The sequence below is a fragment of the Thermoplasmata archaeon genome (assembly GCA_036395115.1).
GTDB lineage: Archaea > Thermoplasmatota > Thermoplasmata > RBG-16-68-12 > RBG-16-68-12 > RBG-16-68-12.
Map to the genome: position 1 here is coordinate 1 of DASWDU010000030.1, position 56730 is coordinate 56730.

General features: G+C 66.1%; 58 protein-coding genes, 2 tRNA genes and 1 rRNA gene (1 of these 61 only partly in view). 42 read left to right on the top strand and 19 right to left on the bottom strand.

Going from position 1 to position 56730, the window contains the following annotated elements; translation table 11 throughout:
- The coding region (locus tag VF992_06715) for a S6e family ribosomal protein (GenBank protein HEX9340844.1) at positions 1-206 on the top strand (206 nt) is incomplete at its 5' end.
- Positions 203-1435, top strand: a complete 1233-nt coding sequence (locus VF992_06720) for a translation initiation factor IF-2 subunit gamma (protein ID HEX9340845.1) — start codon at positions 203-205, stop codon at positions 1433-1435. The genes VF992_06715 and VF992_06720, both read left to right, overlap by 4 nt.
- Positions 1436-1478: 43 nt before the next feature.
- On the opposite strand, the gene VF992_06725 is transcribed toward VF992_06720, so the two are convergent.
- The gene (locus tag VF992_06725) at positions 1479-1775 is read right to left on the bottom strand and encodes a hypothetical protein (protein ID HEX9340846.1); all 297 of its coding nucleotides are present in this window, start codon (positions 1773-1775) and stop codon (positions 1479-1481) included.
- Positions 1776-1951: 176 nt separating this feature from the next.
- Between VF992_06725 and VF992_06730 the strand changes: the two genes are divergently transcribed.
- Complete coding sequence (locus VF992_06730) at positions 1952-3001, top strand: mRNA surveillance protein pelota (protein ID HEX9340847.1); 1050 nt, start codon at positions 1952-1954, stop codon at positions 2999-3001.
- A gap of 18 nt (positions 3002-3019) precedes the next feature.
- Here VF992_06730 and VF992_06735 read toward each other — a convergent pair whose 3' ends face one another.
- The 3 genes from VF992_06735 to VF992_06745 all read right to left on the bottom strand — a co-directional run bounded on the left by VF992_06735 (position 3020) and on the right by VF992_06745 (position 4787).
- Positions 3020-3592, bottom strand: a complete 573-nt coding sequence (locus tag VF992_06735; protein ID HEX9340848.1) for a DUF99 family protein — start codon at positions 3590-3592, stop codon at positions 3020-3022.
- A 223-nt stretch (positions 3593-3815) separates the two neighbouring features.
- Positions 3816-4169, bottom strand: a complete 354-nt coding sequence (pth2, locus tag VF992_06740; protein HEX9340849.1) for a peptidyl-tRNA hydrolase Pth2 — start codon at positions 4167-4169, stop codon at positions 3816-3818.
- The gene (locus tag VF992_06745; GenBank protein ID HEX9340850.1) at positions 4170-4787 is read right to left on the bottom strand and encodes a DUF1616 domain-containing protein; all 618 of its coding nucleotides are present in this window, start codon (positions 4785-4787) and stop codon (positions 4170-4172) included.
- Between the two features lie 151 nt (positions 4788-4938).
- Here VF992_06745 and VF992_06750 point away from each other — a divergent pair, with 151 nt between their 5' ends.
- The 5 genes from VF992_06750 to VF992_06770 all read left to right on the top strand — a co-directional run bounded on the left by VF992_06750 (position 4939) and on the right by VF992_06770 (position 8071).
- Positions 4939-5631, top strand: a complete 693-nt coding sequence (locus VF992_06750) for an ATPase domain-containing protein (protein HEX9340851.1) — start codon at positions 4939-4941, stop codon at positions 5629-5631.
- Between the two features lie 124 nt (positions 5632-5755).
- Positions 5756-6820: a response regulator gene (locus tag VF992_06755; protein ID HEX9340852.1), complete on the top strand. Its 1065-nt coding sequence runs from the start codon at positions 5756-5758 to the stop codon at positions 6818-6820.
- 103 nt (positions 6821-6923) lie between these two features.
- Entirely contained in the window at positions 6924-7328 is a 405-nt protein-coding gene (locus tag VF992_06760) for a response regulator (GenBank protein ID HEX9340853.1), read from the top strand.
- A 5-nt stretch (positions 7329-7333) separates the two neighbouring features.
- On the top strand, positions 7334-7702 hold the full coding sequence (locus VF992_06765) for a hypothetical protein (protein ID HEX9340854.1): 369 nt from the start codon (positions 7334-7336) through the stop codon (positions 7700-7702).
- Positions 7703-7732: 30 nt separating this feature from the next.
- Positions 7733-8071: a nucleotide pyrophosphohydrolase gene (locus VF992_06770; GenBank protein HEX9340855.1), complete on the top strand. Its 339-nt coding sequence runs from the start codon at positions 7733-7735 to the stop codon at positions 8069-8071.
- Between the two features lie 24 nt (positions 8072-8095).
- Here the strand turns inward: VF992_06770 and VF992_06775 are convergent, their stop codons facing one another.
- On the bottom strand, positions 8096-8932 hold the full coding sequence (locus VF992_06775) for a ribonuclease H-like domain-containing protein (protein HEX9340856.1): 837 nt from the start codon (positions 8930-8932) through the stop codon (positions 8096-8098).
- An 86-nt stretch (positions 8933-9018) separates the two neighbouring features.
- Entirely contained in the window at positions 9019-10251 is a 1233-nt protein-coding gene (locus tag VF992_06780; protein HEX9340857.1) for a transposase, read from the bottom strand.
- A gap of 198 nt (positions 10252-10449) precedes the next feature.
- On the opposite strand from VF992_06780, the gene tgtA reads away from it, so the two are divergent.
- Positions 10450-12405, top strand: coding sequence for a tRNA guanosine(15) transglycosylase TgtA (gene tgtA / locus VF992_06785; protein HEX9340858.1), 1956 nt, complete (start codon positions 10450-10452; stop codon positions 12403-12405).
- Here tgtA and VF992_06790 read toward each other — a convergent pair.
- The 4 genes from VF992_06790 to VF992_06805 form a co-directional block, all read right to left on the bottom strand.
- Positions 12338-12595, bottom strand: a complete 258-nt coding sequence (locus tag VF992_06790; protein HEX9340859.1) for a KEOPS complex subunit Pcc1 — start codon at positions 12593-12595, stop codon at positions 12338-12340. The genes tgtA and VF992_06790 overlap by 68 nt on opposite strands.
- 4 nt (positions 12596-12599) lie before the next feature.
- Positions 12600-12672, bottom strand: a tRNA-Gln gene (locus VF992_06795).
- Positions 12673-12740: 68 nt separating this feature from the next.
- Positions 12741-13205 (bottom strand): hypothetical protein, encoded by a 465-nt coding sequence (locus VF992_06800; protein HEX9340860.1) that lies wholly within the window; start codon positions 13203-13205, stop codon positions 12741-12743.
- A 69-nt stretch (positions 13206-13274) separates the two neighbouring features.
- On the bottom strand, positions 13275-14543 hold the full coding sequence (locus VF992_06805; protein HEX9340861.1) for a tRNA (N(6)-L-threonylcarbamoyladenosine(37)-C(2))-methylthiotransferase: 1269 nt from the start codon (positions 14541-14543) through the stop codon (positions 13275-13277).
- Positions 14544-14629: 86 nt separating this feature from the next.
- Here VF992_06805 and VF992_06810 point away from each other — a divergent pair, with 86 nt between their 5' ends.
- Positions 14630-14875: a hypothetical protein gene (locus VF992_06810; protein HEX9340862.1), complete on the top strand. Its 246-nt coding sequence runs from the start codon at positions 14630-14632 to the stop codon at positions 14873-14875.
- Here the strand turns inward: VF992_06810 and VF992_06815 are convergent.
- On the bottom strand, positions 14872-15018 hold the full coding sequence (locus VF992_06815; protein HEX9340863.1) for a hypothetical protein: 147 nt from the start codon (positions 15016-15018) through the stop codon (positions 14872-14874). The genes VF992_06810 and VF992_06815 overlap by 4 nt on opposite strands.
- A gap of 106 nt (positions 15019-15124) precedes the next feature.
- Here VF992_06815 and VF992_06820 point away from each other — a divergent pair, with 106 nt between their 5' ends.
- From VF992_06820 to VF992_06835, 4 genes are all read left to right on the top strand, one after another.
- Positions 15125-15763: an O-methyltransferase gene (locus tag VF992_06820; protein HEX9340864.1), complete on the top strand. Its 639-nt coding sequence runs from the start codon at positions 15125-15127 to the stop codon at positions 15761-15763.
- A gap of 397 nt (positions 15764-16160) precedes the next feature.
- The gene (locus tag VF992_06825) at positions 16161-18917 is read left to right on the top strand and encodes a hypothetical protein (GenBank protein ID HEX9340865.1); all 2757 of its coding nucleotides are present in this window, start codon (positions 16161-16163) and stop codon (positions 18915-18917) included.
- Between the two features lie 160 nt (positions 18918-19077).
- A complete protein-coding gene (locus VF992_06830; GenBank protein HEX9340866.1) occupies positions 19078-20391 on the top strand; it encodes an HAD-IIIA family hydrolase in 1314 nt (437 codons plus the stop codon).
- A gap of 27 nt (positions 20392-20418) precedes the next feature.
- A complete protein-coding gene (locus tag VF992_06835) occupies positions 20419-21915 on the top strand; it encodes an aldehyde dehydrogenase family protein (protein HEX9340867.1) in 1497 nt (498 codons plus the stop codon).
- Between the two features lie 11 nt (positions 21916-21926).
- Here the strand turns inward: VF992_06835 and VF992_06840 are convergent, their stop codons facing one another.
- The 3 genes from VF992_06840 to VF992_06850 all read right to left on the bottom strand — a co-directional run bounded on the left by VF992_06840 (position 21927) and on the right by VF992_06850 (position 24342).
- Positions 21927-22307 (bottom strand): DUF3052 family protein, encoded by a 381-nt coding sequence (locus VF992_06840; GenBank protein HEX9340868.1) that lies wholly within the window; start codon positions 22305-22307, stop codon positions 21927-21929.
- Positions 22308-22389: 82 nt separating this feature from the next.
- Entirely contained in the window at positions 22390-22815 is a 426-nt protein-coding gene (locus VF992_06845) for a hypothetical protein (GenBank protein HEX9340869.1), read from the bottom strand.
- Between the two features lie 108 nt (positions 22816-22923).
- Complete coding sequence (locus tag VF992_06850; GenBank protein ID HEX9340870.1) at positions 22924-24342, bottom strand: class II fumarate hydratase; 1419 nt, start codon at positions 24340-24342, stop codon at positions 22924-22926.
- A gap of 313 nt (positions 24343-24655) precedes the next feature.
- On the opposite strand from VF992_06850, the gene VF992_06855 reads away from it, so the two are divergent.
- The 3 genes from VF992_06855 to VF992_06865 all read left to right on the top strand — a co-directional run bounded on the left by VF992_06855 (position 24656) and on the right by VF992_06865 (position 28813).
- The gene (locus VF992_06855; GenBank protein HEX9340871.1) at positions 24656-25642 is read left to right on the top strand and encodes a TFIIB-type zinc ribbon-containing protein; all 987 of its coding nucleotides are present in this window, start codon (positions 24656-24658) and stop codon (positions 25640-25642) included.
- A gap of 230 nt (positions 25643-25872) precedes the next feature.
- Positions 25873-27840 carry a 2-oxoacid:ferredoxin oxidoreductase subunit alpha gene (locus tag VF992_06860; protein ID HEX9340872.1) on the top strand — a complete coding sequence of 656 codons (1968 nt, stop codon included), beginning with the start codon at positions 25873-25875 and terminating at the stop codon, positions 27838-27840.
- The gene (locus VF992_06865; protein ID HEX9340873.1) at positions 27830-28813 is read left to right on the top strand and encodes a 2-oxoacid:ferredoxin oxidoreductase subunit beta; all 984 of its coding nucleotides are present in this window, start codon (positions 27830-27832) and stop codon (positions 28811-28813) included. The genes VF992_06860 and VF992_06865 overlap by 11 nt, the downstream gene beginning before the upstream one ends.
- Here the strand turns inward: VF992_06865 and VF992_06870 are convergent.
- Positions 28800-29639: a helix-turn-helix domain-containing protein gene (locus VF992_06870; protein HEX9340874.1), complete on the bottom strand. Its 840-nt coding sequence runs from the start codon at positions 29637-29639 to the stop codon at positions 28800-28802. The two genes, VF992_06865 and VF992_06870, sit on opposite strands and share 14 nt — an antisense overlap.
- 102 nt (positions 29640-29741) lie before the next feature.
- Here VF992_06870 and VF992_06875 point away from each other — a divergent pair, with 102 nt between their 5' ends.
- The 9 genes from VF992_06875 to VF992_06915 all read left to right on the top strand — a co-directional run bounded on the left by VF992_06875 (position 29742) and on the right by VF992_06915 (position 38191).
- Positions 29742-31337: an FAD-binding oxidoreductase gene (locus VF992_06875; protein HEX9340875.1), complete on the top strand. Its 1596-nt coding sequence runs from the start codon at positions 29742-29744 to the stop codon at positions 31335-31337.
- Between the two features lie 176 nt (positions 31338-31513).
- On the top strand, positions 31514-32179 hold the full coding sequence (gene nuoB, locus VF992_06880; GenBank protein HEX9340876.1) for an NADH-quinone oxidoreductase subunit NuoB: 666 nt from the start codon (positions 31514-31516) through the stop codon (positions 32177-32179).
- Positions 32154-32996 carry a 4Fe-4S binding protein gene (locus tag VF992_06885; protein HEX9340877.1) on the top strand — a complete coding sequence of 281 codons (843 nt, stop codon included), beginning with the start codon at positions 32154-32156 and terminating at the stop codon, positions 32994-32996. The genes nuoB and VF992_06885 overlap by 26 nt, the downstream gene beginning before the upstream one ends.
- A 92-nt stretch (positions 32997-33088) precedes the next feature.
- Positions 33089-34066, top strand: a complete 978-nt coding sequence (locus tag VF992_06890) for a methylcobamide--CoM methyltransferase (GenBank protein HEX9340878.1) — start codon at positions 33089-33091, stop codon at positions 34064-34066.
- Entirely contained in the window at positions 34063-35034 is a 972-nt protein-coding gene (locus VF992_06895; GenBank protein HEX9340879.1) for a methionine synthase, read from the top strand. Before VF992_06890 ends, VF992_06895 begins: the two co-directional genes overlap by 4 nt.
- Positions 35035-35584: 550 nt before the next feature.
- Entirely contained in the window at positions 35585-36052 is a 468-nt protein-coding gene (locus VF992_06900; GenBank protein ID HEX9340880.1) for a DUF2203 domain-containing protein, read from the top strand.
- Between the two features lie 38 nt (positions 36053-36090).
- On the top strand, positions 36091-36399 hold the full coding sequence (locus VF992_06905; GenBank protein ID HEX9340881.1) for a metal-sulfur cluster assembly factor: 309 nt from the start codon (positions 36091-36093) through the stop codon (positions 36397-36399).
- 91 nt (positions 36400-36490) lie between these two features.
- Positions 36491-37009, top strand: coding sequence for a hypothetical protein (locus VF992_06910; protein HEX9340882.1), 519 nt, complete (start codon positions 36491-36493; stop codon positions 37007-37009).
- A gap of 18 nt (positions 37010-37027) precedes the next feature.
- Positions 37028-38191 (top strand): (Fe-S)-binding protein, encoded by a 1164-nt coding sequence (locus tag VF992_06915; protein ID HEX9340883.1) that lies wholly within the window; start codon positions 37028-37030, stop codon positions 38189-38191.
- Positions 38192-38202: 11 nt separating this feature from the next.
- Here the strand turns inward: VF992_06915 and VF992_06920 are convergent, their stop codons facing one another.
- Entirely contained in the window at positions 38203-38544 is a 342-nt protein-coding gene (locus tag VF992_06920) for an iron-sulfur cluster assembly accessory protein (protein ID HEX9340884.1), read from the bottom strand.
- Positions 38545-38688: 144 nt separating this feature from the next.
- Here VF992_06920 and sufB (VF992_06925) point away from each other — a divergent pair, with 144 nt between their 5' ends.
- From sufB (VF992_06925) to VF992_06980, 12 genes are all read left to right on the top strand, one after another.
- The gene (gene sufB, locus VF992_06925; protein ID HEX9340885.1) at positions 38689-40140 is read left to right on the top strand and encodes a Fe-S cluster assembly protein SufB; all 1452 of its coding nucleotides are present in this window, start codon (positions 38689-38691) and stop codon (positions 40138-40140) included.
- Positions 40141-40167: 27 nt separating this feature from the next.
- On the top strand, positions 40168-40938 hold the full coding sequence (sufC, locus tag VF992_06930; GenBank protein HEX9340886.1) for a Fe-S cluster assembly ATPase SufC: 771 nt from the start codon (positions 40168-40170) through the stop codon (positions 40936-40938).
- A 14-nt stretch (positions 40939-40952) separates the two neighbouring features.
- Positions 40953-42293, top strand: a complete 1341-nt coding sequence (gene sufD / locus VF992_06935; GenBank protein HEX9340887.1) for a Fe-S cluster assembly protein SufD — start codon at positions 40953-40955, stop codon at positions 42291-42293.
- Between the two features lie 52 nt (positions 42294-42345).
- The gene (locus VF992_06940) at positions 42346-42795 is read left to right on the top strand and encodes an SUF system NifU family Fe-S cluster assembly protein (GenBank protein ID HEX9340888.1); all 450 of its coding nucleotides are present in this window, start codon (positions 42346-42348) and stop codon (positions 42793-42795) included.
- 2 nt (positions 42796-42797) lie between these two features.
- Entirely contained in the window at positions 42798-44123 is a 1326-nt protein-coding gene (gene sufB / locus VF992_06945) for a Fe-S cluster assembly protein SufB (protein HEX9340889.1), read from the top strand.
- 69 nt (positions 44124-44192) lie between these two features.
- Positions 44193-45416 (top strand): cysteine desulfurase, encoded by a 1224-nt coding sequence (locus VF992_06950; protein ID HEX9340890.1) that lies wholly within the window; start codon positions 44193-44195, stop codon positions 45414-45416.
- Entirely contained in the window at positions 45416-45805 is a 390-nt protein-coding gene (locus VF992_06955; GenBank protein HEX9340891.1) for an SUF system NifU family Fe-S cluster assembly protein, read from the top strand. The genes VF992_06950 and VF992_06955 overlap by 1 nt, the downstream gene beginning before the upstream one ends.
- A gap of 12 nt (positions 45806-45817) precedes the next feature.
- Complete coding sequence (locus tag VF992_06960; protein HEX9340892.1) at positions 45818-46747, top strand: cysteine synthase family protein; 930 nt, start codon at positions 45818-45820, stop codon at positions 46745-46747.
- Positions 46744-47205, top strand: coding sequence for a M67 family metallopeptidase (locus VF992_06965; protein HEX9340893.1), 462 nt, complete (start codon positions 46744-46746; stop codon positions 47203-47205). The genes VF992_06960 and VF992_06965 overlap by 4 nt, the downstream gene beginning before the upstream one ends.
- A gap of 138 nt (positions 47206-47343) precedes the next feature.
- Entirely contained in the window at positions 47344-48798 is a 1455-nt protein-coding gene (gene moeB, locus VF992_06970; GenBank protein ID HEX9340894.1) for a molybdopterin-synthase adenylyltransferase MoeB, read from the top strand.
- A 115-nt stretch (positions 48799-48913) separates the two neighbouring features.
- Complete coding sequence (locus tag VF992_06975; protein ID HEX9340895.1) at positions 48914-49231, top strand: hypothetical protein; 318 nt, start codon at positions 48914-48916, stop codon at positions 49229-49231.
- A 42-nt stretch (positions 49232-49273) separates the two neighbouring features.
- The gene (locus VF992_06980; protein ID HEX9340896.1) at positions 49274-49843 is read left to right on the top strand and encodes a DUF1684 domain-containing protein; all 570 of its coding nucleotides are present in this window, start codon (positions 49274-49276) and stop codon (positions 49841-49843) included.
- Between the two features lie 15 nt (positions 49844-49858).
- On the opposite strand, the gene VF992_06985 is transcribed toward VF992_06980, so the two are convergent.
- The 3 genes from VF992_06985 to VF992_06995 form a co-directional block, all read right to left on the bottom strand.
- Positions 49859-50689, bottom strand: coding sequence for a Rab family GTPase (locus VF992_06985; GenBank protein HEX9340897.1), 831 nt, complete (start codon positions 50687-50689; stop codon positions 49859-49861).
- 153 nt (positions 50690-50842) lie between these two features.
- Entirely contained in the window at positions 50843-51082 is a 240-nt protein-coding gene (locus tag VF992_06990) for a nickel-binding protein (GenBank protein ID HEX9340898.1), read from the bottom strand.
- A 73-nt stretch (positions 51083-51155) separates the two neighbouring features.
- A tRNA-Ser gene (locus tag VF992_06995) sits at positions 51156-51238 on the bottom strand.
- 255 nt (positions 51239-51493) lie between these two features.
- Between VF992_06995 and VF992_07000 the strand changes: the two genes are divergently transcribed.
- The 4 genes from VF992_07000 to VF992_07015 form a co-directional block, all read left to right on the top strand.
- Positions 51494-53692 carry a bifunctional alpha,alpha-trehalose-phosphate synthase (UDP-forming)/trehalose-phosphatase gene (locus tag VF992_07000; GenBank protein ID HEX9340899.1) on the top strand — a complete coding sequence of 733 codons (2199 nt, stop codon included), beginning with the start codon at positions 51494-51496 and terminating at the stop codon, positions 53690-53692.
- A gap of 401 nt (positions 53693-54093) precedes the next feature.
- Positions 54094-54771 (top strand): hypothetical protein, encoded by a 678-nt coding sequence (locus VF992_07005; GenBank protein ID HEX9340900.1) that lies wholly within the window; start codon positions 54094-54096, stop codon positions 54769-54771.
- Positions 54772-54846: 75 nt separating this feature from the next.
- A complete protein-coding gene (locus VF992_07010) occupies positions 54847-55641 on the top strand; it encodes a hypothetical protein (GenBank protein HEX9340901.1) in 795 nt (264 codons plus the stop codon).
- Positions 55642-55954: 313 nt separating this feature from the next.
- Positions 55955-56730, top strand: a 16S ribosomal RNA gene (locus VF992_07015); its annotated part runs 599 nt beyond the window's last position; the annotation flags it as partial.

Sequence of the window (56730 nt, forward strand, 5' to 3'; positions counted from 1 at the left end):
CGATGCGGTCCGACCTGCCCGGGCCCCGGCGGAAGCGGCTCCTCCTCAGCGGTGGCGTGGGGTACCACCCGGACCGCCCCGGCAAGCGCAAGAAGAAGACGGTCCGCGGGAACACGGTGAGCCCGGACATCCTGCAGCTCAATCTGCGGATCGTCCAGCGCGGCCCGAAGTCGATCGAGGACGCGTGGCAGGAGCAGGCGCGATGAAGGTCCCGGGCCAGCCGGAGGTCAACATCGGCGTCGTCGGGCACGTGGACCATGGGAAGTCGACCCTGACGGAGCGGCTCACGGGCGAGCGGACGGACCGCCACTCGGAAGAGATCAAGCGCGGCATCTCGATCCGCCTGGGCTACGCGGACATGGCGATCTACAAGTGTCCGAAGGACGACGAGCCGGCGAGCTACCAGAACACGGAGATCTGCAAGACCCACAACGTGAAGGGCGAGCTCCAGCGGATCGTGTCGTTCGTCGACTCGCCGGGCCACGAGACGCTCATGGCGACGATGCTCAGCGGCGCGGCGATCATGGACGGCGCCCTCCTGGTGATCGCGGCGAACGAGGAATGCCCGCAGCCGCAGACGAAGGAGCATCTGATGGCGCTGGGCATCATTGGCGTCGACAAGATCGTGATCGTCCAGAACAAGATCGACATCGTCGACCCGAAACAGGCGGACGAGAACTACCGGCAGATCCAGGCGTTCATCAAAGGCACGGTCGCGGAGGGCGCCCCGATCGTCCCCGTCAGTGCCCATCACGACGTCAACCTGGACGTCCTGCTGATGATGATCCAGAGAGTCATCCCGACGAAGCCGCACGAGGAATCGAAGTCCGCCAAGATGTACGTTGCGCGCTCGTTCGACGTGAACCAGCCGGGGATCGCGCCGGAGAAGATCGTCGGCGGCGTGCTCGGGGGCAGCCTGATGCAGGGCCACATGAAGGTCGGCGAGGAGATCGAGATCTCGCCGGGGCGCCAGGTGACGATCGGGAACAAGACGGAGTGGAAGAACATCACGACGAGCATCCGGTCCTTGCATACCGGGGGCGCCGCCAGGAAGGACGTCCGGCCGGGCGGCCTTATCGCGATTGGCACGAACCTCGACCCCGTGCTCACGAAATCGGACGGCCTCGTCGGGCGCGTCGTCGGGCCGCCCGGCAGCCTGCCCGAGATCGTGATGAAGATGTCCGTCGAGGTCAACCTGCTCGAGCGGGTCGTCGGCGTGCCGGAGGAGCTGAAGGTCGAGGGGATCAAGACGTCGGAACCGCTCATGGTTTCCGTCGGCACCGCAACGACGGTCGGCGTCGTGACGTCGGCGCGGGAGAACCTGGCCGACATGGCGCTCAAGATCCCCGTCGTCGCAGAGAACGGCCAGCGCGTCGCCGTCTCCCGCCGGATCGGCGGGAAGTGGCGGCTCATCGGCTACGGCGTCATAAAGTGAGCGGGCATCCGACGTTCGTTAACATGTTAACGAGCATCCGCCGCTAGCGCTTCCGAAGGCGGCCCACTTCGCCCGCCTCGATCCGCACGCGGGCCATTCGGACCCGGGCTCCCAGCGCCTCGAGGTCTCGGGCCATCGACACTGCCTCGTCGAGAGGCAGGAGGAAGACGGACTGCCCAACCCACACGACGCCGCGGCGGTGCAGATACGGGACGGGCCTGTCGTACGGTGAGTCCGATCGGCCGAATATGAGATGGCAGACCTTCACGGCCGCGGAGCGCGCGGTCGCGGGCACATCGTAGGAAAGCAGCATCTCCGGTTGGCCGTCGGTTGAAACCATGTCCATTTGTATATACAAAAGTCATATTATAGCCTTTCGGAGGGGTGTGAGAAAGTATTCGGCGACACGCCGTCGGAGGCCACCGCGTCCCCGAGGAGCTCCCGTTAACATGTTAACGGCGAGGGGCAGGCGGACTCCTCCGGTTCGGTCGATATCGAGAAATACGGTCCCGTTCCATGGCCCGCGGACCCATGCGCGTCCTCCACCGCGACCCGAAGACCGGGGAGATCAAGATCCGGGTGGAGAACGCGGACGATCTGTGGCACCTCCACAATCTCGTCCTCCCCGGGGACCACGTGCGCGCCTCGACGTACCGCCGCGAGGACGTGAAGGCGGACAAGGTCCGGCCGGAGCGTGGCGAGAAGGTGCGCGTCACGCTCACGATCCGCGTGGAAGGCGTGGAGTTCCAGGCGTTCTCCGACCGACTCCGGATTACGGGCGTCATCGTCGAAGGGCCGCAGGATCTCGGCCGGCACCACACGCTGAACGTCGCCGTGGACGACGTCCTCTCGGTCATCAAGACGTGGAAGCCGCACGAGTTGCAGCGGATCGAGGAGGCCGTCGCGGCGGCGCAGAAGCCGCTCGTCTCGTTCCTGTCGCTCGACGACGAGGAGGCCCTGCTGGCGCACCTCCGCCAGTACGGGGTGCGGGAGCTCGCGACGATCCGAGCACCGGGCCATGGGAAGATGTTCCCGTCCGGCGATGCCGCCTCCGGCTTCTTCGACGAGATCCTCGGGAAGCTCCGGGCGACCGACCTGGGGGAGGCGCTCGTCGTGGTGGGGCCGGGCTTCACGCGGGACGCCTTCGTCGAGTACGTGAAGGCGCGGGACGCCGCGGTCGCCTCGAAGGTGCACACACACGGCACCGCCCACGCGGGCATGCAGGGGATCCAGGAGGCCCTGCGGTCCGGGGTCGGAGCGAAGGTGTTCGGGGAGACCCGGGTAGGCTACGAGACGCAGCTGGTCGAGAAGCTCCTCGAGGCCATCGCGACGGACCGGCCGTGCGCTTACGGCGTCGCGGAGGTTTCCGAGGCAGGGGATGCCGGCGCGGTCGAGACGCTTCTCGTCAGCGATGCGGTCGTCCGCGACCCGGGGATCGAGGACCTCATGCGAGCCGTCGAGTCCGCGCGGGGGACCGTCGTCCTGGTGAGCCGCCACCACGAGGCCGGCCAGAAGCTCGAGGGCCTCGGAGGGATCGCGGCCCTCCTTCGGTTCCCGATCAAATGAGCCGTCGCGGCGGACGGATCAGGCGCGCCCGCGAGACTCGCCGCGCACGATTCCCGCCGCCACCAGGTGGGCGACTCGGAGCGGCTCGGGCAAGACCCCGCGGACCGTCGTGAGGCGGACGGCCTCTCGGACCTCCACGCTCGTCGTGCCGGCGTACGTGATCCAAAGCGATCCGTGCGTCGTCCGGATCGATTCGACGCCATGTCGCCGGATCACGTGCAATCGTTCCTCCCAGTCGTCGAACCGCCGACGCAGGGCGGTCTCCATCGCGGCGAGGTCCGGCTTCCGGCGGGTGACCGTCACCACGGGCCGCTCAATGGACGCACGCAAGGCGTCCACGTCGATGACGTTGAACCCGCCGACCGCGGTCCCGTCGATGAGGACCATCGCCAGCCCCGGCCGGTAGCGCGACGCGCGGATCATCGTGGCAATGCGGTCCGTCGCGTCGTGGCCGTCGACCTCCGCGAGCGTCGTCAGGACGCCCTCGATGTACGCGGGCGCCTGCACGACGACGCCGACGACGGGCACGGACTCGTCCGAGAACCGGAACGGAGCGTCGTCGATCCCGAGGAACCGGGACTTCGATTTCATCTACTGGCCGAATGGGGTTCGGGGAGTATATTCACTCACCTCCCCCGGTATTTGCTAAGCCTTGGCCTGAGTATTACACGAGCGCTTGCGAGTCTGGAGGGTTGTCAGGTTCCACGTGACCATTCTCCTCCCTCCCCCAAAGGGGGTCCGGAGATGAGCCGAACGCAGTGAGTCGAGCTCGATGGAGACTGTATTGCATTTCAGCGAGCGCGACGGAACCATCCTACATCAGCTTGAGGTGGCCCGTGACCTGGTCGACGATCGAGTTCGGGCCCGGCCCGATGCCGAGGCACGTCACCGTGCCGGGAGGCAGCTCCGTCAGGCCGGCGTCCTCGACGAGCGCCGTCGAGAGCCGCAACGACCGCGCTTTCGCGCGGAGCGCGTGCAGGTCGTGCAGCGTCCCGCCGCGGACGACGACCTTCTTCTGGCCTTCGGCGTACCATTCGGAGAACCACTTCCGACGCTTCGCCTTTGCGTCGAGCGCCGCCATGATCGCCGCATGGGCCACCTGCACCGCGAGCTTGCCCGGGGAGAGCTCCAGGTCCGACCGCACCGCGACGACGAGCTTGTAGTTCATCTAATAGAGCTCCGCGGCGCGCTCTTCCTCGAGTTCTTTCAGCTGCGCCTCGACCTGCTTCAGTTCCGCGCGCGAGCGCTCCCGCCTCTCCTCGTAGTGCGTGCGGGCGTCCGCCGACTGCAGGCGCATCCGCCGTTCCGCGTCCTTGATCGCGCGACGCAATGCCTCGCGCCGCTCCGCGAGGCCCTGCAGCTTGAGTCGGACACGGTGGTCGCGTTCCTCCTCCGTGAGCAGTTCCCCCGGCCCCGGCTTCGGGACGCGAGCGAGGGCCGGATGGACGCGCGCCATCGACGGGTACGCGCCGCGCCACCAACCCAGGGCGAAGAAGAGCGCGGACAGACCGAGCAGGCCGCCTGCGATGTTCGGCGCGTTCACGTCGCCGAAGCCCGTCGTCGGGTTCACGCCGAGCGAGTTCAGGAAGAACGACCAGAACACCGTCACCGCGATCGAGAGGACGATGCCCAGCGTGAGCCGGTACAGGGCGTCGTACTCCCGGTCGAGCTCGCCCTTGCGCGGATAGAGGGCGTTGATGAGCAGCCAACCCGGGAGGAAGAACAGGAGCACGAGGGCGCCGATCACGCGGAGCGTCGCGACGACCGCGGCGAATGCGTCCGCCAACGCGGAGCCGAGCGGGCCGAGTCTATTTGAATATTGTGCGCATGACTGTGCGCGTGATGCGCGTTGATTTTCAAGGAGAAAGGCTTAGGTCGGTCCGCGCATTCGTCCCGCCCGGAGCGATCCGACGGACCGGAAACGCGTCAAGACCTACGTGCGGGGCTTCGACGACATCCTCGCGGGCGGGATCCCGGAGGGCTACATCGTCCTCCTGAGCGGTGCGCCGGGCACGATGAAGTCGTCCCTCGCGTTCGCGGTCCTCTACCAGAACGCCCTGCAAGAGAACCGGAAGTCCGCGTACTTCACGCTCGAGCAGTCGAAAGGCATCACGCTCGAGCACATGGCGTCCCTCGGGATGGCGGATCCGAAGGCCTGGGAGCATCTGACGATTCTCGACATGGGGAACATCCGCAAGAATCTGAACTACCTCCAGGGCCGCGGCACGTGGCTCGAGCTGTTCAAGATGTACTGCAACAACGTCATGAAAGCGGACCGGATCTCGATCCTCGTCGTCGACTCGCTCGACGTCCTCGAGACGATGGCGAAGATGCAGGATCCTCGGGCCGACCTGTACTTCCTGTTCGAGTGGCTGCGTGACCTCGGCCCCTTGACGCTCCTCATCTCCGAGAAGCCCGTGGACCTCGGCCCAACGTCGCACGCGCCGTCGGAGGCATACCTCGCGGACGGCATCGTGCAGCTCGAGATGCACCCGACCTCGGACCTGTTCGTGCAGCGTCGGCTGCGCGTGACGAAGATGCGGTCGACGAAGCACGATCCGGGCGCATTCGCCATGTCCTTCGAGGACGGCGGATTCGAGGTCACGCGCGCGGTCACGGGGCCGGCGTGAACGCGATCCCGACGTCGGGCCGATCCGGGACGTCGCTGCGGCGGTCGTCACACCCGCGCGACTCGGTCCGGCAGGCCTTTATACCGGCCGCGGGGATGGGCTCGATCCCCCGGAGGGACGCTCCATGAAGATCCTCGTGGCGGACGACGACGCCACGCTCCGATCCGAGCTTCGCGAGCTCCTCCAGGAGGACGGCCATCAAGTCCTCGCGGCGTCGGACGGCGGCGAGGCGCTCCGGCTCGTCGACCGCGAGGCGCTCGACGTGGCGCTCCTGGATCTCCGGATGCCGAAGGCGTCGGGCCTCGAGGTCTTGCACCGCCTCCGTGCGTCCCAGCCTCGGGCGGCCGCCGTGATGATCAGCGGTCAAGGTACAATCGATGCCGCCGTCGAGGCGATGAAGGCGGGCGCGGTCGATTTCGTCGAGAAGCCGTATGACGTCGAGACGCTCCGGCGCACCCTGAAGGCCGTCCAAGAGGAGCGAGCCGCCCGGGAGACTTTGAGCGGCTCCTCGGCCGGACCGGACCCCGTCCCGATCCTCTCCGAGGCCGCGGGACGCGGCGCCTTGCTCGCCGTCCTCGGCCCGTCCGGCACTGCGCCCCGGGGTGCGGCGCGCGTCCTCCGGATCGAGGAGGAAGGCCGTCCGCCGAGCGTCTTCGCGCCGCGGCAGCTGTACCACCTGAACGTCGCGATCGAGGAGCACGTGCGCGGCGCGGAACGGCCGGTCGTCTACGCCGCGGACCTCGCGATGCTCGAGGCGACCCACGGCCGGGCCGATGTGCTCGCATGGATCCGCCACGTGAGCGGCAAGTGCGCCGCGAAAGGCGGGACGCTCGTGGTGGGACGGCTCGATCCCGGCCTCGCCGCCGACGTCGCGGCGGACGCCTCCGTCGACGTCCCGTCGGGGCCGCTGCAAGGCATGCTCGAGTCGCTCGCCAACCCGATTCGGCGGGCGGTCGTCGGCTTCGTGTTCGTTTCCGGGCCCGCCGCGTACTCGGCGATCCTCAAGAAGAGCTTCGTCGACTCGTCCTCGAAGCTCTCCTTCCACCTGTCCAAACTCCAGACGGATGGGTTGCTCGAGAAGGTCGACGCGGGCCGGTATGCGGTGACGGACGCGGGCCAGCGCGCCTGGCGGATCGTCCGCGCGCTCTCCGAAGGCCGCCCGCCTGCGGTCGTGTTATCGGGACCGTGAACGAGGGCGTCGGACCTCCCGGGACCGGGAGCCGTTGCGCTTGTCAATCGCCGTCAACTGGCCCGTATATATCCAACGGCCTCCATCGTTTCGGGCGAGACGGATGATGGTGACGCTACCACCCGAGCGGAAGACGGTCTCCCGCGCCATCCTGATTGTCGACGACGACGAAGGCGTGCGCGAGAACCTCGCCGAACTCTTCGACGTCGTCGGGTACCGAGTTCTCACCGCGGCGAGCGCCCCCGAGGCGATGGAGCACCTCGCCCGCGAGCGCGTCGACCTCCTCCTGACCGACTACCGGATGCCGGGCCCGAACGGCGTCGAGCTGATCGATGCGGCCCGGCGGGCCCGACCCGGCCTGCGGGCGGTCCTGATGACCGCGTTCGGGGACAGCTTCACCGAGATCGAGAGCGTCCGTCGGGGCGCGGTCGGCTACCTCAACAAGCCGTTCGAGGCCGACGAGGTCACGGGCCTCGTCGGGCGCATCCTCTCGTTGAAGGGGGACTGAAAACCATGCAACCGCTTCGGGTGAGCCAGACGATCATGGACGAATATTCCGCACGGATCCTCCTGGGGACCTCCTCGGGTCCCGTCTCTGCGATCGAGCTGAGCCGCCGGTTCGGCATTCCGATCGCCGCCTGCTACCGCCGGATTAAGGACCTGGAGGGTCTCGGGCTCATGTTCTGCGAGCGCGAGCTGCCTTCGCGGAACGGCAAAGGTCTCCAGCTGTTCCGGTCCCGGCTGAAATCCGTCCGCATCTCGCTGGAGGACGGTCGCCTCTCGGCCCGCGTCGAGCTCGGCTCGCCGGGTCGCCTCGGAGCCCTCGAGGGCGAGGTCATGGAGGAAGTCGTCAACCTCCACGCCCCCGGGACGGGCGCGTAAGCCTTTGTACGCACGGGGCGTTGCGGCCCCATGGCCGACGCCGCCACGACGGTCGCGGAGTTGCGGGAGCGCGTGCGCGCCTTCGTCCGCGCGCGGGATTGGGAGCCGTTTCACACGCCGAAGGACCTCGCCATCGCGCTGTCTGTCGAAGCCTCGGAACTCGTCGAACCGTTCCTTTGGCAGGACGCCTCCGCCCGACTGGCGGCCGAGGATCGCGCGTCGGTCGGCGAGGAGCTCGCAGACGTCATCATCTACGGCCTCAGCCTCGCCAACGCGCTCGATCTTGATCTCTCGGAGGCGGTCCTCGACAAGCTGCGGAAGGACGAGCGGAAGTATCCCGCGGGGCGGTTTCGAGGGCGCGCGCCCTGACCGCCCGAGCGATTCGCGACGACGTCATCGCGCGGGACGCAACGAGGCGAGGGCGATCGGGAAGTCCGCCCGGGCAGGATCCGGCGCGACCAGACGATCCGCCGTGACGAAGCCGCGATCCAGGCAGAGCGTCCGCAACGCCTCGTACGCGAACGACGCGAGCGGCTCGAGGTTCACGACGTCCTCCATGTTGTAGCGGATGAGCAGCTCGAGCGCATCGTCGTCCCCCGCCTCGTACGCGCGCCAGAGCCGGACGGCATCGAAGCCGCCGAGTCCCGAGGTCTCTTCGCTCCGGAGGATGCCCATCTCCCGCTCGATTCGCTTGAGGCCCCCGAAGAACCCGAGCCGGCGCAGCGGATGCATCAGGTCCACGTGGATCTGGTCGAGCCGCATCCGCGGGAACGACTTTCGCAAGAACGGCGCGTCGAACCCGCGGCCGTTGAACGTCACGAGGAGCTGGGCCCGCTCCAACGCCGCGGGCAGGTCCTCCAAGTTGTCCCCCTGCACGAAGGTCTGCCGGCAGCGGCCGTCATACACCCCGGCGACGGTCACGGCGTCCCGTCCGAGCGAGAGGCCGGTCGTCTCGATGTCGAGGAACGCGACCCGATTGCGGAACTCCGTCCACGCGCGCCAATGCTCCCGCGGCGGGAGGGCCCGCGCGAAGTAGCGGTGGCGGCCTCGGCGGAGCGCGTCGGCGGATCGCGCCAGTTCGTCGGCGATGCGACCCGCCTGGCGTTGGGAGAGGCGCGACGGCCGCCGCCCGCTCGTGAAGTCGTCCCAGGTCCGGATCCCGGACCGCCACAACCTCTCCTCCGTCCGATATCCCACTCCCGGGATGTGGACGAACGTCTGGCGCAGCATCCGGGGTGGCGACCCGCCTCCGGGGGATAGCCGTTGCGACGAGGTGGGCGAACCGCCGAGGTTCTGTGACCCTTGCGGGGGGGGTATCATGCCGTCCCCGCTAGGGACTCCACTCCGCTCGGCTCCTCCCGTGCGTCTCCTCCTTCTCGGAGGAGGTCGTAGAGGGGACTCACGACGTCATCGCGGAGGGCACCGGGCCGGAACCGTACGGCCCTTGCCAAGGCCTCGTTCGAGGCCAAGGCGGTCTTCAGGATGTTCATGCCTGCGTTGATCTGCCGGTCCATCTCCCAGTCGCACGCGAGGCACACAAAATCCTGGCCCACCCTATCTCGGCGCCGGGCGCCACACACTGGGCAGGTCTTGCTGGTCCACTGAGGGTTGACTTTGATGACCGGCACGCCGGCGAGGGCGGCCTTGTATTCGATCTGACGGTGAATCTCGGAACGAGGCCAGGAGGAGAGGCGGCGGTTCGTCCGACGGCATCGGCCTCCCGCGCCGTGGAGCGTGAGATCCTCGAGGACGATTGCGGCACGACGCGCCTTCGCGAGCGTCACGAGATTTTTCGAGACTCGATGCAGGCGCTGTTGGACGCGGTTCCTCTCCCTCTGTCCCTCACGGTCCAATAGAATTCGCTGGACCCTGCAATCGTAGGCCTTCTTCCGAGCGAGCCGCCGACGTCGACGGAAATGGATCGCCTGGACCCAACGGACGCCGGCCAAAGGCACCCTCACGGCCCCCGCGGTGTCGCCACTTGCGATGACGCCGTCGAGGGAGTCCTCATTCGTGTCGAGGGCAATTGCGGCTCCTGGCTCGTACGGCTTACGCACCTCCTTCCGCACGACAATGATGATCTTCCCGGGGACTACGGTCAGGCTTCCAAGGCCCCACGACGGGTCGTTCAGGATCGAGCGGTGCCACTCGGAGAGGGGCAGGATGAGCTGGACGCCTTCCGTACCGCGAATCGGGATGCGGAGGCGTCCCGTCTCTCGGTCCAGGGAATAGGACTGGTTCTCCGCCTTCAGCATAAGGCGGCGCATATACGGGGTTGTGGTTCGCTTCCCCATCCTGACTCGCCGTCGATACACCTTCAGAACGGCCAAAGCGACCTCGAACCCAGAGGGGATGTACTGCTTGTACACCGCGTGACGCGCGGAAAGGTCTTTGTACGCGGCCTGAGCGAGCCGAGCGCGGGATCGGTGGTTCCCCAGCAGGGCGCTCCGTATCGATTCGTTCACAAGGAGGCGAAACTCGGCCAGAAGCCAGTTCAGTCGGAAGTCTTCCCATTTCACCAGGAAGACGAGGGCCCGGTGGGCGAGCACGTCCCTCGCATAGGGAAGATGTGGGCGTCAGGTTATGGGGAGGAGATGCCCGAAAGTGAAAATCCGGATCGAGGGACGTCACGAGTGGCGACTGGCTACAGGCTCGCCGTACTGCCCAACCCCGAATGGTTAGGTCCCGACGGCGTCACATTACAAACCGCGGAAAAAGGCTTATTCGCGCCCGCCCGATGGACGCGCGTGTTCGAGGTGCGGGAGCGGGACGGCCTCGCGCGCATCGGCGTCCTGGAGACGGCCCACGGACCCGTAACGACGCCCGCCCTCGTTCCCGTCGTGAACCCGAACCGGCCCGTCGTCTCGCCGCACGACCTCGCGTCGCAGTTCGGCGCGGAGATCCTCATCACGAACGCGTACATCCTGGGCAAGAGCCCGCGACGGGAAGCGATCCTCCGGGAGGGCGTCCACGCGGTCCTCGATTTCCCGCGGGCGATTATGACGGACTCCGGCGCGTTCCAGTCCCACGTGTACGGCGACGTCGATGTCACGAATCCGGCGATCGTCGAGTTCCAGAAGTCGATCGGTGCGGATCTCGGCACGATGCTCGACGTGTTCTCGGAGCCCGGCCACGACCATGCCCGCGCCGAAGCCGACGTCCAAGAGACGATCCGCCGCGCGGGCGAAGCGGAATCGCTCCGGGGCGGGATGGCGCTCGTCGGCGTGGTCCAAGGGGGCCTCCACCCGGACTTGCGGGAGCGATGCGCGCAGGCGGTCTCCTCCCTCGATGTCGCCGTCGGCGCGATCGGCGGCGTCGTGCCGCTCCTCGAGGCTTATCGGTTTCGCGACCTCGTTCGGATCATCGTCGCGTCAAAGAAGGGGCTCGACCCCTCAAAGCCCGTCCACCTCTTCGGCGCGGGCCATCCGCTCGTCTTCCCGCTCGCGATCCTCCTCGGATGCGACCTGTTCGACTCCGCGTCGTACGCGAAGTACGCCCGGGACGGGCGCATGCTCTTCCCGGACGGAACGCGGCGTGCGTCCGATGTCCGGGATAGCGGCTGCCTCTGTCCCGTGTGCACGGCCCACCCGATTCGCGAGATCGCCGGCAGCGAGGCGCTCCTCGCGCAGCACAACCTGCACGTGTGCTTCGGCGCGATCCGGGAGGCCCGACGCGCGATCGCGGCCGGCGACCTGTGGGAGCTCGCCGAGCGACGCGCCCGAAGCCATCCCGCTCTCCTCGACGCGATGCGCGAACTCCGCCGCCACAACGACTTCCTGGAGACGTTCGAGCCGGCCTCCCGCCGCGGCGCCCTGTACTACGTCGGGACGGAGACCGCGCACCGTCCGATCCTGCACCGGTTCCGCCGGCGCCTCGCGGAGCGGTACGCTGGCCCGGTGGCGAAGGGACTGCTCGTCTTGCCGGAGGGACCCCGTCCGTTCGCGGAGCGCCACGCCCGTATCGTCGCGCAGGTCCTCGCGCAGGCGGACGTCCACGTCGTCGTGAAGTCGATCTGGGGTCCCGTGCCGCTCGAGCTCGACCACGTCTGGCCGATGTCCCAGTGCGTCGTCCCCGAAGCGCTCGAGGTCGAGGCGCTCGAGGCCGCCGAGGTGTTCTTCCGCGAATGGGCCGCGGGGGCGGGCTATCCGTTCGGGATGCTCTGGGAGGGGGACGTGACCCTCGAGGCGATCGCGGCCCGGGCTCCCGGCAGTCGCACGGTCGACTGGAACGGGCTTCGCGTCCGAGCTACCGCCGACTTTCAGTTCGGGCGTGGCGCCGCCGACGCACTGCTCCGCGGGACCGTCTCCTACGTCGTCTCGAAGAACACGGGGAAGGTCCGCAACGTCCTCGTCGATGGCGTCCACGTGCTCTCGCTCCGCGCGGAGGACGGCCTGTTCACGCTCAAGTCGGCCGGGGCGATGCGGCTCCGCGAGGCGTTCGACCCCCCCGCCCTCCGGATCGTCGTCGATTCGGACGCGGTACCGTTCCTGCGGGAGGGCAAGAACGTCTTCGCGAAGTTCGTCCGCGACGCGGACCCGGCCCTGCGGCCCGGGGACGAAGCGCTCGTCGTCTCGCCCGACGACGAACTGTGCGCGGTCGCCCAGACGACGATGAACCGTCGAGAGATGCTCGCCTTCAGGCGCGGCGTTGCCGCCCACGTCCGCGCGGGCGTGTCGCCCGCACCGTCCGCTCCGCGACGCTGACGCACGCCAGGTAGTCGTCAAGGGTGTGCAGGAGGCTCATCGCGCTCTCCGCGCTTGCGTCCGCCGCGATCGTCCGGCCGCGTCGCGTGGTGCGGATGTACCCCTCGTCGTCGGGGGAGATCGACGCCGCGACGGCCTCGGCGGCCTTCGGGTCGTCGAACGTCAGCGTGATGCGCGCGCGCGCCTTCATCGGATAGCCCCGGGCAGATTCGAACTGCCGTCGCGGGTTCCAAAGACCCGAATGCTTGACCGCTACACCACGGGGCTGCGAGCGAGGATTCGTGCGGCCGTATAAAGGCAATTGCGTATTCAGCGAACGCGCGGGTCCGCGCCGCTCATCGGAGCCAGAAGAATGCGAACGTCATGATTCGCTGGCACTTGTCGAAACCGTCGGGACAGCTGTACGCGACCATGTCGATCCGATAGTACCCGGGCTCGATGGTCGCGAGTCCCGCCGCCTGCGGCGCGCCGCTGCGCCATACGCCCTCGTAGACGTCCCCCGAGCCGACGGCCCGGATCGTCGCGTCGCATTCGTGATACTCGACGCGGTACCACTCGCCCTCGACGCTGCGGTGCACGACCCACGGGTCCGCGCACGGTAGATAGATCGCCTCGCGGCGTCCGTTGTGTTCCGCGAACGCGACATCATCTCCGATCGAGAAGGTGGACCGCTCCAGGCGCAATGTCACGGCGCCATCGAGGCCGCCCGGGGACCCGGTCCACGGCGGGGACGCGACCAGGAGGAGGCCCGCGATGACCAGGATGGCGGCGAGGACGGTCGCCCGTCCCAGGCGACGCATGGGACGCGTGCGAGAAGGGTCGCCGAGAAAAATGGCGGCGGTCCTAGAATCGCGGCCGAGAATCAGCGCTCAACGAAACGAGCCGTCTCCGCCGAGGACACGGCCCGCGAGATCCGTCGCCGTTGCCGATTCGATGCGGACGCGCAGGAACTCGCCGATCGGGGTGGGCTCCCGCAGGACGACCTGCCGATACTCCGGCGTGCGGGCGAGGACCGTGCCCGCCTTTCCGGGCTCCGTGACGAGGACGCGCACCTCGCGTCCGATCCATCGGTCGTGGATCTCCCGCGCGATTTGGAAGCGGCATCGCGTGAGCCGCCGAGACCGTTCCTTCACCCGCCATCCGACGATCTGGCCGGGCATCGACGCGGCCGGCGTCCCAGCCCGCGCGGAGAAGCGCGTGACGTTCACGATGTCCGGGCGCACCCGGTCCACGAGGTCCATCGTCGCTTCGAACTGGCCGTCGGACTCCCCGGGAAATCCGACGATGATGTCGGTGGAAAGCGTGATATCCGGATACGCGCGGCGGAACGCGGCGACGATCTCCTCGAACTGCGCCACCGTGTACTCGCGTCGCATCGCCGCCAAGATGTCGTCGTCGCCGCTCTGGACCGGGAGATGGAGGAACTTGAAGACCTTCTCCGACGCGTATGCCTCGACGAGGTCGTCGACGATCGGGAGCACGGTCAGCGGGTCGGCCATGCCCACGCGCACCCGGAAGGCGCCGGGGATCGCGTCGATGGCTCTCAGCAGGACGGCGAGGTTCGTCCCCGCGTCGCGTCCGAAGGCGGCCGTGTCCTGGCCCGTCAGTTTGATCTCCCGCACGCCTCGCTCGACGTGCCGGCGGACCTGGTCCACCAACGCCTCGACCGGGTAGGACGCCACCGTTCCCCTCGCCACGCGCGTGATGCAGTACGTGCATCGGCCCATGCATCCCTGGGCGATCGGCACGATCGCATCGTGCCACCCGAAGCCCATCGACTCCAGTTCCGCCGCACGGTCCCCGCACGCGGTCCCGGCCCCGAGCAACTCGACGATCTGCGGCCATTTCCGGGGCGGAAGGAGCTTCGCCCGCGGGACGATCGACCTCACGAGGTCCCGCTGCGCGGCGGCCATGCAGCCCGCCACGACGAGCGGCTTGCCGTAGGCCGCGAGTTCGGTCATGCGACGGACCATCTTCCGCTCCGTCGTCTCGACGACCGTGCACGTCACGAGGACGTGGGCGTCCGCCTCCCGCTCCGAGGCCGTGATCGCGTGGCCGCTCCCGGCGAGGGCCCCCTGCATGAGCCGGGCCTCGCCGTAGTTCTGCGTGCAGCCGTACGCCTCCACGTACACTTTCACGGGCGGGCGATGGAACGTCCGGGTATTTCCGCCTACTGCGCCCCCGGCTCCACAACTCTTATCCCGTTCCGGTCGTTTGCGCCATCATGCAGCAGGGCGACGAAACCATGCCGCCTCCGCCGCTCGATCGTCCCGTCCCTCCGCGGGCGCCCGCCCGCCCCCCAGAGCACGAATTGCGGGACCGCGCGAAGGCCGCGAAACTCCGATCGAAGGCGGCGAAGGCGCGCGTGAAGGCGAATCGGATGACGGATCGAGCGCACCACCTGAACGACAAAGCGGCGCAGTGGGAGCGGCGCGCGGACGAACTCGACAACGTCCTCTCGCAGAGCTAGGTCCCTGGCGACGGACGCTTCCGGGACGCCGGCAGGTCGAGGTTCGGCCGGGCCGCGTAGCCCCGCGCCATGATCTCGTTGACGTACTCCGTCTCAAGGTACCACGACAGGACGGCGCTGTCCGTCTTCGTGAGTTTGCACATGGCCCATCCCGGCCCACGATGCGATGCGAACCGGGATAATCTTTTGTCAACGGGACCGCAGAAGGTTCATGACCGGGGACGGCGCTCGCCGCCGCGGTGGTGCGGAGTGGCGCGCGTGATCGTCTACGAGGAGATCGACGAGTACATCGACGGCCTTGCGAACCGCGGGGATGCGGCGCTCCGGGCCGTCGAGAAGCAAGGTCTCGATGAAGGATGGCCGATCGTCGGGGCCGCGGAGGGGAGCCTGCTTCACATCCTCGCGCGGTCGGTGCGCGCGAAGCGGATCCTCGAGCTGGGCACCGCCATCGGATATTCCGGCACGTGGCTCGCGCGCGCGTTGCCGGACGACGGCGAGATCGTAACCGTCGAGCACAACCCCGAGACCGCGGAGATCGCGCGCAAGAACCTCGAGAAGACGGGCGTCGCGAAGAAAGTGAGGATCCTCCTCGGACCGGCGCAGTCGATTCTCGCGGACCTGAAAGGCCCGTTCGACTTCATCTTCAACGACATCGACAAGGCCGGATACCCGGCGGTCCTCGAGCCGTGCATCGAGAGGCTTCGCGTGGGCGGGCTCCTCGTGACGGACAACGTCTTGTGGCGGGGCGACGTGGCGCGCAAGGATCGGTCGAGCGAGACGCAGGCCATCCGGACGTACAACGAGCGCCTCGCGAAGGATCCGCGCATGGTCACGTCGATCGTGCCGCTCCGCGACGGCGTGAGCATCGCCCTGAAGGAGCGAGACTAGCGCCGGAAGATCGCGCGGCGGGATCGGGGCGGCGTCGCACAAGTTCGCCGGCTTAGCTTGAACAACGGCCATCGGAAGCGTTAAGCGACCCCTGGTTGTTGCGGGCCGCAGCGAGGGGGGTCGATTCGTGATTCTCGGTCAGTACAAACGCGTTCTTCTTTGCTCCGTCGTGTTGGTAGTACTGTCGGCCGCGGCGCCGGGTGTCGTGGTTACCGTCGAGGCGCACAATCCGCTCTCGACACTGTCGGCATGGACAACCTTCCCGCCGAGAATTAACGGTCTCGACGACTGCCTTGCGACGTGGGGTGGCGGGTGCACCAGCGAATGGGCGAACGCGGCGACATCGTTTTTCGATCTGTCGTGGAATGATCCGAATGGGCTCAGTGGAAAAATCCACATGATGAATGACGCCATCAACCTCTATATTGCGGTGGAAATCTACAACGATGACAAGGATTCGTACGATTGCGTGACCCTTCTCTTTGACAACAATCACAGCGGCCCCCTCAGCAGCGGGGGCGCGGGAAAGCAAGATGGCGACGATCTCCTGATCATGTGCGGCGACAGTACGTTCAACGACTTGTATGCGGTCGGCGGAGGCCAGCTGGGTGACACATCGTCCGGCGGGACGATCGACGGAGCCGGAAAGGCCGGGTACGGTGGCGGGGTGTGGTGGTTCGAGATGGCGCACCCCCTGGACACCTCCGACAATTCCCACGATTTCAGTCTGAGTCAGGGACAGACCGTCGGGTTCAGTCTCATCTACCAGGAAAACGGCGGAAGTCCCATCACGCCTGCGACGAACGTCCTCTCCGAGAGGGATTACAAGGTCTCGGGCTGCACGGAGCCGGACGGGTCAGGATGTTCATTTGGCCTCTTTGGGACAACTCGGGACTTGTCGATCACCGGGATTGAGATCACACAGGCCATTGGCAAAGTGGACAACTTCCAGAGTGCCAACCCGGTCTACATACCGCTCGTCAAGGGCAAGGCCACGGTCGTCAGAGTCTATGTCCAATCGGGCCCATCGGGCGCGCCTCAGACGCTGTCGCGAGTCTTCTTGTTCGGTTCATCGAACGGGGTCGGCCTCGGAACCGTCACCGGTTACGTTTACGCCAAACCTGCCCTGGCGAGCAGCCGGCTCACCCTGGCGGACAGTGCCAACATACAACTTCCGGCGTCTTGGACGAACCATGAGAGCTTGACCCTGAGGGGGTTCATCACCACGGCGGTCTGGGCCGGCATCCAGGAAACGAATCACAAGAATAACTGGATGAAGGAGCGGACGTTCCAATTCTCGAAGCACTGGGATCTCCGAATCTATCTGGTCCCCATCAAGACGCCCGCCGGACTCCCCACCGCGGCCGGCATCCAAGCCCAAGAGAATTTCCTTCGGGCCGTTTATCCCACCCACAAGGTCACGTTCGTTCAAGGCAGCTGGCAGCAGGTCGGGTATTGGACCGGCGGAATCAGCGAACCGCTAATCAATGCGCTGGAAGACGTCTTCTTCGACGTCTATACAACCCAGACCCCCGATCTCGTCTACGGGTTCCTCGCCGGGACGTGCGGCGTCTCTGGAACGATCGGCCTGGCTGGCGCGTGGTGGTGGAATGACCATTGGGGGACGGCGGCGGCCGGGATGGCGCTCCAAGGGTGCAGCGAGGAGACGATGGCCCACGAAATAATCCACCTCCTCGACCTATCGGATTCCGGGACCTGGGGGAGACATGTGTCGAACCCGAACAACAACGGCGACGTGACGTGGGGCTGTGGAGCCAAAGGGCCTGATCCGAACTGGCCACGGGCCAATGACAACATCGGTGACCCGGGGAGTGATTTTGGGTTCGATACCCGTTTTCCCAACGCGGCGACCGCCTTGACGGTCTGGCCGGACACGGCGAATGACCTCATGTCGTACTGTGGCGGCTGGCCCTCCACGGTCTCGAACAATTTCAATGGTGCCTGGATTTCGGACTATCACTGGGCCCACCTCTTCACGCGGCTGCTCGCCCCGGGCTTACCCGCGTCCTCGGCTTCCCCGGATGGCCCGGTTGCGACGGCCGCCTCGAGTGATGTCTTCAAGGTGGCGGGACGCGTTTTTCCGTCCGGGAGGGCCTCGATCGACAGCGTGCTCCATGAGACGCTAAGAGCACCCCTGTTTCCGCGGAGGGTGAATGCCAGCAATCCTAACGCGACTCCTTACCAGTTGGAACTCGTCGGCGCTGACCGAACGATCCTCGCCTCGGAGAATTTCACGCGTTCCTTCGCCGACATCGAGGGCAATTCCTTGGACTCGGAAGGCTTCACGATCCTGCTGCCGTACGTGTCGTCCGCCGTGGCGATTCGGTTGTCCCAAGGTGGGGTCCTCCTCGCCGAACATGTCCGCTCCGCGAATCCTCCGACCGTGACACTGACGTCGCCGATAGGCGAAGAGAACTGGACCGGGACGCAGACCGTCACTTGGACCGGCGCCGACCCGGACGGGCAGCCGCTGCTCTACACACTCCAGTACAGCCTCGATGGGGGCCTGACCTGGGAACTCCTCGTTGGGAACCTCACAGAGACCACCTTCACGGTTGAATCGTCGACCCTCCGCGGTGGAGAGCGGGTACTCCTAAGAGTCTCGGCGAGCGACGGATTCTACACGGTCTCTGACACCTCAGACGTCCCCTTCGCCATCGAGGATAAGCCGCCGACCGTCACGATTCTGCAACCATCCACCCACACGAATTTTACGACGGACGATCAGATACTCCTCCGCGGTGAAGTGGTCGATCTTGAGGATCGGGCGATTCCGGACGACCGGCTCGAATGGTCGTCGGACCGAGACGGCGTCCTGGGCAACGGGAGCCAACTGTCGATATACCTCTCTCCCGGACTCCAGAGAATCACGCTGAAAGCGGTCGACTCCTCCGGCCACGAGGCCGAAGACTCGATCGTGCTGAACGTCACCGTGCCCGAGCCCTCGCTTCCTCCTCCGCCCACGACTCAGGGCGAGCCGGGAATCCTCGGAGTCGGCCTACCGATCCTGGCTGCTGCCGTTGTGATCCCGATCGGTGCAATCGTCGGGGCCCTTGTGATCCTGAGACGCCGGAAACGACGGAATTCACTACGAGAAGAGAGGCCGCAAGAAGGGTCTCGTCCACCGAGCTAGCCGGAGCTACGGCCCCGCGAGCGTGTGACTCCACGGTGTCTAATGGAACCTTCAGTCATCGCTCCGCGACTGCTAGTCGATTGCGCTGAAGGTCCGGGACTGACGTCGGGACGCCGGCCGCGTGACCATTAATACGGCCCACGGGCATCGTTGGGCCGGCATGGCCCGGAAGCCGCGCCGCGAATCTGTCTACGTCGAGACGGACGGACAGGTGTACCTCGTCCGGGACCGCGGCACGTTCCGGTTCCCCCGCGCGGACGAACGGTTGCCGTTCCCCACGCAACCGAACGGCCGGATAGATCTCGGCGCGGACGTCGTCATGAAGCGGAAACCGGTCCTCGACCACCACCCGGAGGAGTGGCTGGGCCGCGACGCGATCTTCGAGCGGGCGGACGTCGATCCGCTCGTCAAGCGCGCGATCTACACGACGATGATCCGGTGCGTGTCCGAGGTCATCCTGTCGAAGGGTGCGCGGGTGTTGATGGTCAAGGCGGTCCGGGGGTTCTCCAAGGGCCATTGGAACGTCCCGGGCGGATTCATGGACTACGGCGAGAGCCCCGAGGCCGGCGTAGAGCGGGAGGTGGAGGAGGAGATTGGAGTCGACATCGGCCTCGACGGCCTGCTGGATGTCTTCGTGTCCGGCTTCCCCGGCAAGCCGGCCTACACGCTCGGATTCGTCTACAAGGGCCACGTGGCCTCGGAGGAATTCCGTCTGAAGGCCGACGAGATCGAGGACGTCGACTGGTTCACGGTGGACAAGGCGATGACCCTGACCCGCAACCCGTTCGCGAAGTGGGGGCTCGTCGATTTCTTCGTGCAGTCCCCGGAGGCTCGTCGGGCGCTGCATGTGAAACGACACGGAATCTCGGAAAGCACGAAGCCCCACGACCGGCCAACCGTGTTCCTCGATCGGGACGGCGTGATCAACCGCGGCCGACCGGGGTACGTGCGGACGCCGGAACAGTTCGAGTTCCTGCCTCGCGCGATCGACGGGATGCGGCTCCTGCAGGACCGCGGGTGGCGGCTCGTGGTCGTGACGAACCAGGACGCCTCCGGCTGGAAGCTGCTCTCGGAGCGAGGGCTCACGCGGATTCACGCATCGATGATCGCGAGGCTCCAGGAGGCGGGCGTCCGCGTCGCGGAGGTGTACTACTGTCCGCACAACGTGCTGTCGGATTGCGCGTGCCGCAAGCCCCGGCCAGGGATGCTCCTCGCGGCAGCGCGCGATCTGGGGGCGCGGCCGAGGACCGCTTGGATGATCGGCGACAAACCGCTCGACGTGCAGACGGGCCGTGCCTTCGGCTGTCGGACCGCGTGGGTCGGGCCGGCCGCGTGGCGCAAGCGCTTCGCCGCGGAGGTGCGCCCGTGGTCGCCCGACGTCGTCGGGAGCGACCTCCTCGCCGCGGCCCGGGCGATCGTAAAGCGCGATGTCCACGAGGACCCGCGCGGCTCCCACGATAAGGTGATAGCCTAGCCGGGCCTTTCTTCGCCGGCGAGGACGATGGTCCACGAGTTCGGCCTCTTCATCGGCGGAAAATGGCGGAAGTCCGAAGGCAAGCGCTTCGAGACGCGAAACCCCGCGACGGGCGAGATCCTCGCGACGTTCCCGAACGCCACGAAGGACGACCTCCATGCCGCCGTCCGTGCCTCGAAGGACGCCTTCGAGAAGTGGAAGAGGACGCCCGCGCCTCGGCGCGGGGAACTCCTCCTCGAGGCCGCGCGGATCTTTCGCCGGAAGAAGGAAGACCTGGGCCGCGTCGTGACCTCGGAAATGGGGAAGGTCATCGCGGAAGGCCGCGGCGACGTGCAGGAGGTCATCGACTTCTACGAGTACGCGGCCGGCGAGGGGCGGCGGATGTTCGGCGAGACCGTGCCGTCGGAGTTGCCGAGCAAGATGTGCCTGACGATCCGGCTGCCCGTCGGGCTGGTGGGCCTCATCACGCCGTGGAACTTCCCCATGGCGATCCCCGGATGGAAGAGCGGGGCCGCGTTAATCGCCGGTTGTCCGATCGTGCTGAAGCCGTCGAGCCTCACGCCGCTGTGCGCCGCCAAGTTCGTCGAGGTCCTCGACGAGGCCGGATTTCCCCCGGGCGTTGTTAACATGTTAACGGGAAGCGGGTCCGTCGTGGGGGACGGCCTGGTGGCCCATCCCGACATCCGCGCGATTTCCTTCACGGGTGGCGTCGACACCGGGAAACACGTCTACGAGAGCGCGGCGAAGAAGATGATCAAGGTCGGGCTGGAGCTCGGCGGCAAGAACGCGATCATCGCGATGGACGACGCGGACCTCGACCTCCTGATGGACGGCGTGATGTTCGGCGCCTTCGGGACGGCGGGGCAGCGGTGCACCGCGACGTCGCGGCTGATCGTCCACGAGGCAATCTACGATCGGGTCGTCGACGACCTCGTCGCGCGCGCGGAAGAGTTACGCATCGGCAACCCACTCGACGAGACGACGGACATGGGCCCCGTGGCCTCCCCCGATCAGGAGGCGAAGGTGCTCGAGTACATCGAGATCGGGAAGAAGGAAGGCGATACGCTGCTGACCGGCGGGAAGAAGCTGGCGGGTGGCGCCTACGACCGCGGGTTCTACATCGCCCCGACGGTCTTCGCGGTCGACCCCAAGAAGCGCCTCGCGCAGGAGGAGATCTTCGGGCCGGTCCTGAGCGTCCTGAAGGCTCGGGACTACGACGACGCGGTGGCGATCGCCAACTCCGTGAAGTACGGGTTGAGCTCCTCGATCTACACGAACGATCTTCGTTGGTCCTTCCGCGCGATGCAGGACCTCGAGGCCGGCATCACGTACGTGAACGCGCCGACGATCGGCGCGGAGGTCCAGCTGCCGTTCGGCGGCATCAAGGAGACGGGCCCGACGGACACGCGCGAGGCCGGCACCACGGCGCTCGAGGAGTTCACCTACTGGAAAACGGTGTACGTGGATTACTCCGGGCGTCTGCAAAAGGCCCAGATCGACACGGAGAGGCTAGTCGGTGGGTAGTCGCCGTCGCCTTATCCTCGATCCGTCACCCGAATGACCAGCTTCAGGCCGGACCAGATCGAGTCGATCGCCGCGACCTTGACGTCGACGAGCCGGGCGTCAATCGCAATCTCCCGCACATGCGTCTCCGTCAGGTCCGTCGCGACGGACGATGCCTGCTTCGGCCAAGAGACCCAGATCATTCCCGTGGGCTTGATCCGGCCCCGGAGGTCTCGCAGCTGCCCCCTGAGCTCGTCCTGGCTTCGGACGAATACTTGGACGAAATCGAGATCGCCGGACTCCGGACTGACGATCCGGACTCCCTCCGGCAAGGGCCCGAGGATCTTGCGGTATCCGGGAGGCGCCCCGCGAAATGCGACGGTGTCGCCCGACCGAATGCCCAGCTTCGTCACGAGTGGCTTCCCAGAAGAGGTGGCGCCGCTCACCGTGTCCGCCGGTCCATCGTTCCTACCGTCATCCCACCCCGTTGCTGAGCTAGAGCGGAACCCCTTGTACCCGCCGGGCGATCAGGAAAGCGATTGGGGCGAGGATGGCGACAAGGGCGTAGAGAATCGCTTGAGGCGTGAAGCCGAAAGCGACAAGCAGGAGGGCGGAAATCGCCCAAAACGTCAGGATGGTTCCGGAAACGTTCATACGACGGGCTCGACGCAAACCGATGTCCTTTGGGACGCCCGACTCAAAGTAGGCCGAGGCCAGAGTCACCGCACTCGTAAGGAAGAGCACGATCGAGGTCAACAGGAAGACGACGTTCACGGACTCCGCGATAAGCAGGGTTGCCGTGACCTGCCTCTCCTTCCCCGTCATGATGCTGATGGACAAGATTAGGCCAATGAAGGACAACCCTCCCATGAAAGTAGCAAGCGCACTCAGCCTGGCGTTGGCGGTGTCGCACTCGACCATGAATTGTCCTCGCTTAAAGTGCCCTCAATCGAGGACCGTCCGCCCCGTCCCGAAGATGCGTCTCGAACAGGACGGCGATTCCCTTCGGATCCCTCACGCGCCCGTACGTCACCCGCCACCGCCCCCGAGCATGTCCTTGCTCGGGGACGTCAGGTGCCTCGGGTCCAATACCTTTTCCGCTTCCTCCGGGCTAAGGATCCCCTTCTCGATCACGAGCTGCTTGACCGTCTTCCCGGTGCGCCCCGCTTCTTTGGCGATCTCCGCCGCCTTCTCGTAGCCGATGATCGGGTTCAGCCTCGCCGCGATCGCGGGGCTCGATTCCGCGTACCGCTGCAGGACGTCGATGTTCGCGCTGATGCCATCGACGCACTTGTGCGCGAACACGCGCGCCACGTTCGCGAGGAGTTCGATGTTCTGCTGCAGCCTCTGCGACATCACCGGCATCATCGTCGACAGGTCGAGGTTCGAATGGGTGTTCGCGACCGCGATCGCGACGTCGTTCCCGATCACCGTGACCGCGACCTGCATGACCGCCTCCGGGATAACGGGGTTCACCTTGCCCGGCATGATCGACGACCCCGGCTGCACCGCCGGGAGGTTCAGCTCCCGCAGCCCCGTGTGCGGGCCGGAGCCCAGCCAGCGCAGGTCGTTCGCGATCTTCATCATCGAGACGGCGACCGTCCGGATGGCCCCGCTCGCCTCGACGAGCGCGTCCCGGGCGCCCTGCGCCTCGAAGTAGTTCTCCGCGACGCGGAACCTCGTGTTCGTGGCGGCGCTGATCTTCTCGACGACCCGGCCCGGCATGTCCGGATGGGCATTGATCCCCGTCCCGACCGCGGTCCCGCCGATGGCGAGCTCCGCGAGGGCCGCCCGCGCGGCGCTGATCCGGCGGATGCCATGGTCGATCTGCGACTGGTAGCCGGAGAATTCCTGGCCCAGCCGGATCGGCGTCGCGTCCATCAGGTGGGTGCGGCCCGCCTTGACGATCGGGTCGAACTCCTTCGCCTTCTTCGCCAGGCTGTCCTCAAGTTCGCGGAGCGCCGGGAGGAGATTCTGGTCGACCTCGATCAGGGCGGCCACATGGATGGCCGTCGGGATAACGTCGTTCGAGGACTGGCCCATGTTCACGTGGTCGTTCGGGTGGACGGCTCCCTTCTCGCCGAGCGGCGTCCCGAGGATCTCGTTCGCTCGGTTCGCGATCACCTCGTTCGCGTTCATATTCGTCGAGGTGCCGCTGCCCGTCTGGAAGATGTCGAGCGGGAACTGGGTGTCGAGCTTGCCCTCCATGACGTCCTCCGCGGCCTTGACGATCGCCTTGCCGATCTTCGAGTCGAGGAGGCCCAGCTCCATGTTCGTCTCCGCCGCCGCCTTCTTGATGAGCCCGAGCGCGTAGATGAAGCGCCGGCCGAACCGGATCCCGCTGATCGGGAAGTTCTCGATGGCCCGCTGGGTCTGGGCGCCCCAATATGCGTCTTTCGGGACTTTGAGCTCTCCGAGGAAGTCTTTCTCGGTGCGATAGTCCGTCATGCACCCTCGCCATCGGACGAGAGAGCGGGCGGGACATTAACCTTGCCAACGTTCCGTACGGACGCGCGCTCGTCCGAACGCCCACGGCCCGAAGGACGGTCGACGACGCGTGAGAGCGCCGTCACAGGGGTCGGATCTCCTGCCCTCCCGGACCCGTCACTGGCCCTTAGGACGTCCTTCGTCCTGACGACCTCCCTTTCCTCCCGTCCCGGCGGGAGGTCCCCGGAGTGTCACTCGTCACGATGACAAGGTATAATATAAACGCGTTATATTCAGTCTATTGATCCCCACCGGGAACGATCGGAAGGGTTTCATGCCGACAACGGCGCCGGCAGATCCGATCGTCGAAGAGGATCGGGTCTGTCCCGAATGCGGGAGCGAGCACCTCGTGCGCGACTACGCGCGCGGCGAGCTCGTCTGCGATTCCTGCGGCCTCGTCGTTAGTGAGAGCGCGATCGACGAGGGACCGGAGTGGGCGGCCTATTCCGTCGAGGAGAACGATCGCCTCGCGCGGACCGGAGCCCCCCGCAGCTACGTCGCAGGCGCCTCGGGCCTGACGACGGTCATCCCGCTCGCCAACAAAGACGCCCGCGGGAACACAATCCCGCTGCGGGAACGCGAGAAGTTCTACCGTATGCGGAAGCTGCAGCGCCACTCCGGCCATTCCCGCCCGGGGGAGCGGAGCCTGCCCGAGACGATTCGCTCGCTCGACCGCGTCGCCTCGCTCATGGGCCTCCCTCGGCCCGTCAAGGACGAAGCCGGGTTCATCTGCAAGAAGGCGCTCGAGAAGGGCCTCGTGCGGGGCCGCTCGATCGAGGCAATCGTCGCAGCGGCGGTCTACGCCGCGTGCCGCATCGACGGCGTCCCACGGACGCTCGACGAGTTACAGCAGGTGACGGGCGTCCGGAAGAAGACGATCGGCAAGGCGTACGGCGCGCTCCTCCGTGCGTTGACGTTGCGGGTTCCGCCGTCCCGTCCGTCCGACTACGTGAGCCGATTCTGCTCCCGCCTCGGACTGAGCAACGCGGTCGAGGCGGAGGCCCAGAAGATCCTGAAGGAGCTCGAGAAGATCGACAGCTCGATGTCCCTCTCCCCCGCTGGGACCGCGGCGGCGGCGATCTACCTGGCGTCGCTGGCGAGCGGCGAGCGCCGACCGCAGAAAGCGATCGCGAAGATCGCAGGGGTGAGCGAGGTGACCCTCCGCAACCGCTTCCAGTTCATGGAGGGGTTCATGCAACAGCTCGTCCTGCCGCGCGGGCGCGCGCCGAAAGTCAACACGCCGTCCGGCCCCACGGGCTGAGCGGCGCGACCTTGGATTCAGTCCGGCGCGAATCGGAGGAAAGGTTTGATATGGGGCGCTTGCGTGGCACGACCGGAGCCAAACGGATGTCCGAAAACGAGGGAGCGGGCGCCCCTGGCTCCGGACAATCGACCGATTCGTTCAAAGGGGCTCCCGACGAATTAGTAAACTCCCAAGAAGGCCCTCGCCTTGGGGCGTAGGGGCGACGTGATCCTATGGGCGCGGCGACCGTGACGCGGAACGATGTCTCCTGGATGATCGGGGGCCCCCAGGGGAGCGGCGTCGACTCGTCGGCGAACGTCTTCGCGCGCGCGTGCGCCGAGGGCGGCCTGCACGTCTTCGGCAAGCGGGAATTCTATTCGAACATCATGGGCGAGCATTCGTACTTCCATCTCCGCGCGCACACGCACATCGTGCGCTCCCACATCGATGCGGTGAACGTCCTTGCGACGTTCGAGGCGGAGACGCTCTTCCGCCATGCACGGGAGGTCACGGACGACGGCGTGATCGTGTACGATCCGTCCCTCGGCAAGACGCGTCTGTCCGACGTCCCGACGATCGAGAAGCGCCTGTACGCCGACCTGAAGACCTACCTGATTTCCCGCGGCGTCGGCGAGACGCTCGACGACATGCTCACCGCGTCGAAGCAACGCGGCGTGACCCTCGTCCCAATCCCGTTCAAGGACCTCATCGAGCACATTGCCGACGAATTCAAGATCGACCAGCTCAGCAAGATCTCCCGCGTCGTGAACATGCTCGCGGTCGGCGCGTCGTTCGGCCTCCTCGGGTTCGATTTCTCGATGATGGAAACGGCCCTCGCGGACGTGTTCCGCAACAAGCCGAAGGTCGTGAGCATGAACGCCTCGGGAGCGCGGAAAGCGTACGAGCTGGCGAAGTCCCTCGCGCCCGATTTCGGGTATCGCCTCGAGCGGGTCGCCCGGACGGAGCCGCGGCTCTTCTTGACCGGCAGCCAGGCGACGGCGCTCGGCAAGCTGTACGGAGGCATGCGCTTCCAGACGTACTACCCGATCACCCCCGCCTCGGACGAGAGCGAGTTCCTCGAGGAGAACGAGGTCCTCGAGCTGAACGGTCACGGCCTCGCGCCGGATGCGGCGGACGCCGGGAAGGAGAAGGGTTCCTCGATCCTGGTGGTGCAGACGGAAGACGAGATCGCCGCGGTGACGATGGCGACCGGCGCCGCGTTGACCGGAGCACGGTCGGCGACCGCCACGTCGGGACCGGGCTTCTCCCTCATGATGGAGGGAATCGGATGGGCCTCGATTAACGAGGTGCCTCTCGTCATCACACTGTACCAGCGGGCGGGCCCGAGCACCGGGATGCCGACGCGTCACGAGCAAGGCGACCTTCGGTTCGCGCTCCATGCGGGCCACGGCGAGGCGCCGCGGATTCTCCTCGCGTCCGGCGACTTCGAGGAGTGCATCCGCGACGGCTTCCTCGCGTTCAACTACGCGGACCGGTACCAGATGCCGGTGATCCACCTCGTCGACAAGGCGCTCGCGAGCAGCTACGCGACGCTCGAGGTGCCGGACCTCTCCGACCTGAGGGTCGACCGGGGCGCGCTCGCCGATCCGAACGGAGGCCATTCGAAGGACAATCCGTACAAGCGGTTCGACCTCGGGAACGGGCCGGTGTCCCCTCGGTCGTTCCTCGGCCAAGACGGCACGATCTTCTGGAACACGGGCGACGAGCACGACGAGTTCGGCCACATCACGGAGGATCCGGCGGTCCGGGACGCGATGATGGAGAAGCGGTTCGCGAAGCTCGACCTCGCGGCCCGCGAGATCCCCTCCGACGTCAAGGTCAAGTACTTCGGGCCGCAGGGGGCGCCGACCGTCATCGTGTCGTGGGGCTCGACGAAGGGCCCCCTCCTGGACGCGCTCGACCGCCTCTGGGCGGAGGGCGCGAAGATCGGCTACCTGCACGTCCGCCTCATCAACCCGTTTCCCGTCGACGAGGTCCTCGCGCACGTCGCGAAGGCGAGGCGCCGCATTGGCGTCGAGATGAACTTCGGAGCGCAGCTCGCCGGGATCGTCCGCGAGCGGACAGGGATCGCGATGACCCACTTCATCCAGAAGTACAACGGCCGGCCGATGTCGAATACGGAGCTGTACGAGGCGATCCGGGCGATCCTCCGCGGGAAGGCGGAGAAGAGGACGGTGTTGACCCATGGCACTTGAGCAGGTTCTGAAGTCATCCGATTTCGCGACGCAGGTCCACAACGACTGGTGTCCCGGATGCGGCGACTTCGGCATCCTCCGGACGATCCAGATGGCGCTCGCCGAGCTGAAGATGGAACCGCATCGTGTGACGATCGTGTCCGGGATCGGATGCTCCGCGAAGACGATTCACTATGTGCAGACGTACGGCGTGCACACGCTCCACGGACGCGCCCTGCCGTACGCGACCGGCGTCAAGCTCGCGAACCCTCAGCTCAAGGTCCTCTGCCTGAGCGGCGACGGGGACGGCCTCGGGATCGGCGGCGGACACTTCGTGAACGCGGGGCGGAGGAATCTCGACATGCTCTACATCATTTACGACAACGGCGTCTACGGGCTCACGAAGGGCCAGGCCGCGCCGACGTTGAAGCTCGGCGTCCAGACGAAGTCCCTCGCCCACCCGAACATCAACGACGCCGTCAACCCGATCTGGCTCGCCCTCGCGGCTGGCGCGACCTGGGTCGGCCGCGGATACTCGTACGACATCAAGCACCTCGTCGCGCTCATCAAACAGGGAATCGAGCACAAGGGCTACGCGTTCCTTGACGTCCTCCAGCCCTGCCCGACGTACAACGACATCAACACGAAGGAGTGGTACGGCGGCGAGGATCGCAAGGACCCGGCGTCGGGCCGCGCGCTCCCGCGCGTCTACAAGCTCGAAGACGAAGGGTTCGATCCAATCGTCCATGAACCGGCCGAGATCGAGGCCAAGGCGACACGTGCGCTCGAGAAGGCGCTCGAGTGGGGCGACCGCATCCCGATCGGGGTGTTCTACAAGAACGAGCACGTCCCGACGTTCGAGGAGCGCATCGCACAGCGCGTGCCGACATACCTCGACAACCCGCCTGCCCTGCAGCCGATCGCGGGACCGCACGGCGAGCCGAGGACGGACCTCACGAAGCTCCTTCAGCGGCTCACGTTCAACTCGTCGTGAGGACGGCGCGCTTCGCGCCTCGCGAGCCGCCGAGCATCTCGGCGGCCGGCGTGCCCAGCTCCCAGATCCGTTCGGACATCTCGGACATCGCATTGGCGATCGCCGGATCGTCCGTCCAGATCGCGATGTCGTCGCCCCGGTACGAGGAATCGTCGTCCGGGATCGGGTGGCTCATGAGGAACTCGGCACCGTCGAAGACGTGCATGTACACAGGCATCATGAAATCGATGTGCCGGACCTCCGCATGGCGCAGGAGAGTCCGCACGTCCTCGCGGTTCTCCGGCGTGAAGCAGAATGCGTACTTCAAGCGGACGCCCTGCTTTGATTTCTCGACGAGGTTCGGCGTGAAGGCGCCGAGGATGCGCCCGGGGCTCTTCGTCGTCCCGATGCCGATCACCTCGCGCGTCGAGGAGTCGTACATCTTCAGCAGCCGCTCGCGCACGTTCTTCCGGCCGTAGATTGCCTCGAACCGTCCGCGGGACTCCGGCTCCTGCCGCGCGCTGATCGCGAACTCCTTCGCGAGCGAGTCGAGCCCGGCGTCGAGCTGGGTCGCGCGGGACCGCAGGTCGTCCGCAAGGGTCCGTAGGTACGACGCGAATGGGACTGCCTTGTAGCGCAGCGGCGTCTCCGGGAGGATCTGGACGAGTCCTTTCTCATGGAGCTGCTGCATCGTCGAATAGATGCGCGTCCGGGGGACCTTCGACATCGGCGGCACCTGGCTCGCGGTCGCCGTGCCGAGGTCGAGGAGCGTCAAGTAGACACGGGCCTGATACTCCGTGAGGCCGTGGTCCATGAGCTTCCGGACGCGATCCGGGTTGATGGGCACGGGCCCCGTCGAAGGCAACGGCCCGCATAAACGTTGTTACCCATCCCGGTGACACCCGGGTCCCGAAAAGGGGAATACCTCGCGGTCGATGGCTGCCGCCCGATGGCGGGAACCGACGCGGAGGAAGGGGCGTTGCGTCGGGCCCTCGAAGAGCGCCTCGGCCGCGACAACGTCTTCACGGACGAGCGGACCCGCCATTCGTATGCGACCGACGCGAGCCCGTGCGTCGTCGAGCCCCGGGCCGTCGTGGCGGTGCGGTCCGAGGAGGACGTGCTGCGGGCCCTCGCCGTCTGCCGGGAGCGGAGGGTGGCGCTGACGCCGCGCGCGTCGGGCACGTCTCTCTCCGGCGCCGCCATCGGGCCGGGCGTGGTCCTCGACACGACGGGGTTCCACCGGGTCCTCGAGTTCGATGCGGCGGGCGGCTGGGTCCGCGTCGAACCCGGCATCCTCTTGTCGGAGCTGAACGCGTTCCTCCGGGAGAAGGGCGTCCGCTTCGCCCCCGACCCCGGTAGCCAGGACCTCTGCCGGATCGGTGGCATGATCGGCCACAACGCGTCGGGCTACCGAACCGTGAAGTACGGTCAGACGAGGGACCACGTGCTCGCGTTGCGCGTCGCGCTCGCCGACGGCACCGTGCTCGACGCTCACGACATCGCGATCGGCGGCTCGGATTGGGAGGACCTCGTGAGCCGGGCGCCGGCGATGGAGACCGTCCGCGACGCGATCGGGTCGCATCGACCGGAGATCCTCGCTGCGAGGCGGCCGATCCGGAAGCACGCCTGCGGGTATGACGTCTTCACGATCGCAGAGTCCCTGGAGCGAGGGGTGTTCCCTCTCGCATCCCTGTTCGTCGGGAGTGAAGGCACGCTCGGGATCGTGACGCAGGCGACGCTGCGGGTCCTGCCGGTCCCTCGCCGGCGGCTTACGCTCCTCGTGTACCTCGAGCGGTTTGAAGAGCTCGGTGCGCTCGTCAGGGACATCGCCCCGCTCGGTCCGAGCGCGATGGAGGCAATCGATGGCGAGTCCCTGCGGCTCCTCCCTCGAGACGCGCTCGGTGTCCCGGTGTCCGCGGAGGCGTTGCTCCTCGTCGAGTTCGACGAGGGCGACTTGGACGGAATTGCGAGGGCGATCGTCGAGGGAATCGCCCCCCATTTCCGACTGAGTCGCGACGTCGAGGTCGCCCACGATCCGGAGCGGCAAGCGGCCCTCTGGAAGGTCCGGCGGTCCCTGCTGCCGACGATTACGCAGCGGCCGGGCCGGCGGAAGGCGTGGGGCTTCGTCGAAGACCCGATCGTCCCGCGCGACCGCGTGCCGGAGTTCATCGCCTTCCTCGTCGACCTCGCGCGGCGGAACGACACGGCCGCCGGGATCTATGGGCACATCGGCGACGGCAGCACGCACTACCGTCCCTTTTTCGATCCGACGGACCCGAACGACTTCGAACGGATGCGGACGTTGCGCGTGGAGTTCGACGACGCGGTCCTCGAGCGGTTCCGCGGCGTTCCGTCGGCGGAGCACGGGATCGGCCGAATCCGCGCGGAGACGCTTCCGAGGATCTGGGGTCCCGCCGTCTACGACGTCATGCGGAGGATCAAGGCGGCCCTCGACCCCGGCGGCGTCCTGAATCCGGGCGTCCTCTTCTCCGACGAACCGTGGTGGGCGACGTGGGGCGGCCTCGAGGCGCGGAGCCCGATGTGACCGAGAATGTACCACACCTTTAAGCCGGCCTGCTCGTACATTTCATCCGGGGAATCGATCACGCCCAAGCCGTCGTTCCCATCCGTGCACGGCCAGGAAGGAAGGGTTAAGAGCGATTCGGGCATTCGAGGCGTCCGGCCGAAGGCGACCGGCGAGCGGACGGAGGCCATGAGCCCATGATCCAGCGCGCGGAACAGGCGAACATCGTGGGCCTCCGATCGAAGGACTTCGTCGATTGGGTCGAACAGAACATCGACGCGCCGATGAAGCGGGGGCCCGGCGGCGCGCTCCTCGAGCGGCTCAAGGGCGGCATCGTAGGCGAGTTCTTCAACTGGGCGAAACGCAACTCGACGTGGCCGTTGCACTTCGGCATCATGTGTTGCGCGATCGAGATGGCGGCGACCTCGGACCCGAGGTACGACGTCGAGCGGTTCGGCGTCATCTATCGGTCCTCACCGAGGCAGTGCGACGTCCTCTTGCTGAACGGCCCGATCTCCCTGAAGCTCCGTCCCGCCGTCCGCCGGCTGTACGAGCAGATGGCCGAGCCGAAGTGGGTCATCGCGATGGGCGAGTGCACGATCTGCGGCGGGCCGTACTACGATTCGTACTCCGTCGTCAAGGGCTCGTACACGTTCGTGCCCACGGACATCTTCATCCCCGGCTGCCCGGTGCGACCGGAGGCCCTGATCGACGGCTTCCTCAAGCTCAGCGCGAAGATCAAGGCCGAGCGGAGCGGATGGGTGCGGACGAAGAAGGGCCGCCTCGTGAGCGCGCGCGAGGGCCAGCTGATGGACATGCAGAAGGGCGAGTACACGTATGAAGTCCCCCAAGTCCGAAGCTAACCGCGGGCGCCGGAAGGTCGGCACAATCGGCGGCACGGTCCGGCCGCTGCTCGCGACGATCAAGCAGGCGCTCGTCACGATGCCCGGGATCAACCGCCTCGTCCCCGGCGGCCGGAAGCCCGTGACACACCTCTATCCGTATCAGAAGGTTGAACTCCCTCTGGCCTACCGAGGCCAACACAGCATCGACTGGTTCAAGTGCATTGGTTGCGAGCTCTGCGCAAAGGTCTGCCCGAACGAGTGCATCTACTTCGAGTTCTACGAGGTCGGGCCGACCTCGGAGTACTTGAACCCGAGCCGCGCCCAGCTCGACGAGATGAAGAAGATCATCCGCCGGCCCGCCGTCGACGTCGGCCATTGCCTGTTCTGCGGCAACTGCATGGAGTACTGCCCGACGGACGCGTGGAACTTCACGCAGGAGTTCGAGCTCGCGGACTACGCGCGCGAGGACCTCTACTACAAGGCGGACGAACTCCGCATGCCGAAGGAGAACTCGGACAAGGAGATCGTCCTCATCAACCGCATGGGGGAGCACCCGATCCTCGAGGTGGACGTCTGCATCGGCTGCCGCAAATGCGAGCGGGAGTGTCCGACCCGTTGCATCGACATGCTCGACGGCCCGAACGACCGCAAAGGCAAGCCGATCGTCATCCCGGAGTTCGACTACACGAAATGCATCGGCTGCCAGCAATGCGTCGACGTCTGCCCGGTTGACTGCCTCCATATGGAGGAAATCGGCTACAAGGACCTCGAGGGATTCTACCACATCAACCTGCAGGGCGAGGTCAAGCTGCTCGAGGAACAGGTCGAGAAATAGCCGCACCGCCGTCGCGCGATTATTCCTAAGCGAATTGTAACTCTTTTATGCTATTCCCATTATCCACAGGCCCCTCCGCTGGAGGCTCACTGATGGTCCGTACGACGGTCGTCGGAAACTATCCTCGCGTGGGAGACACGTTCGAAGAGCAATCCCTCCGCCGCGCGATTGCCCGGTTCGACAAAGAGGAAATCGACGCGGCGCAGCTCCGCGAGGCGGAACGCGAGGTCACGACGAACGTGCTCCGCGAACAGATCGAGGCCGGCATCGATGTCGTGACGGACGGCCAAATCGCTTGGTACGACAGCCAGAGCCACGTCGCGCGGGGACTCGAGGGGATCGAGGTCGACGGGCTGGTGCGGTACTTCGACACGAACACGTACTACCGCCAACCGGTGGTCCGGGGAGCCGTCGCGTGGAAGCGGCCGATCCTGGTCGACGAATGGACGTTTGCCCAGGCGCACTCGCGAGCTCCCGTGAAAGCGGTCCTCACGGGGCCGCTGACGCTGGCCTCGCTCTCGCTCGACAAGCACTACGGGAAGAAGAGGGCCCTCACGCTCGACCTCGCGGCCGCGCTCGGCGAAGAGGTGAGCGCGCTTGCGAACGCCGGAGCGGCTCACATCCAGATCGACGAGCCCGCGTTGACCCGGTCTCCTTCGGACCTTTCCCTGGCCATCGAGGGGCTCGAGCGGATTCGCGCGCAGAAGGGACGATCGGCCCTCACGCTCTTCACATACTTCGGGGACGTGGCGAAGGCATACCAGGATTTGATCGGGGCGCCCGCAGACCTCTTCGGCTTCGATCTCGTGCAAGGAGCCGCCACGTGGTCCGCGATCGTGAAGCACGGCTCCGACAAGCCGGTGGTACTCGGCGTCATCGATGCGCGGAACACGAAACAGGAGGAACCCGATGCGGTCGCCAGGAAGGTGCGCGAACTGAAAGACGCCGTCGATCTCGTGAGATCGTATCTGTCGCCGTCGAACGGCCTGGAATTCCTGCCGCGGGATCGGGCGCGGGAGAAGCTGCGCATCCTGGCGGCCTCGGCGAAGACGGTAGGAGTGGGCGGATGAGCGCCCTTCTGACGACGAGCGTCGGCTCGTTCCCCAAGCCCGACTATTTGCAGCGGGCTCGCACGAAGGCCGCGAGAGGTGACCTTGCGAAAGCAAGCCTCCGGGACCTCGAGGAGAAGGCGACCGCGGAGTGGATCCGCTTCCAAGAGGAAATCGGCATCGACATCCCGGTCGACGGCGAGCAGTACCGGGGCGACATGGCGACGTATTTTGCGGAGAACATCGAGGGCACGGAGATCTCGGGGCTCGTGCGTTCGTACGGCAACCGCTATTACAAGAAGCCGATCATCGTTGACGAGCTCGGCGTGCACGGGCCGATTAGCGTCGACTGGTTCCGGTTCGCGCAGGCCCGGACCAAAAAGCCGGTCAAAGGGATGATTACGGGCCCGTACACGATGATGGACTGGTCGTTCGACGAGTTCTACGGCTCGCGGGAGGAGGCGTGTCTCGCCTTCGCGAAGCTGCTGCATCGGGAGGTGGTCGCCCTCGAGGCGGCGGGCGCGAAGATCGTCCAGGTCGACGAGCCCGCCCTCTCGACGCGGTTCGACGAGCTGCCGTTGCTCGTGAAAGCCGTCGGGGTCGTGACGAGCGGCCTCGAGGCGAAGACGATCCTCCACACCTGCTACGGGAACTACAACGAGATCTTCGAGTACTTCAACAAACTGCCCGTCGACCAACTCGACCTCGAGATGTCGAATTCGGGGCTCGACCTCCTCGATCGGTTCAAGAAGGAGCCGCTGACGAAGGAGATCGCCTTCGGGGTCGTCGACGTGCACAGCCACGTGGTCGAGCCCGAATCGCTCATCCGCGATCGGATCGAGAAGGCCTTGACGATCTTCGAGCCGAGCAAGCTCTACGTCGACCCGGATTGCGGCCTGAAGACGCGGACGGTCGAGGAGGCCCAAGCGAAACTCCGGAACATGGTGGCAGCGGCGCGGGCGGTCCGGAGCGCGCACCACCTGACGTAGGGCGGTTCTATACGGTTTGCGGGTGATGGCCGTGAAGCCGTTCCCGCAAGCGAACTCCACTCCGCTTCCGCTCCTCCGGTGCGCCTCCCAGGCGCCCTGGGAGGTCGTAGTGGGGACTCATCGCATCACGGCGGAGGGCACCGGGGTGGAACCGTACACCTCTTGGCCTCCTGATGGGAGGCCGGGTTGGCCCGGTTGGGCCCACGGATGGGCCGTCGCTCCCCCGAGATGCGACGCCATCGTCGCACCCCGGGCCCGCCCGTGTTCTGCGCAGTGCGCGTCATGCCGGGCGGACCACTCGGACGGTGGTCTTCCACCGGGGGTCTCGGTGATCCTTCCTTTGGTTGCCGTGTCTATGGATGTATCGGAGGGAGATGAATGAAGGTGAAATCCGGACGAAGCGGCCCTCCATTTGACCATAGCGCGTGCCCGGCAGTTCTCTAACGGAAGCGCGATGCGGTGGGCAACCACCGCGGCGAAACCGCTGCCGGGTGACCACCTAGGCAAAGGGTAATCTCCTCCCACGTCAATGGAAGTTCCGAGGATCGCGATGGGTGGCCCCGCGGATCTCCGCATGCATTCCGACGCGCCCGTGCGCTTGTTCACGGTGAGGGAGGCGAACGACCTCATCCCGCGACTCGAACATCTGTTCCGGCAGATCGACCCGATGCTTGCGCGGCTGCGCGAGCTGCGGGACCTGATCGACGACGCGGAGGCGTACTGGGGCGAAGGCCTCGTTACCGCGCCGGCGAAGGACCGCGAGGCATACGCCGATGCCCTTTCCGAGCACGCGGACCTCGAGCGTTCCGTCCAAGGGACGGTAGACGAGATCCGCGCCCTCGGTTGCGAGCCGAAGGACGTGGCCCGCGGCCTCGTCGACTTCGCCGCGCGCGTCGGGAACGAGGTCGCCTATCTCTGCTGGCAGCGCGGCGAGGACCGCCTCGGGTGGTGGCACACGCTGGAGGCCGGCTTCGCGGGCCGGAAGGCCCTCACGCCCGAACCGGAACCGGAACGTTAATAGCGGACCGGTCCCGTAGGAAACGGCGAGGCACGCACATGGCGACGAAGGACGATGTGATCAGCGTGCTCCGGAAGTGTTACGACCCGGAGATTCCGATCAACATCTACGACCTCGGCCTCGTCTATAACATCGACCTGAACCCGGCCGACGGCAAGGTCGGCGTGAAAATGACCCTCACCGCGCCGGGATGCCCGGCGTCCGCATACATCCATCAGGACGTCAAGCGGAAACTCGAGCAATTGCCGGGGGTCAAAGAGGCGAAGGTCGACATCGTCTGGGATCCGCCGTGGACGCCTGAGATGATGTCCGAGACGGCGAAGAAGCAGTTCGGTTGGGGCATCTGATCCGCCCCGAATCGAGGCCGGTATCGGGCCCCAATCTTGATATTCCCTCGCCTGTATCTGCGGGTGCAAGTTTCCGGGGGTGGAAGTCACCTTGACCTCGACGGGCGGGAAGGCGTCGGAGGCCCTGGCGCGGGCGATCGGCGCGCTCGTCGAGGGCGTCACGTTCTACGACCTCGCGAACGCCGCGGTCGCGGAGGTGCGGGTGAAAGTCGCCTTCGAGGACCTCGGCCGACGGAAGAAGGCGCAGCTCGCACGGCTCGAGTCCGTGACCGGCCGGTCCGCGAAAGACGCCGCGATCCTCCCGGGGATTTATCCCATGGACGTCGTCTCGAAGGTCACGTGCTACGTCTGCGGCTACGTCGCGGAAACGAAGGCGATGCCGAACCAGTGCCCGAACTGCGGCGCGGCCCGGTACGCATTCGAGAAGGAGATCACACTGTCGAAGGCGTGGGAGATCGCCGCGGATGCGGGCCGGAAGTCCGCGGCCGTGTTCCGGGAGGAGGCCGCACGCACCGACCGACCGACCCGGGCTGTCTTGGAGGAACTCGCGGACGACGAAGACCGGGAGGCCGCTGAGGCGGCGCGACAGCTCGAGGAGCTCCGCACCTGAGACGGTGGGTGGAATCGCATGCCCCGCCTCGCGAAGATGCCTCCCATTCAGGAAGACGTCCACGCGTGCACGATGTGCGGCTACTGCGTCCCCGTGTGCCCGGCGTACCAGGAGGCGGGCTGGGAGGGCGCATCCCCCCGGGGCCGGATCTTCGCGCTGCGGCAATACGAGATGCGCGGGCCGCTGGACCGCCTGCTCGGCCGTCACGTGAAGCCGGGCGAAGACTTCGCGCGAAACGCGTGGGAGTGCACCGGCTGCGGCGCCTGCGAGGCGATTTGCCCCGTCGACATCCCGTTCGACACCCTGTGGGACGACGTCAAGGCGTGGATGGTGAACTCCGGGTACGCCCGGCCGCAGCTCGAGCCGTATCTGGAGAACGTCCGGGAAACGCACAACTTGTTCGGCGAGCCGGCCGAGGCGCGCGCCGCGTGGATCCCCCCGGAGGCCGTCCAATCGGAGACCCCGGAGGTCATCTACTGGGTGGGCTGCGTCGCGAGCTACAAGAAGCAGCAGATCGCCCGGGCCGTCGTGAAGATCCTGAACGCCGCGCGGGTGCCGTACAAGATCCTCGGGACGGAGGAATGGTGCTCCGGCGCGCCGATCGCTCGGATGGGCTACCAAGAGGTGACGAAGAAGGAGCTCATGCCGCACAACGTCCGGGCGGTCCAGGAGACCGGCGCGAAGGTCCTCGTGACCGCGTGCGCCGAGTGCTACCGGGCGTTCGCCCGGGACTACAAGCAGTGGGGCGGGAACCCGCCGTTCAGCGTGTTTCACATCGCGCATTACGTCGAGAAGCTGATCCGGGAGAAGCGGATCGCGTTCACGAAGCCGCTGCCGCAGAAGGTCGCGTTCCACGACGCGTGCCACCTGTCCCGCGTCAGCAAGGTGTACGAGCCGCCGCGCCAGGCGTTGAAGTTCATCAAGGACCTCAAGATCCTCGAGATCCTCCCCTCGAAGGAGGACGCGCTCTGCTCGGGGGCTGGCGGCGGCTTCCCGGCCGTCTTCCCGGAGCAAGCCGCCGGAGTGGGACAGCGGCGCCTCGACGCGGTGGAGGACACGGGCGCGACGAGCCTCGTCACGACGTGCCCGCACGCCGAGATGCACTTCTCCGATATCGCCCAGAGGCGGAACATGCAGCTGAGCATCGTCGACCTGGCCGAGATGCTCGCCCAGGCCCTCTGACCGCCGCCGGCTCAGATCGTGAAGCTCAGCCCGCACGAACACGAATGCTTCGCGTTCGGGTTGGTGATCTTGAATTGCCCGCCGAAGAGGTCTTCCTCCCAGTCCAGCCTCGACCCGCGCAGGTACGTCATGCTCTTCGGGTCGACGAACACCTTGACGTCCTGCTCCGCGACGACGAGGTCCGTCGGCCGCGGGGCGTCCGCGAGGTCCATGCGGTACTGCATTCCGCTGCAGCCGCCCGCGATGATCCGCAGGCGCAACGAGGCGCCCGGTTTGCTCTCCTTCTGCTGCAACACGTGGATCCGGCGGACGGCGCCCTCCGTCACGACGAGCGGCAGTTCCTCCGGGGGCATCACGTCGCGTTCGAACGCGGCGCCTCGACTTAAGTCTTCCGTCGAAAATCGTGCGTCGTTCGTCATTCGTGGAGCGCACGACCAAAGATATATATAACAACGTTATAGTGTCTATTCCGCTCCTCGAAAACAGGAGGCCTGTCCATGGTCACCAAGAGCGTAATCCAGGAGCAAATGTCGAAGCAGGAGTACAAGTACGGCTTCGTCGCGGACCTCGACGAGGACACGGTCCCGAAGGGCCTGAACGAGGACGTCGTCCGGCTCATCTCCCAGAAGAAGAAGGAGCCGGAATGGATGCTCGATTGGCGCCTTCGCGCCTACCGGCACTGGCTCACGATGAAGGAGCCGAAGTGGTCGAACGTCCGATATCCTCCGATCAACTATCAGGACATCATCTACTACGCCGCGCCGAGGCCGAAGAAGCCCGTGAACAGCCTCGAGGACGTCGACCCGGAGATCCGGAGCCTGTACGCCAAGCTCGGCATCCCGCTCCAGGAGCAGGAACGCCTCGCGGGCGTCGCGGTCGACGCGGTCTTGGACAGCGTGTCCGTCGCGACGACGTTCAAGCAGCGGCTCGCCGATGAGGGCATCATCTTCTGCTCGTTCTCCGAGGCGGTCCAGGAACACCCGGACCTCGTCCGGAAGTACCTGGGGTCCGTCGTACCCTTCAACGACAACTTCTTCGCCGGCCTGAACAGCGCGGTCTTCTCCGACGGCTCGTTCGCGTACGTCCCCCCGGGCGTGCGCTGCCCGATGGAGCTGTCCACGTACTTCCGGATCAACGCGCAGGACACGGGCCAGTTCGAGCGCACCCTGATCATCGCGGACGAGCGGGCGTACGTCAGCTATCTCGAGGGATGCACGGCGCCGATCCGGGACACGAACCAGCTTCACGCGGCGGTGGTCGAGCTGATCGCCCTCGATGACGCCGAGATCAAGTACTCCACGATCCAGAACTGGTACCCGGGGGACAAGGAAGGGAAGGGAGGCATCTACAACTTCGTCACGAAGCGCGGGAAATGCCTCGGCGTGAATTCGAAGATCTCGTGGACCCAGGTCGAGACCGGTAGCGCGATCACGTGGAAGTATCCGAGCTGCATCCTCCAGGGGGACAACTCCACGGGCGAGTTCTACTCCGTCGCCGTCGTGAACAACTACCAGCAGGCCGACACGGGGACGAAGATGCTCCACATCGGGAAGAACACCCGCAGCACGATCATCTCCAAGGGCATCTCCGCCGGCTACGGCCGGAACACGTACCGGGGCCGGGTGCACATCCACAAGGGCGCGACGGGCGCCCGGAACTACTCCCAGTGCGACTCCCTTCTGATCGGCTCCGTGTGCGCCGCGTTCACGTTCCCCGACATCGTGGTCCAGGATCCGACCGCGCAGATGGAGCACGAGGCGTCGACCTCGAAGATCGGGGACGAGCAGCTTTTCTACTGCCAGACGCGGGGCCTGACGCCGGAGGACGCGACGAACATGATCGTGAACGGGTTCTGCAAGCAGGTGTTCCTGAAGCTCCCCATGGAGTTCGCGGTCGAGGCCCAGAAGCTGATCGGCGTGAGCCTGAACCTCGAAGGCACGGTCGGCTGATTGCGCCGCGTGACGGAGGAAGACAGCATGCTTGAGATTCAGAATCTGCACGTCAAGGTGAGCGGCAAGGAAATCCTGAAAGGGATCGACCTCTCGATCCAGCCCGGGCAGGTGCACGCGATCATGGGACCGAATGGGAGCGGCAAGACGACCCTCGCGCAGGTCCTCGCCGGCCGTATCACGTACGAGGTCACGCAAGGCAAAGTCCGCTTCGAAGGAAAGGACCTCTTGGCGATGCGCCCCGAAGACCGCGCCCGCGAGGGCGTGTTCATGGCGTTCCAGTACCCCGTCGAGATCCCGGGCGTGAGCAACGCCTATTTCCTCAAAGCGGCGTTGAACGCGATTCGCAAGTATCGCGGCCAGGAGGAGATCGACGCCATGGACTTCATGGCCCTCGTCCAGGAGAAGGCGAAGCTCCTCGCTCTCGACGAGACGTTCATGAAGCGCGGTCTGAACGAGGGATTCTCCGGCGGCGAGAAGAAGAAGAACGAGGTGTTCCAGATGGCCGTCCTCGAGCCGAAGTTCTGCATCCTCGACGAGACGGACTCCGGCTTGGACATCGACGCCCTGCGCCTCGTGGCCAACGGGATCAACGCGATGCGCAGCCCGGCCCGGGCGATGCTCGTCGTCACGCACTACCAGCGTCTCCTCGACTACGTCGTCCCGGACGTCGTCCACGTCCTCGTCGACGGGAAGATCGTGAAGAGCGGCGACGCGGATCTCGCCCGCAACCTCGAGAAGCACGGTTACGGCTGGATTGTCGAGGAGGCCCCGAGACCAGCGCCCGCGCGTCCGTGAGGCCGGTGGCGGACGTGGCCGTCGCCGTCGACGCCAAGCAGACGTATGTCGGGGAGTTCGCGTCGTCCGAGAAGGAACTCGGCGGGCCGAAGTGGCTCCGCACGCTGCGCAAGACGGCGATCGGGCGTTTCGAGTCCCTTGGCTTCCCGACGCAGAAGCACGAGGAATGGAAATACACGAACCTCGCGCCGCTCCTCCGGGTTCCGTTCAAGCCGGCGATCCTGGCACGTCCGGACGGCGTCGTCGCCGAGAAGCTCGACCCCTTCACCTTCGGCGTGCTGAAGACGAGCCGCGTCGTGTTCGTGAACGGCCGTTATTCGCCCCGCCTCTCGTACCTCCGGTCCTTGCCAGAGGGCGTTCGGGTCGTGCCGGTGGCGGAGATTCTCCGCTCGGAGCCGAGCATCCTCGAGAAGCACCTCGGTCGCTACGCGAGCTTCGAGGCCGACCCGTTCGTCGCGTTGAACACGGCGTTCTTCCAGGACGGCGCGTTCGTCGAGATTCCTAAGAACACCGTCATCGATGAACCGATCCATCTCCTCTTCTTGTCGGCCTCATCCGACTTGCCGATCGTCTCCTACCCCCGGAACCTGATTCGGCTCGGCCCGAACAGCCAGGCGACCGTCATCGAGACGTACGCAGGCTGGGCCCCCGACGTCACGTTCGCGAACGGCATCACGGAGGTCGTCGTCGGACCGGGCGCGACCCTCGAACACTACAAGGTGCAGCGGGAGTCTGAACGCGCGTTTCACTTCGCGACGATGACGGTCGACCAAGACCGGGATTCGTCCGTGACGGCGCATTCCATGTCGTTCGGCGGCTCTCTGTCGAGGAACTCCGTGTACACGAAATTCGGCGGGGAAGGCGGCAGCCTCGCGCTCAACGGGATCTTCATGCCGCGGGAGACGCAGCAACACGACAACTACACGCGGATCGACCACGTGGCCCGATCGTGCACGAGCGTCGAGCTGTACCGCGGGATCCTCGACGGCAAGTCGCGCGGCGTCTTCAACGGAAACATCTACGTCCGGAAGGATGCACAGAAGACGGTCGCGCGGCAGACGAACAAGAACCTCCTCCTCTCAAAGGAGGCGTTCGTCGACAGCACGCCGGGCCTCGAGATCCTCGCGGACGACGTGAAGTGCAACCACGCGTCGACGATCGGCCAGCTGGACGACAACGCGGTCTTCTACCTGCGGTCGCGCGGCGTCGACGAGGAGGCCGCCCGGAACATCCTGACGTACGCCTTCGTCGCGGACGTCGTGAACCAAGTGAGGGTCGCACCGATCCGCATCAAGCTCGACCAGCTCATCCTTTCGCGCCTGCCGAAGGGGGCCGGCCTCGGGGTGACCTCATGAGGCCCGACACAATTATTCGTCGAGCGTCCGGTCCCGGTAAGGGGGCTCGCTGATGCCCGACCTCCGTGAGTTGTACCAGGAGACGATCCTCGACCACAGCAAGAAGCCTCGGAACTTCCGCGAGCTCCCGGAGGCGAGCGCGAAGGCGGTCGGCCACAACCCGCTGTGCGGGGACCGGGTGACCGTCTACCTGCGGGTCGACGACAGCAAGATCGCGGACGTCGCGTTCGTCGGCCAGGGCTGCGCGATCTCGAAAGCCTCGGCGTCGCTGATGACCGACGCGGTCAAGGGGAAGTCGAAGGCGGAAGCGCACGCGTTGTTCGAGCGGTTCCACAAGATGGTGACGGCCCGTCCGGGCGACCCCGTGGACGCCTCGCTCGGCAAGCTGGCGGTCTTGTCCGGCGTCTGCGAGTTCCCCGTCCGGGTGAAGTGCGCCAGCCTGCCATGGCACACCCTCGAGGCGGCGCTCGAGGCGAAGACGGACACGGTCTCCTTGGAGTGAGGATGACCCGCGCCGACGTCTCCCGCACCGCCTCTCGCGACATGGTACGCCACGCGATCGACGCGGGCCCGAGCGCGGACGCGGTCGCTGGCCTGTCGAAACGCCGCAACGAGCCCGATTGGATGCTCCGCCTGCGGCTGCAGGGACTCGAGTCGCTGCGGTCTGAAGGCATGCCCGCGTGGGCCTCGTTCCTGCGGGACGTGGACTTCGACGGCATGGTCGGCGCGGACGCTTCGCCGCCTCCGGTTCCGGCCGAGGCGCGGGAACCTTCCCTGATCGCAGGCCTCGGCGCCCTCGCCGCGTCCGAGGAGGCGTACCGCGGAGTGCGGAAGGACCTCGAATCCCAGGGCGTACGGTTCCTCGGGATGCCGGCGGCGCTCGCGCACCTCCCCGACCTCGTGAAGGCGCATTTCGCGTCCGTCGTGGCGGCGGACGACCATCCGCTCGCCGCCCTGAACTCCGCGTTGTGGACCGGGGGATCGTTCCTGTACGTGCCCCCCGGCGTCCGCGTCGAGGTGCCGCTCCAAGCGGAGATTCGCGACGATTACGTCGGCGTCGAGCCGTTCGAGCGGAACGTCATCGTCGCGGACCGCGGCGCCGACGTGACGTATATCGAGGGGTGCACCGCGCCCGTCTACACGCCCGACGAGATACACGTCTCCGCGATCGAAGTGCTCGCGATGCCCGGCTCCCGCGTACGGTACATCGCCTTGCAGAACTTCTCGAAGGGGGTCGACAACCTCGTCACGAAACGGGCGATCGTCCATGAGGACGCGTCGATCGCGTGGGTCGACATCAACCTCGGCTCCCGCCGGACGTGGAAGGTGCCCCGGGCGGATCTGCGGGGAGCCGGCGCCTCGGCGGAGTTCGTCGGCGTCGCCTTCGCGGGCCCGGGCCAGCACGAGGACATCGGCGCCGAGATGGTCCATCGGGCGCCGCGGACCCGGTCCCGGATCGTGAATCACGGCATCGTCCGCGGAGGCGGCCGCGCAAGCCTCCGGTCCGGGGTGCGTGTGGCGCCCGGGGCGACGGGCGTCACATCGTCCGTCGAATGGTCGTCCCTGATGCTCGATGCCGAATCGCGCACCGAGACCGCGCCATCGATCGAGATCGACGAGGCGGACGCCGAGGTCGCGCAGGAGGGCGCCGTGCGGAAGGTGAGCGACGACATGCTGTTCTACATGACGTCCCGCGGCGTCACGAGCGAGGAGGCGCTGCACATGATCGTCCTCGGCATCGCCGGGGTCGCGACAAGTCGCATCCCAGTCGAGTACGCGGTCGAGGTCGACCGGCTCCTGGAGCTGGAGCTCGGGGGCGGCGTTGGCTGACGAGAAGACTCAAGTAGGGAGCCTGGCATCGGAAGGTGGAACGACATGGTGAAACCCGCCAAGGTCCTGCTGAACGTCCCCGCGATCAAGGCGGACTTCCCGATCCTGCAGCGGACGATCCGGGACAAGCGGCTCGTGTACCTGGACAGCGCCGCCACCTCGCAGAAGCCCCACCAGGTCATCGAGGCGACGTCGGACTACTATGCGCGGTACAACGCGAACGTGCACCGCGCGATCTACGAGCTCGGCGAGGAGTCCACGAGAGAGTACGAGGGCGCTCGGGAGAAAGTCGCCGCGTTCATCGGCGCGAAGTCGCCGAACGAGGTCGTGTTCACGAAGTCGACGACGGAGTCGATCAACGTCATCGCGTACGGCTACGGCCTGAAAGGGAAGATCACAAAGGGCGACGAGATCGTCGGCTCGGTCATGGAGCATCACTCGAACCACGTGCCCTGGCATTTCGTGAAAGATCACAAGGGGGCCGTGCTCAAGTACGTCGATGTGCACGACGACGGCACGCTCAGGATGGAGCAGTACGACGACCTCCTGTCGGAGCGCACGAAAATCGTGACGGTCACGATGTGCTCGAACGTCCTCGGGACGATCAACCCGGTCAAGGAGATCGTGAAGCGGGCGCACGAGGTCGGCGCGATCTGCGTCGTCGACGCGGCCCAAGCCGCCCCGCATATGCCGATCGACGTGCAAGATCTCGATGCGGACTTCCTCGCGTTCAGCGGTCACAAGATGCTCGGGCCGACGGGGATCGGCGTCCTGTACGGGAAGCCGAAGCTCCTCGAGGCGACGGAGCCGCTGCTCGGCGGCGGCGAGATGATCCGCGAAGTCCACCTCGGATCGGCGAAGTGGAACGACGTTCCGTACAAGTTCGAGGGCGGCACCCCGAATATCGCAGGCGCGATCGGCCTCGGCGTGGCGGTCGACTATCTGTCGAACATCGGGATGGAGGCGGTCCGGGCGCACGAGATGGAGATCACGGAATACGCGCTCGAGAGGCTGGGCCGGCTCAAGGGCGTGCAGACGTTCGGTCCGAAGGACGTCACGAAGCGTGCGGGCGTCGTGTCCTTCACGATCGATAACGCGCACCCGCACGACATCGCCTCGATCCTCGACGTCGAGGGGATCTGCGTCCGCTCGGGCCACCACTGCGCCCAGCCGCTCATGGAGCGGTTCGGCCTTCCGGCCACGGCGCGGGCGTCGTTCTACGTCTACAACGACCTCGAGGACGTCGACGCGCTCGTCGCCGGGATCAAGCGGGTCCAAGAGGTCTTCTCCTGATGTCCGCGGCGTACGACCTGTACCAAGAGCAGATCCTCGACCACTACAAGCATCCGAGGAACAAGGGGCCCCTGCCCGATGCGACGTACAACGCGCACGACTCGAACCCGCTGTGCGGCGACGAAGTCGTACTGCATCTCAAGGTGGACGCATCGCGTGTCGCCGACGTGCGCTTCGAGGGCCAAGGGTGCGCGATCAGTCAGGCGAGCGCCTCGATGCTGACGACGATGCTCAAGGGCGTCCCCGTCGCGGAGGCGGAAGCGGTCGATCGCGAGGCGGTCCTGAAGAAGCTCGGGATCCCGCTGAGCGCGGTCCGTCTCAAGTGCGCCCTGCTCTCCCTGCACGTCCTGAAGCTCGCCCTCGGCAAGCAGGCGGACGTCGCGACGTGAGGCCGCCGACCCATGCGAGCGGACGCGACGACGCGGAACGCCACGCGCCTCGCGGACCGGATCGGGCGCACCCCGCTTCTCCCGCTTGAAAGGATTGCGGCGCACGTGGCCCCGGGCGTCCGGCTCTTCGCCAAGGCGGAGTGGCTCAACCCGGGCGGGAGCGTGAAGGACCGCGCCGCCCTGGGCATGCTGCGTTCCGCGGAGAGGGCCGGGCTGACGCGGGATCACGTGCTCCTCGACGCGACCTCGGGCAACACGGGAATCGCCATCGCGATGCTCGCCGCGGCGGAAGGATACCGGGCGACGCTGTGTGTACCGGCGAACGTCAGCCCCGGACGACGACGGATCCTCGAGGCGTACGGCGCCGAACTCGTCTTCACGCCCGCCCCCGAGGGGACGGACGGGGCCCAAGACGCCGCAAAACGGCTCGCCGCCGCTCACCCCGATACGTACTGGTATCTCGACCAGTACAACAACGAGGCGAACTGGCGCGCGCACTTCGAATCGACGGGACCTGAAATCTGGGATCAGACGCACGGACGGATCACGCACCTCGTCGCGTGCCTCGGGACGACGGGGACGTTCGTGGGCGCCGGGCGGTTTCTGAGGAGGGGGGGTCGCCACGTCGGCTTGGTGGCCGTCCAGCCGGACGGCCCGTTCCACGGGATCGAAGGGGTGAAGCGCCTCGAGGGTTCGCGGGTCCCCGGGATCTGGGATCCGACCCTCGTCGACGAGACCATGTCCGTCGCGACGGAGGACGCGCAGGCGGCGGTCCGCCGCCTCGCGCGGGAGGAAGGCGTCCTCGTCGGCACCTCGAGCGGCGCCGCGCTTGATGCCGCGATTCGGCTCGCCGAGCGAATTCGCGAGGGGCTCATCGTGGCCATCTTCCCGGACGGCGGCTCGATGTACCTCGGAGAACGGTACTGGGAGAAGGCTCCGTGACGATCGGGATCCCGAAGGCCGTCGTCCGGGCAATCGAGGACCACGCGCGTGACGCGTTTCCGGAAGAGTGTTGCGGTTTCCTCCTCGGCCATTCGGGCGAGCCTCGCCGCACCGTCGAGTCCCTTCGCGCGAAGAACGCCGCATCGGAGGATCGAGAGCACCGCTACGTCGTCGACCCGCTCGAACTCCTCCGCGCGGACGACGAGGCGCGGGCGCACGGCCACGAGTTGATCGGGATCTACCACAGCCATCCGAACCACCCGGCCGTCCCCTCGGAGTTCGATCGACTCCGGGCCGCGAGTTGGTATTCCTACGTCATCCTGCGTATCGTCGATCGGGAGCCGAAGGAGATGACCGCCTGGGTCTTCGACGACGCGACGAAACGGTTCGTGTCCGAGGCCATCCTCCATTCGGGGCGGAAGGCCACGAGGCCATCTCGGCCGGACGGCGGAAGTTAACCTTGTTTAAGGTTAACGGGGCCGCCTTCCCTCCATGCCACTCTCGGTCCCCGAGCCGGCGTCGGTCGCGCTACTCGGATTCGAATTCGAGCCGGGGCGAACCTTAAGTAGACCACCCGAATGGTTGGGACTGCGAACATGACGAGCGTGAAGATTGTCATCCCCACGGCCTTGCGGCAGTACGCCGGCGGCAAGGACGCTGTGGATGTGGAGGCGGAGAGCGTGCACGAGGCGATCGGGAACCTGGTCGATCGATTCGACCAGCTCCGCCACCATCTCTACACCGATGACGGTCGCCTCCGGAACTTCGTGAACGTCTACGTGAACGAGGAGGACATCCGCTATCTCCGGAACGCCCGGACCACACTGAAGGACGGGGACACAATCTCCATCGTGCCGAGCATCGCGGGTGGATCGTCCTCGCTGATGGACCGTCTCGCCGCGAGGCGCAAGGATGCTCTTTCGCCCTCCGAGATCAAGCGATACTCGCGCCACCTCATCCTCCCGGAGGTCGGCATGGCGGGCCAACTGAAGCTCAAGCAGTCGTCCGCGTTGGTCATCGGAGCGGGCGGTCTCGGCGTGCCGCTCACGCAGTACCTCGGCGCCGCGGGCGTCGGCCGCCTGGGGGTCGTCGATTTCGACGTGATTGACGAGACGAACTTGCAGCGGCAGGTCCTGTATGGTACGAAGGACGTCGGCCGTAAGAAGCTCGAGGTCGCGAAGGAACGCATCTCGCAGATCAATCCGAACGTTGACGTGCAGACCTACGAGACGCGGCTGACCTCAGACAACGCGATGGACATCCTGAAGGACTACGACGTGGTCATCGACGGGACTGACAACTTCCCGACGCGGTACCTCGTGAACGACGCGGCCGTCCTCCTGAAGAAGCCGAACGTCTACGGCTCGATCTTCCGGTTCGAAGGCCAGGCGAGCGTCTTCCACGCGGAGAAGGGCCCGTGCTACCGCTGCCTCTACGCGGAACCGCCGCCCCCGGGCCTCGTGCCCTCGTGTGCGGAAGGCGGCGTCCTCGGCGTCCTGCCGGGGATCATCGGTTCGATCCAGGCGATCGAGGCGATCAAACTCCTGTTGGGGAAAGGCGACACGCTGATCGGCCGCCTGCTCGTGTTCGATGCGCTCCGCATGAAGTTCCGCGAACTGCGCCTCCGGAAGAACCCGGCCTGCCCGGTGTGCGGCACCGACCCGACGATCAAGGAACTCATCGATTACGAGGAGTTCTGCGGGCTTCGCGGCCCATCGGAGCAGCTCGGCGAGGAGTTCCAAATCTCTGTCGAGGAGCTGAAAGAGAGGATCGACGAAGGACGTGAGGTCGTCCTCCTCGATGTGCGGGAACCGATGGAATGGGAGATCGCGAGGTTGGACCGGGCGATCCTCATGCCCGTCGCGCAGGTGCCCGCGCGTGTGAACGAGCTCAGCACCGCCGACGAGATCGTCGTGTACTGCAAGACGGGCGCTCGGTCCGGGCGCATCACGAATTTCCTTCGGGAGCTCGGGTTCCGCAAGGTGAAGAACCTCGTCGGCGGGATCGACGAGTGGGCCGACAAGGTCGAGCCCGAGATGCCCCGGTACTAAGGACGGAGCCCCTATTGCCGCCTCCGGCCGACCCGAGGCGCCAGCAGCTTGAAGGACCGGGGTCGCTCGAATTCGTGTCGGCAAAGATAAAACGACTCGGCCCCATCGCGTCGTAGTGCCCCTGGACCCCGGGACCGTCCATCGCTTCGCGATGCTCGAACGCGCGGTGAAGTCTTTCGCGAAGACGAGCCGTTTTGACGAATCTCTGAAGCTCATCGAGGAGATGCTCACGATCGCCCCCGAGGACGCCGGCTTGTCCAAGCTGAAGGCGCGCATCGGAGCAGACCTCGTGAAGCAGGCGGTACAGGTACAGAAAATTGCCGCGGCCACGCGGATCGTCGAACTCATCGAGGGGAACGTTCCCGCGGCGCATCTGGGCCAGACGGAAAAGGATCTCCTCGCGAAAGCGAAGGAACGTCTGTACTCGATGTAGGTCACAACAGGCTTATGGCCGACGAAGGGCGTCGTGCGCCCCATGACACTCAAGCAATCCCCGGCCGACTACGCGAAAAGCGTTGAGACGATGCGCCGAGAGAAGGACTATTTCTTCAAGGAGGACCATGAGTCTCCGATCCCCCACGGACTCCGCCAGGCTTTTCAGGGGCTCGCGTACTTCGCGCCGGATACGAAATATCGTGTCCACGCGAAGCTTGTGAAGGATCCGAACCCGCCGCGGATAGTCCTCGCGACCTCGAAGGGCGTCCCGCGCGACATGATTCGGTACGGGGTGTTCGAGTTCGAGGTCGCCGGCACGCCGCAGCGGCTCGCCGCCTACAAGTCCGTACCGCAGCCGGGCCACCCTCACGCGGACGAGGGCCTCTTCGTCCCGTTCCGTGATACGACCTCCGGGAAAGAGACGTACGGGGCGGCTCGGTACCTCGACATCGAAGAGCGCCCGACGGACGAGTACGTGATCGACTTCAACGTTGCCTACAATCCTTACTGCGCGTACAGCGAGGACTACGTGTGCCCCTTCCCACCGCGGGAGAACTGGCTAACGACGGCGATCCTCGCGGGCGAGAAGAACTTCCCGTTGAAGGCGTGACGTCCGCCCGCGGACCTACAGGTCCGGCCCGTCGAGCCATCCCAGCCGACGGTCTCGGTTCGCCTCGATCTCCTCGGGTGCCTTGAAATCCTGCTCGACCGTCGCTAGGCGATTGATGAGGGCGCGGATCGCCTCGACGGTCGGCGCGCGTACGTCGAGGCCCGCCAGGCCCAGCTGGCGCTTCACGATCGGCATGCCCGTCTCGACGCCGCCCATCCGGTAGCAGAAGTCCGTCATGATCTTGTCCGTCACGCGGATCAGCCGGTCGACCGGCTCTTGCGGCGGCGTCACGAGGTCCACGCGCTTCGCGACGTGATGGGCCGCACCGAGGATCTGGTCCCCGAGCGCCTTGAAGGCCGACTCGACCTTGTCGCCCGTCTTTGCGCTCGTCAGGATGCCGGGACAGGAGTACTTCTGCGCGAGGAAGTAGAGGTATTCCTCGGCCCAGACGCGGTCCGCGACGAGGTCCGACTTGTTCCCCGCGAGGACCATCGGCACGCGGCCCGTGAGGCGCCACACCGCGGGGATCCAGTAGTCCTCAAGCGCCCGACGACTTTCATCGTTCGTGGCGTCGTATACGAGCAGGACGCCTTGCGCGCCTTTGATCGCGGTCTCCTGCACCCCGCTGTATCCCTTCTGCCCGAGGACGTCCCAGATCTGCATGATCATCTCGATCTCGTCGAGGGCCGAGCCGACGTTCACGCTCTTCTTCGAGATCTTCGTGCCGACGGTTGTGATGTAGTCGTCCGAATACTGGTCGACGACGAACCGGCGGACGAGCGATGTCTTCCCGACGCCACCGTCCCCGAGGAGGACGACTTTGACCTTGAAGGGTTCCCGGGCCATGGACGTCGTTTCGCCATCCCACAAGTCCCTTCTTTAATCGTTCCCCGTGGTTCTCAGGGACCGGATTATTGCCCGCGGAGCGAGGACGCCTGCGGCTCTCCGGGCCGAGGCTCCGCCGGACCCCCGCGAACGCCCCGCCTCCCCCCGACGCGCTCAATCCCGGGTGGATTCGACCTCGTGAATCCAGTCGCAACGGACCCCGATCTTCGCGTGGTGCTTCTCGATTGCTTCCATGTCCGGCGCGTCGAGCACGCAATACAGCTTGTTCTCCGCCTCGCTGTACAGGATGTCGTGGTGGCTCACACCGAACTCGTCGATCGGCGAGCGCTGGGCCTCGCGAAGTTGTTCCGCCGTCAGCGGATTCATCGGATGCGCGTCGATGAACTTCGGCATCCGGGCGGGATCGCCCGCAGGCTAGATAGTCGTTGCGTTTCCGCGCCGCCGCAGAACTTGGTACCAGTCTCTGCGCGGGGAGGGGGATTTGAACCCCCGAGCGCAGAGCGCACGGGGTTAGCAACCCCGCGCCCTACCAGGCTAGGCGATCCCCGCAGGCGCGCGCCCATTGGGAAGCGGGCTATAAACGCTTTCGGGACTCGGCCGCCGCGGGTCGCACGAACCGAATCCTCTTCCGGAAAAAGGGGAGCGAGTCAGAGGATGTCGCTCGTCGTTGGATCGTTATCGAGGACAAGATTATTACGCTTGGCGTCTTCGGAACGAATGCGCGTCCTCCCGAGACCGCGAAATGAGGCATCGAACCGACGCCTCAGTTCCATCCTCGAGGACCCGCGTTCGTTTCGGACGACCATGACCTTGATCCTCGTATCGAACCGGCTCCCCGTTACACTGAAGCGGATCGGATCCCGGCTCGACATCCGCATGAATCCCGGCGGGGTCGCGGCAGGCCTCGCTTCCTTCTATCGGGAGCACGGCGCCCGCTGGTTCGGCTGGCCCGGCGACGTCGCGCCTTCCGAGTCGCGCCGGATTGCGTCGCGGCTCAAGAAGGACTTTGGTTGCCATCCCGTGTTCCTCCCTCGGCCCCTCGCCCGATCCTTCTATGCCGGGTTCTCGAACGGTACATTGTGGCCCCTCTTCCACTCCTTCTCGACGTACGCACGCTACTCCGCGTCGGAATGGGCCTCGTACCGCGAGGTGAACGAGCGTTTCGCCGACGAGGTCGCGCGGGCGCTCCGCCCGAAGGACGTCGTCTGGATTCACGACTATCAACTGTTGCTCGTGCCGAAGATGATCCGCGAACGCGCACCGGACGCGCAGATCGGCTTTTTCCTGCACATCCCGTTCCCGCCGTACGACGTCTTCCGGCTCCTCCCTTGGCACCGCGAACTCCTGCGAGGCATGCTGGGCGCGGATCTGATCGGTTTCCACACGTACGATTACATGCGCGCGTTCGTCGGGAGCGTGCGGCGCGGCCTCGGATACGAGAGTCGCATCGGGACGATTGCGACGGAGCATCGCGTCGTCCAGGCCGACGTGTTCCCGCTGGGGATCGACGTCGAGGCGTTCGCGTCCACGCCGGTCGGGCCCGCGGCGGCGAGTTCGATCGCGCGGCTTCGCCGGGCCCTCGGGTCGTCGAAGCTCCTGTTCTCCGTTTCCCGGCTCGACTACACGAAGGGCATCCGGGAGCAGATCGAGGCGTTCGGCCGGTTCCTCGAGTCGCATCCGGAGTGGCGCCGCAAGGTGGCGTACGTCCTCGCCGTGGTCCCGTCGCGGGAGCGCGTGGCCGAGTACGCCCGCCTCAAGCGAGAGATCGATGAGCGGGTCGGCCGGATCAACAGCCGCTACGGGACGCTCGCCTGGACGCCGATCCGGTATCTGTACCGCCAGCTCGAATTCGAAGAGTTGCTGGCCCTGTACCGCGCGAGCGACGTCGGGTTCATCACTCCGTTGCGAGACGGGATGAACCTGGTCGCGAAGGAGTACGTCGCATCGAGACAAGAGCCGAGCGGCGTCCTGATCCTCAGCGAGATGGCCGGAGCCTCGCGGGAACTGCTCGAGGCGCTCGTCGTGAACCCGAACGATGTGGACGAGGTCGTGGATGCGATCGGCCGAGCGCTCACGATGCCCGCGGAGGAGCAGGCCGCCCGGATCCGGGCGATGCAAGACCGGCTCCGCCGCTACGACGCGCGGACCTGGGCGACGAAGTTCCTCGAGCGGCTCGACGACGTCGTCCGCCTCTCTCAGGACCTCGCGGTCAAACGGCTCTCCGGAGGACATCGGGACCAGATTCGTCGGGCCTTCCATAGGGCCAGGCGGCGTCTCCTCCTCCTCGACTACGACGGCACCCTCGTCCCGTTCTCCGTCGACCGCGGCGCGGTCTCCCCGGACGCGCGGATTCGTCGGCTCCTCGAGGGCCTCGGGTCCGACGCCGCCAATTATGTCGCCCTGGTGAGCGGCCGGTCCCGCCAGGATTTGGAAAAGTGGTTCGGCGAGATTCCGATTACCCTGATCGGAGAGCACGGCGCCTGGGTTCGCGACCGCAGGGACCGCAAGTGGGAAGCGATGCTCTCCGCGGATCCGGAGTGGAAGGATCGGGTGAGGCCGTTCATCGATCGTTTCGTCGAGCGGTTGCCCGGCTCCGCCGTCGAGGAGAAGGACTTCTCGCTTGCATGGCACTACCGTTCGGTCGACATCGAGACCGGGATGGCCGCTGCGAGGGAGCTCGTCGACGTCTTGACGTCGTTGACTGCGAGCCTTGATTTGCAGGTCTTTTCCGGGAATCGGGTCGTCGAGATTCGCCGAGGAGGGGTGAACAAGGGCACGTTCTTCGCGACCCGTCTTGCGCGGGAGCCGTGGGACTTCATCCTCGCGGTCGGTGACGACTCGACGGACGAAGCGCTGTTTTCCGCGCTCCCCGCGAGTGCCTGGTCGATCCGAGTGGGCTTCGGGGCATCCTCGGCTCGATTCAGCGTCGAGGCCGTCGCGGACGTGCTCGATCTCCTTGAGACACTGCCTTCCGAGGCCCCGACACTCCCGAAGAAGCCGTGATCGTCCTGGAGGCGCGGCCGTTATCGGTCGCCGCTACAGCGGTCGGAGAAGCTCTTCGGGGAGGGCCGCGTCGCCCGGCGTCGGTTCGTGGCCTTCCGAGGTCCCAGGCACCGGCGTCGTCCGGTCTCGCCGGCAACCAGGTCTTGTACGCGTTCTGGTAGGCGAGAGCGGCTACGCGGTGGTCGAATCGCCGACTCCCTGAACGGTCCGCCGCCGTGACAGTCCGTACCACAGGTTCAAGAAGGTGCGGGGACGTCCGCGTTTCGCGGGCTCTTTGCGTCGCTTCCGGAGGGATCTGACTGTCGACGCCATCGTCAAAAAAGGGGTTGTCGCGTCGCGAGTGGATCGAGAGCGGCCTTGTGCTGGGAGCTGCAAGCGCGGCCCAGGTCGCGGAGACGTGGGTGGCACTCAACGTCGCCCAGACGCTCCTCCCCGCCCTCTTCGCTCCGTATCCGTTCAGAGGGACCATCGAGGATCGGCTCATGTACACCCGATTCCCGACCGACCAATGGTGGAACTCGCGGGCGGGGACGGCGGTTCGCGTGACGGACTTTTCCCTATGGCAAGGGGCGGGCGCCGTCTGGAGGGGGCTGTTCCGGGACGGCGCGTACGTCCCCGGGACCGGCTTCCCGGCCCTCGTGATCCGAGTCATCCGCGACGACACGTATTTCCGGGCCCCCGATCCCAACCCGTACGGCCTCCCCGCCGGGTTCGGTCTGTTCTACGACGATCCCTTGCGCGACATCCGGCTCGTGGCGCTGTTCGACCGCTGCACGCACCTCTGTTGCTACCCGGGATGGCATGTGATCTCAGATCCGCCTCCCGGGCGGACCTACACCGTGTCGCCACCGACGTACGACGTCTACGGCCAGGACCCCGTGTATTGTGTGTGCCACGACGCGCAATACGATCCGCTCCTCCTCGTCCGCGACGTGAATCCGCTTAACAACGTCGTGTTCGTCGGCGCGCAGGTGGTGCATCCCCCCGCGACGTACGCCATGCCCGTCATCCCGATCCGGGCGGTCTCGGACGAGCTGTACGGCGGGATGGCGAATCCCGCCTGGTACGCGTACTGCTGAGCCGAAGCGCGTCCGCGCAAGTGATACATACCGCAGGTTCAAGACCCGGAAGAGGGAGTCGTCTTCGGCCGGCCGATGTCGCGCCGGCTTCGGGACGAATCCGGAGGGATCGCCACGTCATGGGACGAGGAACAGCCAGAAGAGCGTCGCTGGACAAGGCGCGAATGGACGAAGTTCGCGATCGCGGCGGGGCTTGTCGGATCGGTCACGTCGATCGGCGCGACGGTCTCGGGCCAGCTTCTTCCTCCGCCCCTGAAATTTCCCGGTGAGCTCCGGGAGCAGATTTACTACACGAAATGGCCCACGGCCGCATGGTGGAACAGCCGCCAAGGCCGTCCGATTCGCGTCACGGACTTCGAGGAATGGCAAGGGGCCACGGGCGTGTGGCGCGGCCTCTTCCTCGACGGTCGTTGGATCCCCGGCACGGGCTATCCGGTCCTCGTGATCCGTCTGAAGTACGACGCCCCGGAGTTCCGCCTCCCGGAGGACGTCACCCCGCCCGAAGGGTACGCATTCGCGTACGATGATCCGGATGCGCGCATCCGCCTCGTCACCCTGTTCGATCGGTGCACGCATCTGTGCTGCTATCCGGGCTGGCATGTCATCCCGGTCGCGTACCGGGACTATCGGGTCCCTTCTCCGACGTACGCCGTATACGGCGAAGACCCGATCCTCTGCATCTGTCACGGATCCCAGTACGATCCGTTCCTCCTGACGACGGACGTGAATCCGAAGAACGAGGTTGTGTATCTCGGGGCCACGCACGTCCACGGGCCGACGCAACGCGCGCTGCCCGTCGTGGCGGTGCGGAGCGAGGGCGGCGTCCTCGTCGGCGGGATGTCCGATCCTCGCTGGTATCAGTACTGCTAGGCCCGCGGACTCCATGCGAAAGCGGGTCGAAAGACTCATATAGCCCGCTCCGGTATCTGTTGGAAGACTCGGCAAAGGCGACGAGACTTTCGAGTCACCGTCGCCCGAGTCCGTGGTGGCCGCTTTCGGCGAAGGCCCCGATTTGTGACGGGCCCCCTTCTGACGCGGCCGACACTGTGGAGGTTTGAGAACCCCGCGTCCTCGGGGGCGCGTGCCCTCTCGAACCCGACGCTCGCGATCAAGGCAGAGGTATGTTCGAGCTACCTCGCCAAGATTCCTTTGAGATGGCGTACATATCCGTCGCGTGAGATCAACTCCGGTTGATCCTGCCGGCGGGCACCGCTATGGGAGTTCGCTTAAGACATGCGAGTCGAGAGGTGCAAGACCTCGGCGGACGGCTCAGTAACACGCGGATAATCTGCCCTCAGGTGGGGAATACTCTCGGGAAACTGAGGCTAATGCCCCATAGATCTGGGATGCTGGAACGCTTCCAGGTCGAAAGCTCCGGCGCCTGAGGATGGGTCTGCGGCCTATCAGCTTGTAGGGGGTTTTACAGACCCCCTAGGCTTCGACGGGTACGGGCTATGGGAGTAGTCGCCCGGAGATGGATTCTGAGACACGAATCCAGGCCCTACGGGGCGCAGCAGTCGCGAAAACTCCGCAATGTGGGAAACCACGACGGGGGAACTCCCAGTGCGGACACTTTGTGTCCGCTGTTCTCGTGCCTAAAAAGCACGAGAAGTAAGGGCCGGGTAAGACGGGTGCCAGCCGCCGCGGTAATACCCGCGGCCCGAGTGGTGCTCATTATTATTGAGTCTAAAACGTCCGTAGCCGGTCGGGTAGATTCCTGGGTAAATCGAACCGCTTAACGGTTCGCATTCCGGGGAGACCGTCCGACTTGGGACCGGGAGAGGCGCGAGGTACTCCTGGGGTAGGGGTAAAATCCTGTAATCCTGGGAGGACCACCAGTGGCGAAGGCGTCGCGCTAGAACGGATCCGACGGTCAGGGACGAAGCCCAGGGGCGCAAACGGGATTAGATACCCCGGTAGTCCTGGGTGTAAACGCTGCAGGCTTGGTGTCGGGGGTCC

Excerpts from the sequence above, each read along its gene's own strand:
- VF992_06720 (HEX9340845.1), top strand. The coding sequence starts at position 203 with ATGAAGGTCCCGGGCCAGCCGGAGGTCAACATCGGCGTCGTCGGGCAC.
- VF992_06725 (HEX9340846.1), bottom strand. The coding sequence starts at position 1,775 with ATGGTTTCAACCGACGGCCAACCGGAGATGCTGCTTTCCTACGATGTG.
- VF992_06730 (HEX9340847.1), top strand. The coding sequence starts at position 1,952 with ATGGCCCGCGGACCCATGCGCGTCCTCCACCGCGACCCGAAGACCGGG.
- VF992_06735 (HEX9340848.1), bottom strand. The coding sequence starts at position 3,592 with ATGAAATCGAAGTCCCGGTTCCTCGGGATCGACGACGCTCCGTTCCGG.
- pth2 (HEX9340849.1), bottom strand. The coding sequence starts at position 4,169 with ATGAACTACAAGCTCGTCGTCGCGGTGCGGTCGGACCTGGAGCTCTCC.
- VF992_06755 (HEX9340852.1), top strand. The coding sequence starts at position 5,756 with ATGAAGATCCTCGTGGCGGACGACGACGCCACGCTCCGATCCGAGCTT.
- VF992_06760 (HEX9340853.1), top strand. The coding sequence starts at position 6,924 with ATGATGGTGACGCTACCACCCGAGCGGAAGACGGTCTCCCGCGCCATC.
- VF992_06765 (HEX9340854.1), top strand. The coding sequence starts at position 7,334 with ATGCAACCGCTTCGGGTGAGCCAGACGATCATGGACGAATATTCCGCA.
- VF992_06770 (HEX9340855.1), top strand. The coding sequence starts at position 7,733 with ATGGCCGACGCCGCCACGACGGTCGCGGAGTTGCGGGAGCGCGTGCGC.
- VF992_06775 (HEX9340856.1), bottom strand. The coding sequence starts at position 8,932 with ATGCTGCGCCAGACGTTCGTCCACATCCCGGGAGTGGGATATCGGACG.
- VF992_06790 (HEX9340859.1), bottom strand. The coding sequence starts at position 12,595 with ATGAAGGCGCGCGCGCGCATCACGCTGACGTTCGACGACCCGAAGGCC.
- VF992_06800 (HEX9340860.1), bottom strand. The coding sequence starts at position 13,205 with ATGCGTCGCCTGGGACGGGCGACCGTCCTCGCCGCCATCCTGGTCATC.
- VF992_06810 (HEX9340862.1), top strand. The coding sequence starts at position 14,630 with ATGCAGCAGGGCGACGAAACCATGCCGCCTCCGCCGCTCGATCGTCCC.
- VF992_06815 (HEX9340863.1), bottom strand. The coding sequence starts at position 15,018 with ATGTGCAAACTCACGAAGACGGACAGCGCCGTCCTGTCGTGGTACCTT.
- VF992_06825 (HEX9340865.1), top strand. The coding sequence starts at position 16,161 with ATGATGAATGACGCCATCAACCTCTATATTGCGGTGGAAATCTACAAC.
- VF992_06830 (HEX9340866.1), top strand. The coding sequence starts at position 19,078 with ATGGCCCGGAAGCCGCGCCGCGAATCTGTCTACGTCGAGACGGACGGA.
- VF992_06835 (HEX9340867.1), top strand. The coding sequence starts at position 20,419 with ATGGTCCACGAGTTCGGCCTCTTCATCGGCGGAAAATGGCGGAAGTCC.
- VF992_06845 (HEX9340869.1), bottom strand. The coding sequence starts at position 22,815 with ATGGTCGAGTGCGACACCGCCAACGCCAGGCTGAGTGCGCTTGCTACT.
- VF992_06850 (HEX9340870.1), bottom strand. The coding sequence starts at position 24,342 with ATGACGGACTATCGCACCGAGAAAGACTTCCTCGGAGAGCTCAAAGTC.
- VF992_06855 (HEX9340871.1), top strand. The coding sequence starts at position 24,656 with ATGCCGACAACGGCGCCGGCAGATCCGATCGTCGAAGAGGATCGGGTC.
- VF992_06865 (HEX9340873.1), top strand. The coding sequence starts at position 27,830 with ATGGCACTTGAGCAGGTTCTGAAGTCATCCGATTTCGCGACGCAGGTC.
- VF992_06875 (HEX9340875.1), top strand. The coding sequence starts at position 29,742 with ATGGCGGGAACCGACGCGGAGGAAGGGGCGTTGCGTCGGGCCCTCGAA.
- nuoB (HEX9340876.1), top strand. The coding sequence starts at position 31,514 with ATGATCCAGCGCGCGGAACAGGCGAACATCGTGGGCCTCCGATCGAAG.
- VF992_06885 (HEX9340877.1), top strand. The coding sequence starts at position 32,154 with ATGAAGTCCCCCAAGTCCGAAGCTAACCGCGGGCGCCGGAAGGTCGGC.
- VF992_06890 (HEX9340878.1), top strand. The coding sequence starts at position 33,089 with ATGGTCCGTACGACGGTCGTCGGAAACTATCCTCGCGTGGGAGACACG.
- VF992_06895 (HEX9340879.1), top strand. The coding sequence starts at position 34,063 with ATGAGCGCCCTTCTGACGACGAGCGTCGGCTCGTTCCCCAAGCCCGAC.
- VF992_06900 (HEX9340880.1), top strand. The coding sequence starts at position 35,585 with ATGGGTGGCCCCGCGGATCTCCGCATGCATTCCGACGCGCCCGTGCGC.
- VF992_06905 (HEX9340881.1), top strand. The coding sequence starts at position 36,091 with ATGGCGACGAAGGACGATGTGATCAGCGTGCTCCGGAAGTGTTACGAC.
- VF992_06915 (HEX9340883.1), top strand. The coding sequence starts at position 37,028 with ATGCCCCGCCTCGCGAAGATGCCTCCCATTCAGGAAGACGTCCACGCG.
- VF992_06920 (HEX9340884.1), bottom strand. The coding sequence starts at position 38,544 with ATGCCCCCGGAGGAACTGCCGCTCGTCGTGACGGAGGGCGCCGTCCGC.
- sufB (HEX9340885.1), top strand. The coding sequence starts at position 38,689 with ATGGTCACCAAGAGCGTAATCCAGGAGCAAATGTCGAAGCAGGAGTAC.
- sufC (HEX9340886.1), top strand. The coding sequence starts at position 40,168 with ATGCTTGAGATTCAGAATCTGCACGTCAAGGTGAGCGGCAAGGAAATC.
- VF992_06940 (HEX9340888.1), top strand. The coding sequence starts at position 42,346 with ATGCCCGACCTCCGTGAGTTGTACCAGGAGACGATCCTCGACCACAGC.
- sufB (HEX9340889.1), top strand. The coding sequence starts at position 42,798 with ATGACCCGCGCCGACGTCTCCCGCACCGCCTCTCGCGACATGGTACGC.
- VF992_06955 (HEX9340891.1), top strand. The coding sequence starts at position 45,416 with ATGTCCGCGGCGTACGACCTGTACCAAGAGCAGATCCTCGACCACTAC.
- VF992_06960 (HEX9340892.1), top strand. The coding sequence starts at position 45,818 with ATGCGAGCGGACGCGACGACGCGGAACGCCACGCGCCTCGCGGACCGG.
- moeB (HEX9340894.1), top strand. The coding sequence starts at position 47,344 with ATGACGAGCGTGAAGATTGTCATCCCCACGGCCTTGCGGCAGTACGCC.
- VF992_06980 (HEX9340896.1), top strand. The coding sequence starts at position 49,274 with ATGACACTCAAGCAATCCCCGGCCGACTACGCGAAAAGCGTTGAGACG.
- VF992_06985 (HEX9340897.1), bottom strand. The coding sequence starts at position 50,689 with ATGGCCCGGGAACCCTTCAAGGTCAAAGTCGTCCTCCTCGGGGACGGT.
- VF992_06990 (HEX9340898.1), bottom strand. The coding sequence starts at position 51,082 with ATGCCGAAGTTCATCGACGCGCATCCGATGAATCCGCTGACGGCGGAA.
- VF992_07000 (HEX9340899.1), top strand. The coding sequence starts at position 51,494 with ATGACCTTGATCCTCGTATCGAACCGGCTCCCCGTTACACTGAAGCGG.
- VF992_07010 (HEX9340901.1), top strand. The coding sequence starts at position 54,847 with ATGTCGCGCCGGCTTCGGGACGAATCCGGAGGGATCGCCACGTCATGG.